The organism is Myxococcus eversor, from assembly GCF_010894455.1.
Classification (GTDB): Bacteria; Myxococcota; Myxococcia; order Myxococcales; family Myxococcaceae; genus Myxococcus; species Myxococcus eversor.
Genome location: NZ_JAAIXY010000005.1, coordinates 114,312 through 171,982, shown reverse-complemented (window position 1 = coordinate 171,982; position 57,671 = coordinate 114,312). Strand labels below are relative to the sequence as shown.

Genomic DNA, 57,671 nt, shown 5'->3' with positions numbered 1-57,671 from the left:
CACCGCCACGCTCCAGGCGGGCGCGGCGGGCCTCACCAGCACCCTGGTGAGCACCGCCCTCAACGCCGGCAATCAGTATGACTCCACGGGCGAGCTGCACCTGGGCAACGCGGTGGCGGGGGGCGTGGTGGATGGGCTCACCACGTACTTCGGCATGCGCATGTCCATCGTCGCCGCCGCGCGCGGCCAGAGTGGCCTGGGCAACGTGCTGCGCGGCGCCACCCTGGACGGGCTGGGAGGCGTGGGCGCCTATGCGTTGGGAACGCCTGGCGCGCTGGAGGGCATCTTCAAGGGAGACCCCCAGTTCGTGAATACCGCCGCGCTCCAGGGCGGCGTGAGCTTCGGCTCGTCCTTCGTGCTGAGCAGCCTGATGGAGTTGCCCGGCGTGGACACGCAGCCGCGCCCGGCCAACATCGTGGTGGATGGAATGGGCGTCCTCGCGCCCATGCCTCGCTTCGGGGCCTCCGCCGCCGGCTCCCGGGTCCACGGCTACCGGGGCATGCGCGACATGACCATCGAAAGCCTGGAGACCATCATCACCACCGGGCTCCACCCGCGCATGGTGCGCACGGGACAGTTGGAGGCGGGGGCCATCGAGAGCATGCCCTTCTTCCAGCGCTTCTGGCTCGCGGTGCGGGAGTCCGCGGGGAAGACGGGGACCGTGGGAGAGAGCGTGGTGATGCTCACGCGCCACCCGGGCATCGCCGAGGCCTGGGCTCGCAACACGCCGGTGAGCGCCGAGGGCAACGTGGCCTGGCAGAGTTTCGCGAAGTTCGTGGCGGGGCTGCCCAAGCCCGCGCGCGCGGAGTACTTCACGCCGCGGCAGTTCGAGCTGCTCCAGGCCCAGCAACTCGCGGCGGGCGGGCCGCCCATCTTCGTCAAGGACACGTCCGGGAAGACGGTGCAGATGACCCTGGATGAGGTGCGCCAGCTCATGGGCGACACCCCTTTCGACCTCACCGCCGAGGTGGCGGCGCCCGTCGAGAGTCAGGTGGGGCTCGCGTCGTTCTACATGAGCCCCAAGCACCAGGAGGAGCCCATCGTCGGCTCCATTGGCGCCGATGGCATCATCTCCCTCACCGTCCTCTATGAGGGCACGCTGCCTTAGTCTCCCAGGGTGATGCGCGCGTCCCCGCGCAGCCGGACGATGTGCTCGATGGCCGCGCCGGGGGTCCAGGCCTTCGGCCTTGCACATCGCCGCCGCGTGGAGGACCGCCAGGGAGCCTCCGTATGCACGTATCACCGTCTCAACGGCTTGAAACATGCCCCACTCCACGTGACGACGCGATGCGGTGTCGACGGAAGCGTTAGTCAGTAATCCCAGACTTCCGCCCACCGAGCCTGCCCGCCGGTCGTGACGTCGTCTGTCCGGATTCCAGAAACTGGATCCAGCCCTCGGACAACCGAGACAGCGGACGGTTCCAGCTGGCTCCAAATCCAGACAACCGAGCGGTGAATTCAATGTTTCAAGCTGGCACCCTCGTTGCTTTTTCGCGAGGCCGTGACAGCGCGAGCGGCATTCCCCCACGAGCCTTCTCCCCAGCGTGAAACATCTGGCTGGGATTCCGCGCCCCCCGGCCAATCCCCGGTTTCTGTCGCATCGCTCCTGGCGGGTTCGCCCTCCCGTCGTGTGCCCCCTCTCCTCGCCCGCCCTGGTACTCCCATGTCCTCCACGTCTCCTCGTCCCGGCACCAGGCGCGCCGTGCGCCCGCGATGGCTGCTTCCCCTGTTGTTGCTGGTGGCCTCGGGCTCGGCGATGGCGGCCCCTGTCCTTCGCCACACCGCGAACCAGCGCGGCGACCTCTTGATGGTGGGCAACACGCTGGCCCACGACTGCGCCAGCGGTGTGCCGACCCCGCTGGTGGGAACCGTGGGAGCCTGCGGGTCGAACACCTCGGATGACGCGGTGGACGTCTTCTGGACCATCCAGTCGGGCGTGGCGACGGCGAACACCTCGGTGAGCCCCACCAATGCCCGGAGCCGCGCCGCGCTCAACGTCCCCGCTGGCGCCATCGTGACGTATGCCCGGCTGTACTGGGCCGCGCACCTGTCCACCACCACGTCGCAGCGGAGTCCGGACACGACGGCGGAGTTCAGCCGCCCCGGGGTCTTCTCGCAGATGCTGACCGCGGATGTTTCGCACACCTACACCCCGAACAACGCCTACATCTACGAGTCCTCCGCGGACGTCACCAGCCTGGTCGCCACCCACGGCACGGGCGTCTATGAGGTGAGTGGCGTGGACGCCGTGCCGCTCACCAACCTCAACAGCACGAACCCGTTCAGCGCGTGGGCCCTGGTCATCTTCTACCGGCACCCGGATTCGCCCCTCCGCAACCTGACGCTCTTCGACGGCATGGACTACGTCAGCAGCGGCAATCCCCAGACGGTGACGCTGTCTGGCTTCAACGTCCCTCCGGCCGGCTTCGATGCCAAGCTGGGGGTGCTGGCCTTCGAGGGAGACGCCACGCGCAAGGGCGACCAGCTCCTCGTCAATGGCGTGAGCATCTCCGACGCCGCGAACACCGCGAACAACTTCTTCAACAGCACACGCTCCGTCCTCGGCGTGCCCTCCACCCATGCCAATGACCGGCCCCGCCTGACGGGCGCGGAGGCGAGCATGTCTGGGGTGGACATGGACGTGGTGGACATCACCCACCGCGTGACGGGAGGCGCCACGTCGATGACGCTGAGAGCCACGTCCACGGATGACACATACATCCTTGGCGCCTTCGCGACGTCCATCGCCACGCTCCGGCCGGACTTCACGAACACCTACAAGACGGCGACGGCGGTGAACCCGCGTCCGGATGGCTCGCTGCGCGGTGGCGACGTCATCGAATACACCATCGTCACCACCAACACGGGCGACGACGTCAGCATCGAGACTGTCTTCAGCGATCCCCTTCCCTCCCAGCTCACCTACCAGCCGGGCTCGCTGCGAATCGTCTCCGGCCCCAACGCGGGCGCGCTGACGGACGCCCTGGGCGACGACGTGGGCGAGGTCAGCGCGGCGGGTGTCATCACCGTCCGGCTGGGCACGGGCGCGACGGCGACGCTGGGGGGCTCCCTTCAGCTCCAGCAGAGCACCGCCGTCCGCTTCCGCGCGGTGGTGAACGCCGCGGCCTCCGGCGTCATCGCCAACCAGGCCACCATCACCGCCTCGGGTGAGAAGGGCGCTCCCGCCAGCTCCGCGACCAGCGCTCCCTCGTCGACCACCACCGGCCCCACCCACATCACCGTGTCCGTCCCCGACGCGCCCGTGGTGACGGCTCCGGCGAACGGAAGCACCGTGGCGACGAACACCCCCGTCTTCTCCGGCACGGCCGAGCCCGGCAGCACCGTCAGCGTGGTGGTCAACGGCGTCGTCGTCTGCACCGCTCCCGCCCACGCGAGCACGGGCACCTGGTCCTGCACCAGCAGCGCGCTCCCCGAGGGCTCCACCACCGCCACGGTGACGACCCGCGACGCGGCCGGCAACGCCAGTCCGCCCACGCAGGTCAGCTTCATCGTCGACACCGTCGCGCCCGACACCACCATCGTCAGCGGCCCATCCGGGCTGACGACCTCCACCAGCGCGACGTTCACCTTCAACGCCACCGAGACACCGGTGACGTATGAGTGCTCGCTCGATGGCGCGGCCTTCACGGCGTGCGCGACGCCCGTGACTTTCAGCGGCCTCGCCCAGGGCAACCACACCCTGGCGGTGCGCGCCCGCGACGTGGTGGGCAACCAGGATGCCTCGCCCGCGACCCGGGCGTGGACGGTGGATTCGGTGGCTCCGGAGACGACCTTCGCCAGCACCCCACCGGCCGTGAGCAACTCGGCGGCGGCCGCGTTCGCCTTCAGCTCCAATGAGAACAACGTGACGTTCGAGTGCAGGCTCGATGGCGCGGTGCTGTTCTCCCCCTGCCCCAATCCACAGACCTTCCTGGCGCTGGCTCAGGGTGGCCACACGCTGCAGGTCCGCGCCGTGGACAGCGCGGGCAACGTGGACCCGACCCCCGCGACGTACACGTGGACCATCGACACGTCCGCTCCGGACACCCTCCTCTCCGGTGGCCCCACGGGGACGACGGCGGCGACCAGCGCGACGTTCTCATTCACCGCCACCGAGAGCCCCGCGACATTCGAGTGCTCGCTCGACGGGGCGACCTTCATCTCCTGCACGAGCCCCGTGACGCACACCGGGCTCACGGACGGGAGCCACACCTTCGCGGTGCGCGCGGTGGATGCCGCGGGCAACGTGGACCCGACCCCGGCCACCCGCACCTGGACGGTGGACACCACGGCGCCGGACGCACCGCACATCGAGGCCCCCGCCAACGGCGTCGTCGTGCCCACGCAGCAGCCGGTCATCTCCGGCACCGCGCAGCCGGGCACGCTGGTGACGGTGACGGTGGATGGCATCGTGCTGAGCACCGCTCCCGTGAATGCCCAGGGTGACTGGACGTTCACTCCACCCGCGCCGCTGGACCAGGGACCTCACACCGCGACGGCGACCGCCACGGACTCCGCGGGCAACGTGAGCGACCCCAGTTCGATGACCCACTTCACCGTGGACACCGAGGCGCCAGAGGCCCCGGTCATCAGCGCGCCCGCAAGCGATGTCATCCTCGCCACCGCGACGCCTGTCTTCGAGGGCACCGCCGGGCCCTTCGCCCAGGTGACCGTGGTGGTGGATGGCGAAGTGCTGGGAACGGTGACCGCGGACATCGACGGCCACTGGAGCCTCCCCAGTCCGGACGCGCTCGCCGAGGGCCCTCACACCGTGGAGGCCACCGCGACGGACTCCGCGGGCAACACCAGCGAGGCGACCTCCCACGACTTCGCCATCGACCTTTCCGCGCCGGAGACGTACATCGACTCCGGTCCAGCGGTCTTCACGAGCGAGACGTCCGCCTCCTTCGTGCTCCGCATGGACAACGGCGGCGTCCGCTTCGAGTGCGGCCTGGACGGCGCGGCCTTCACCGATTGCACCAGCCCGGTGGCGTTCAGCAACCTGGCGGAGGGCAGTCACACCCTGTCGGTGCGTGCCGTCAACGGCCTGGGCACCGCGGACCCGACGCCCGCGACCTACGCGTGGACGGTGGACACGGTGGCGCCCATGGCACCCACCATCGTCTCGCCCGTGAGCGGCGCCGTCGTGGGCACGGCGACGCCGACCCTCACGGGCACCGGTGAGCCCGGCGGCTACGTCTATCTGGAAGTGGGGACCGTCACGTATGGCCCCATCGCCGTGGATGGAAGCGGCGACTGGAGCTTCACCCTGCCGGTGGCGCAGCCAGAAGGCCCTGTCACCGTCTCCGCCACTGGCGTGGACGCCGCGGGCAACAGCTCCGGTGCGACGTCCCACGGGTTCTTCATCGACATGACCGGGCCCGAGACGTTCATCGACTCCGGTCCGGAGCAGCTCACGCGCGAGACGTCTGCCTCGTTCGAGCTGCGCTCCGAAGGTGGCGCGGTGGGCTATCAGTGCAGCCTGGATGGCGCGGCCTTCGCGACCTGCGCTTCTCCGCTGACGACCTCGGGCCTCGCGGAGGGTGACCACCTGCTGCGCGTGCGCGCGGTGGACGCGGTGGGCAACGTGGACCCGTCACCCGCCGAGTACACCTGGACGGTGGACACGACGGAGCCCGACACCCTCGTCACCTCTGGCCCCAGCGCCCTCACCCACGAGTCGGCGGCGACATTCGAGTTCGCCGCCAGCGAGCCCGGCTCCTCCTTCGAGTGCAGCGTGGACGGCGCGGCCTATGCGGCGTGCACCAGCCCTGACACCTTCGAGGGATTCACGGAGGGCGAGCACACGCTGGCGGTCCGCGCGGTGGATGCCGCGGGGAACGTCGACAGTTCGCCGGCCCTGTACACGTGGACGGTGGACATGACGCCTCCCAATGCTCCGGTCATCACCTCGCCGGCCCAGGGCGAGGTTCTCCCTGACGGCATCGTGACGCTCACGGGCTCGGCCGTTGGCGCGGAGACGGTGCACGTGACGGTGGGCGGTACGACCCATGGCCCCATCCCGGTGGACTCCAGCGGCAACTGGACCTTCACGCTCCCCGTCACGTTGGCGGATGGCACGTACACCGCTGTCGTCACGGCGAATGACGCGGCGGACAACACCAGCGCCTCGACGAGCGTCACCTTCACGGTGGACACCACGGCGCCGGACACGCGCATCGACAGCGGTCCGGAGGCCCTGACGAACCAGGCGCTCGCCGCCTTCGTCTTCTCCTCGAACGAGGCCTCGGTGACCTACGAATGCGGCCTGGATGGAGCGGCCTTCGCGCCATGCACGACGCCGGCGGAGCTGGGGCCCCTCGCGGACGGTGAGCACACGCTGGCGGTTCGCGCGCGTGACGCCGCGGGCAACGTGGACGATTCGCCGGCCACTCACACGTGGACGGTGGACACCTTGGCGCCCGTGGTCGCCATCACCTTCCCCGCCCAGGGCGAAGTGCTCGACACCGCGACGGTGACGTATGCCGGCACCTCGGAGCCGGACAGCACGGTGACGGTGGTGGTGGATGGCGTCACCCTCGGCTCGGTTGAAGTGGGCAGCTCGGGACAGTGGACGCTCCCGGGCGGCTCGGTGCTCGCGGACGGTCCGCACACCGTCTTTGTCACGGCGACGGACGCGGCGGGCAACACCAGCGCAGGGGTCACCCACACGTTCAACGTGGATGTGGAGCCACCGGAGACGTCCTTCACCCAGACGCCTCCCTCGCTGACCCGCCAGACCTCGGCGACCTTCGGGTTCGGCTCGGACGAGTCCCCCGTGACGTACGAGTGCAGCCTGGACGGAGCGACGTTCGCGGCCTGCGCGAACCCGCTGGAGCTGCTCGGCCTGACCGATGGCGAGCACACGCTGGAGGTCCGCGCCCGGGATGCGGACGACAACGTGGACCCCACGCCCGCTTCCTACACCTGGACGGTGGACACCACGGCGCCGGACACCTTCATCGCGAGCGGCCCGCCGCTCACGGAGGCCCCTGCCCTGGCCATCTTCGACTTCGATTCCAACGAGGCGGGCGTCACCTATGAGTGCAGCCTGGACGGAGCGGCCTACGCTCCTTGCACGGACCCGGTGAGTCTCACGGACCTGGCGCTGGGAACACACGTGATGAACGTGCGCGCGGTGGACTCGGCGGGCAACGTGGACGACTCGCCGGCCAGCTACACATGGGTCGTCACCGCCGACGCGGATGGAGATGGGCTGACGGATGCCGAGGAAGTGGTGCTGGGCACCGACCCGAACAACGCCGACACGGACGGTGACGGCCTGCCAGACGGCATCGAGGTGAATGTCGCGGGGACGGACCCGCTCGATGACGACACGGATGACGATGGCCTGCTGGATGGCAATGAGGACGCCAACCACAACGGCGTCGTCGACGCGGGTGAGACGGACCCGAAGAACGCGGACACTGACGGCGACCTGCTCGCGGATGGCCTGGAGCTGGGCCTCACCGAACCCCAGGGCACCGGCACGGACCTGACGCGATTCAGACCGGACGCGGACCCGACGACGGTGACGAACCCGCTCAACCCGGACACGGATGGCGGCAGCGTGCGCGACGGCATCGAGGACGCCAACCACAACGGCCGGGTCGAAGCGGATGAGACCAACCCCCTGCGGCCCGAGGACGACCTCGACTCCGACCTCGACGGCATCGACGATGCGACGGAAATCGCGCTGGGCCTCGACCCACACAACGCGGACACCGACTCCGACGGTGTGCCAGACGGCCTGGACGGAATCACCGACACGGATGGTGACGGCCTCATCGACGCGCTGGACCCGGACAGCGACAACGACGGCCTGCTGGATGGCACCGAGCTGGGCGTGACGCTGGAGAGTGCGCCGGCGGACACGGACCGCGACTCGCCCCACTTCCGTCCCGACACGGACCCGAGCACCACCACCGACCCGAAGAAGCCGGACACGGACGGGGACGGTTTGAATGACGGCGAAGAGGATGCCGACCACGACGGCCGCGTCGACGCCACGGAGACGGACCCCAACAACCCCGATACGGACGACGACGGGCTGAGCGATGGCGTGGAGGTGAAGGGCAGCAACCCCACCGACCCGCTCACCCCCGACACGGATGGCGACAGCCTGGCGGACGGTGTGGAGGATGCCAACCACGACGGCGTCTTCGGCAACGGCGAGACAGACCCGAACAACGCCGACACCGACCTCGGTGGCGCCGACGATGGAGAGGAAGTCTCCGGCGGGACGAACCCGCTGGACGGCAACGATGACTTCGTCATCGCGGGCCGTGGGTGCAGCGCGGGCGGCGCGGGCACCTTCGCTCCGCTGGTGCTGCTGCTCCTGGCGTTGCCCCTGCGAAGACGTCAGGGTCGCGTCCAGGCCCGCTGAGCGCGGTGCTACCCGTCATCCTGGCTCCAGCGGATGCGGCTGCTCGACACGACTCGAGCAGCCCATCCGCCGGGGACCATCCGCGCTGCCGCCAGGCGCCGCGCCAGCAGCCCCTCGGGCGCCAGCGGATGCGGCTGCTCGGCACACCTCGCACAGCTCATCCGCTGGGGTGGCATTCCCCCTGTCAGTGAATCAGCGTGCCCTGCTCACGCCGGGGAACGCAGGCGCGGCTCCGGTCTCGCGCGAGTGTGAGGCCCCGGCTTGCGAGAGCGACTCGGGGTGGACGTCACGGGCTCGTCGAGCGCGCGGAGCTCGGCGGCATGGAGCCGGCCCCAGTCACAGAGCGCGCCCACGATGGGGCGCAGACTGAGCCCGAGCGAAGTCGCCGTGTAGACGACCCGCGGCGGCACCTCGGCGAACACCTCACGACTCACGATTCCGTGCGTCTCCATCTCACGGAGCTGCTGCACCAGGACCTTCTGGCTCACCCCCGGAATCACGCGCCGCAGCTCCGAGAGCCGCTTGGGGCCCTCGAAGAGGAAGTACAGCACGAAGACCTTCCAGCGCCCGCCAATCACCTTCAGCGCGCGCTCCGCCGGAACCAGCGGGAGCTCCTTCATGATCGGCATGGTTACCTCCAGGTGACCAGGGAACGAAGACGTCCGTATAGGGGGAACTTGTCTGTAGTAACGACGAGGGAGCGTAGGAACAATCCGTGCCAGAAATCACGCGACACCTGAAAGGAATTCTCATGTCCGTTGGCACGAAGCCTTCCCATGCCCCTATTGCCCTCATCACCGGAGGAAGCCGAGGCCTTGGCCGGGCCACCGCGTTGGCGCTCGCCGACCGAGGGGTGGACGTCATCCTCACCTGGCGCACGGGCCGCGAAGAGGCGAACGCCGTCGTCACGGCCATCCAAGCCAAGGGACGCCTGGCCGTCGCCCTTCAGCTCGACGTAGGCAAGGCAGGCACCTTCGCGGCGTTCGCCTCGGAGGTCCGCGAGGCGCTGAAGCAGACCTGGTCTCGCGAGCGCTTCGACTACCTGGTCAACAACGCGGGCATCGGCGGCTACACGCCCTTCATCGAGGCGTCCGAGGCCACCTTCGACGAGCTGGTCGACGTGCACTTCAAGGGGACGTTCTTCCTGACGCAGAAGCTCCTGCCGCTGATGGTCGACGGCGGGCGCATCGTCAACATGTCGACGGGGCTCGCGCGCTACGTGTACCCGGGCTTCTCCGTCTACGCCGCCGTCAAGGGCGCCGTCGAGGTGCTCACCCGCGCGCTCGCCGTGGAGCTGGGCCCTCGCCGAATCGCCGTGAACGTCGTCGCGCCGGGAGGAATCGTCACGGACTTCGGAGGAGGCGTCATGCAAGACCCCGCACTCCAGAAAATCGTCGCGGCGGAGACCCCGCTCGGGCGCATGGGCCAACCCGACGACGTCGCGGGTGTCATCGCGATGCTGCTCGCCCCCGAAACCGGCTGGGTCACCGGCCAGCGCATCGAAGTCACCGGCGGCTACCGGCTCTAAAGTGGCAGCGCTCACCCAGGAGCCTGTTCGTGTCGGCGTCGACAACACACGGAACCACAGGGCGCCTCCCAAGTTGAAGGGTGAGTCATGATTCACTGAGCCCCGCGCCTGGCCGTGCACGGGCCCTCTCCGAGAGCCCTCGCGTTTGCTTCCAGTGGACGCGGAGGTGGGACAACGCCTTGAATCAACCCATGACGCGGAGATTCGGGGAGCGGCTGGTGCTGGAGGGCGTGCTGACGCCGGAGCTGTTGTCCCGGGCGCTCGCCCATCAGCAGGAGACCGGGCAGAAGCTGGGTGAGTGCCTGGTGCGGCTGGGCGTGGACGAGACGCCCATCCTGCGCATGCTGGCACGGGAGCTCGAGACGCGGTTCGTCTCCACGGAGAAGCTGGCCCAGGCGACGGTGAGCCCCGCCCTGCTGGAGCAGGTGCCGGTGCGGCTGGCGGAGGGCTTCGACTTCATGCCGCTGCGGCTGGCGCAGGGGGTGCTCAGCGTGGCCATCGCGGAGCCCCAACGACAGCGCGCGCTGGAAGAGATTGCTCGCACGGTGGGCGTCACCCAGGTGCTGCCCTTCGTCGCGATTCGCAGGTCCATCCGCGCGGCCATCCGCAAGCACTACTACGCCGTGGCTGACGCCTTCGAGCACCCACCGGAAGACGACGCCTGTCCCCACTGCGGCGCGCCGACGCTCCCCAAGGACTTCCAGTGTCCGCGCTGCGAGCTGCTGCTGGTGCGCCATGTCGAGGACCTGCCTCCTCGCGACAACGTGTCGCTGGTGCGCGCCCTGCTGACCCAGCCCGAGCCGAATGGAACCTCCGGGACGCCCCGAGCGCCCCAGACGGAGGCCACCCGCACCTCGACGTTCGATGCCCCCACGGGAGGCGCCAACGCACGGCCCTTCATCGTCGGAGGGCTGAAGATTGCGAACCTGAGGCTCAGCCCCTTCGAGGCATATGTGCTGTCGCTGGTGGACGGACACACGTCCCTGGCGGACCTGTCGCTCATCACCCAGCTCGCGGAAGTGGAGCTGCGCGCGCTCTTCGCGTCCCTGGAGGAGCGAGGTGTCACCCAGCTCTACGAGGTCCCTCCTCCGATGGCGCGGCCCGCTCCCACTCCCGCGCCCAGCCGGGAAGCCGCTTCGGAAGCAGCGCCGCCGCCGCCACCCGCGCCTCGGCCGGTGACGCAGGCCCCTGTCCCTCGCGCGGGGGACGCGAACGAGGACCTGCTCCAGCGCGTCATCCGGATGGAGCAGGAAGGTCGGTGGTCGGAGGCCGTCGAGCTGCTGGAGCGGGGCATCGGCCTGCTGCCCTCACCCGCGCCGCTCTACAACCGGCTGGGGATGATCGTCGTCAACCACCACCGCGACTACGCGCGCGCCACCACCCTGTTCCAGAAGGCGGCGGACCTGGAGCCGGAGAACAACCTCTACACGATGAACCTCTACTCGGTGATGTGCCTGCTCGCGGATGCCACCAACGCGGGACAGAAGAAGGCGCGACACTGAGCCGGGCTCCGCCCGGAAGCTAGGTGTACCATTGACACGAAGTCAGGGTCCAGCGACACTGGCTTCGCCATGGACACTGCCTTCGTCGCCTTCATCCCGCTTTCGAACTGGCTGCGTGGCTTCGACCGCTACCGCATGCGGTACTCGAAGGCGTCCATCTCCGAGTCGACCTTCCCCGACGCGTTCTACATGTTGAGGGAGGACGAGCCCTGGACGCCCGGGCTCGACAAGGCGCGGCGACTGGTGGCGAAGCTCGGTCGCGCCAAGGACCGCGTCGTCGCGTTGCGCGCGCGACTTCCGACCTCCGGGACGCGGGCGATGCGCCCCAACGACACCACCGGCACGGGAATCGGCTGGCGCTGGCCCGCGCCCGACGTGCCGCTGAGCGGCGTGGCCTGGGTCGACGACGCCGGCACGCTGCGGCCCACCCTCCACGAGGAGGTCACCGCCCAGGCCTTCCTGCTCGACGACTCGGGCCTCGTGCCCTGGGCCGAGTGCCGGCCTCGCACCTTCTCCGTGCTGCCCGTGGCGAAGGCCTGTCAGGCGAAGTGCGCGTTCTGCTTCTCGAAGGCCAGCGCCTCCGACCTCGCGCGGCAGCGAAGCGTCTCGCTCGAGGAGCAATTGCATTGGGCGGACCTCGCGCGCTCGCGCGGGGCGGAGCGCGCCGTCATCACCGGAGGCGGCGAGCCGACCCTGCTGGCGCCTGGACAGTTGCGCGCGCTGGTCCGGGGCCTCTCCGAGCGCTTCTCGAAGACGCTGTTGATCACCAACGGCGCGCGGCTCGACGCGGAGCAGTTGCACGCCTTGCGTGACGAGGGACTCGCCACGCTGGCCGTCAGTCGTCATGGCGTCACCCGGGAGGACGACGCGCGCATCATGGGCCTGTCCGTCGACTCGGGTGCGCTCGCGCGCGCCTTTGGCCTTCGCAGCCGGGCCATCTGCGTGCTTCAGCGAGGCGGAGTCGATGACGTGGCCAAGGTCCAGGCCTACCTCGAACGCAGCGCGCGCGAAGGCTTCCACGAGGTCTGCTTCAAGGAGCTCTACGTCTCCAGCCTCTCCGAGAACGCCTGGGCGCCCAGCGCGGTGAACCGGTACTGCGAGGCGAACCAGGTGCCGCTCCAGGTGGTGCTCCGCGCGATGGACGCCGCCGGCTTCACCCAGGTCGCCGAGCTGCCGTGGGGCAGCCCCGTGTTCGAGGGAGAGGTGGCGAATCGCGTGCTGCGCGTCGCGGCCTATACCGAGCCCTCCGTCGGCTGGGAGCGAACCCATCGGCTGGTGCGCTCGTGGAACCTCATGAGCGATGGGACCTGCCTGGCCTCGCTGGAAGACCCGGCCTCGGAGCTGCGCCGATGAGACACGACGCCTTTCTCTCGCTGCGGGACGAGTGGCGGGCCAGACGTCCCGAGCTGGTCGACCTGGCGGAGCTCAACGTCTATCGCAGCCTCGCGCCGGCCTTCGCCGCCATCGAGCCGTCGACCCATCCCGAAGCACCGTATCGGTGTCACCTCGCCGAGCGGTTCCTCGCGCACCTGGGGCTGGATGCCCAGCTCAAGTCCCGGACGCAGGTCAGTCACGGCGTGCGTCGCTCCTTGAGCGCGCTGTTCGGCTGGCTGGCCTCACGCAACGCCCGCGTCGGCGTGCCCGACGACGTGTATCCGGTGTACCTCCAGCTCGCGGAGGAGGCCGGCGTCGACGTCGTTCGATTCCCCGCGCGAGACGGGTTGCCCGCGCTCGAGGCAATCGATGCGCTCCTCCTCTGCGAGCCGCTCAAGCCCTGGGGCCGCACGCTTGCGCGCGAAGAAACAGAACGCGTGGAGCACTGGGTTCGCGCCGGGCCCGAAAGGCGCGTGCTGCTCATCGACTCCGCGTACGCGACACCGCCGACGGCGTGGACGCAACGGCTGGTGCACGAAGACCTCGCGTTCGTCCTCGCCTCGCTCTCGAAGGGCTGGCTCCTCCCCGACCACGTGGGGCTGTGCATCACCCCTTCGCGCTGGCGGCAGGACGCACGGGCCGTCTTCGCGCCGCTGCCGAAAGACGAACGGAAGCTGCGCATCGGCTACGCGGCACTCACGGAGCATGCCTCGCGGCCCGCACAGGTCAGCGAACTCCTGGCCGGGCGCGCACGCACCCTGGATGCGTTCACCACCGGCCGGCCCGAGCTCCGTGTTTCACCGTGCGTCGGATACTTCTCCACCTCACGGTGCTCCTTCGACGAGCTCCTTGAACAAGGTGTGCTCGGAGTGCCCGCCTCGGTGTTCGGCGGCCCCGCGCGAATGAGCATTCTTTCGAGCCTGCCCGCGCCCGGCACCCGTTAGGGAACCTCTCCACGGGACGTCTGTCCTACCCGCTCCATGTGTCGGATATGTATCGGGAACGACATCAGAGAAATGATTGGGAAACGCTCAAAGCATGCGTGCTATCCTGCTTTGCCATGCGAACCACACTCAGCCTCTCTTCCCTTGTCCTCGCATCTTCCCTCGTTGTCGGCTGTCTCGGTCCCGAGACGGACACCGACACTGAAACCCTCCAGGCCGCCGAGCAGGAGGTCACGGACCCCAACTTCCGCGTCTACAACATCGTCGAGTCGGTACGCCCGGCCGGAAACTACGACGGCGTCGCCGGCAACGAGTGCATCGCCCTGCTCAACCCCGAGCACCGGCTCCGGAAGATCATCCTCGTGACGCCCGCGGCCCCCAACGGCTCCTGCGCGCTCAGCGCCTACACCGCCGGTACCGCCCTGAGCTTCACCTGGGGTGACACCGCCGTCTACCAGGGCTCGGGTGGCATCGCCGCCATCCGCGCCGCGCTCTCCGACACGGACGGCGCCGTGCACAACCTCACGGGCGTCATCACCTCCGAGGCCGCGACGCTGGCCCACCTGCAGGCCTTCCTCACGCAGACCGACGCCCAGCAGGCCACCGTGCTCGGCCCCCTCGCCAACACCCGCGTCCACTCCCTCTATGACTTCGAGGGCCAGGAAGAGGTCTACGCCGAGGCCGCCTACCAGTCCGTCCGCGTCACCCAGCCCTGCGAGAACCCCGGCACGCCCACGCTGTCGGCCAAGTTCCGCAACGGCTTCGTCTACGGCTACTACGCCACCAACACGGGCAGCTGCCACAGCGGCTGGTTCACCCGGAACCGCACCTACAACCGCGACTGGCGGCTGGTGGCCCAGTACGAGTACTCGGAGTGACGCACCGCGTAGAACTTCGCTAACCCGCTGAAACCGAAGGCCCTGCCCCACCCGGCAGGGCCTTTTTCGTTGGGCGGAGGGCTGGAACGTTACAGTTCTATAAAAATACCAAGATTCGAGGAAGTGGGGCGCAACTCAGTCATGGAACTCCCGAGAATTGTCGCAGGAGCCACCATGTCCAACTACAAAATCCGTCCTGGCGACACCCTCTCCGGCCTCGCGGCGCGCTTCGGCACCACTGTCGACAAGCTGGCCCGCGACAACAAGATCTCCAACCCCGACCTCATCTTCGCGGGTGCCAACCTGAGCATTGGCCACTCCACGCGCGACACGTTCGACGCGGGTGGGCGCAAGCAGGGCGTCAACGGCGGGACGGACGTGGGCGGTCCGACGGGAGTGGGGCCCAGCAACGCGTCAAACAAGATGCAGCGTCTGGCCGAGGCGGCCCGCGCGGCGGCGATGGGCATGGGCGGCTACAACAGCCAGGGCCTCTGCGCCACGGGCGTGAGCCGGGCCATCAGCAACGCGCTGGGCATTGGCGTGTCGGGCAATGGCAACCAGATTGATAACAACCTGCCGCGCGACAAGTTCAAGCAGGTCGACATGACGCTGGAGGAGGCGCTGAAGATTCCGGGCCTCGTCCTCACCTGGGAGAGCACCTCCTCGCGTCTGGGCAGCATCTACGGCCACACGGCCGTCACCCTCGGCGACGGCCACTCCTCCGCGAGCGACTTCATCGAGCGCAACACGACCAACAGCGGTCGCACGGGCTTCAAGGTCTTCATGCCCATCGAGTAGTGCCCGTCACCCACCTGTGACTCCCGAAGCCCCTGGCCCCGTAAAAGGCCGGGGGCTTCGTCGTTTCACGATGAGTCGCTCGTGAAAGTCCGCTCAGCTCCGGTGCCGGGCGATGAGCGCGGCCGCCGCGGCCGGCTGGCCCTGGCATTCGAGCAGCGCGCGCAGAATCAGCGGAGCGACGATGGTGGCATCCGACTCGATGACGAACATCGGCGTCGTCTCCGTGAGCTTGTCCCAGGTGATCTTCTCGTTGGGCGTGGCCCCCGAGTACGAGCCGTAGGACGTCGTCGAGTCGCTGATCTGGCAGAAGTACGCCCACGGCTTCACGGGCTTCTGCAAATCGTACTTCGTCGAGGGGACGACGCAGATGGGGAAGTCCCCGGCGATGCCGCCACCAATCTGGAAGAAGCCGACCCCGTGGCCCGAGGAGAGCTCCTCGTACCGGTCATAGAAGTCCGCCATGTACTCGATGCCCGACTTGACGATGCTGGCGCTGCACTCGCCCGTCTTCACGTAGGACGCGAAGATGTTGCCGAAGGTCGAGTCCTCGTAGCCTGGCACGACGATGGGGAGCTTGCGCCGCGCCGCCTCCAGCAGCCAGCAGGCCTCGGGGTCCCCCTCGAACACCGAGGAGTCGATGGCCTGGATGAACTCGTAGAAGTACTCATGCCAGAAGCGCCGCTCTCCGCGCGCGCTCGCGTTCTTCCACATGGGCACGACGAGCTTCTCCACCGCGCGGAACGCCTCATCCTCGGGGATGCTCGTGTCGGTGACCCGCCGCATCCGCTGCTCCAGGATTCGCGTGTCGTCCTGCTTGGTGAAGTAGCGATACTCGGGGAAGTCCTTGTACGCGGAATGCGCGACGAGCCGGAAGAGCGACTCCTCCAGGTTGGCGCCCGTCACCGACAGGCCATGAACCAGCCCCGCGCGGATGGCGGGCGCGAGGGTGATTCCGAGCTGCGCGGACGACATGGCGCCCGCGACGCTCCAGAACATGCGGCCGCCCTTCGCGATGTGCTCCCAGTAGGAGAGGAGCGCATCGCGCGTCGCGCGGGCGTTGAAGTTCTTGTAGTTCGTGAGGATGAACTCCAGCACGGGAGTTTCGGATGCGGGCATGCGGGCCTCCAGCAACGACGTGGTCGAAGCTCGGGCGGCACCCATTCGAGAGAAAAGCCACCCGAGGACACCCTACGGTGACGACGAAACGTCGCACCGCCATCGGAGCGTCAAGTGGCTGCCGGCTGGCTATCACGCGGGGGGCACGCGCGGCTACGGCATTGGCGAGGGGGAGGACCCCACCGCGCTCTGTCCCCTACCCCTCCGCCCAGGCGTCCACCTCGCCCGCCGCCGCGCGCGCGAGCTTCGCCGCGGCCGCGGGGTCCAACCGCGCGGTGACGAGCACGCCGATGACGGACCCCACCAGCAGCTCCACCCGGCGGGCCACCGTCTTCCTGGGAATCACGCCGGCCCGCGCCGCGGCGTCGAGCGCCCGCATCAGGTGTCCCTGCAGGAGGGCCCGGTAGTCCTCCACGGCGCGATGGGCCTCGGCGTCATGCGGGGCCAGCTCCGTGGCCGTGTTGACGAGCAGGCACCCCCGCCGCGTCAGCGTCGGCGGCGCGGTGCCCATCGTCGTCGCGAGCGACTCGAAGTACGTCGTCACCTGCGTCAGCCCCGCCGGCCCCGTGGAGAAGACCGTCAGCCGGGGCGCAATCACCTCCTGGAGGTACAGCGTCACCGCCCGCGAGAACAGCGCGCGCTTGCTCTCGAACGCCTGGTACAGGCTGGAGCGGTTCAGCCCCGTGGCCACCTCCAGGTCCGCCAGCGACGTGGCCTCGTAACCCCGAGACCAGAACACCCCCAGCGCCTTGCGCACCGCCTCCGTCTCGTCGAACGCACGCGTCCGCGCCACGTCACCCTCCTTGACAATTCTGGACCGACCGTTTCAATATGAATTCGGAACCGACTGGTCCAGAATACCGAAATCCCGGAGGGGAGTCATCATGTCGTCCTTGGCGCAGGTCTTCGCGGTCATCGCAGCGCTCATCCACGTGTTGTTCTTCGTGATGGAGAGCATCGTCTTCTCGCGGCCGAAGGTGTGGAAGCGCTTCGGGCTGAAGTCGCAGGCGGACGCGGACGTGGTGAAGCCGATGGCGTTGAACCAGGGCTTCTACAACCTGTTCCTCGCGCTGGGCGTGCTGGTGGGCGTGGCGCTGGTGCACACCGACGCGGTGGCCTCGGGCGTGGCGGCCGTCGTGTTCGGCTGCGCGTGCATGGTGCTGGCGGCGCTGGTGCTCGTGTCGAGCAACCGCCACTTCCTCAAGGCCAGCCTCGTCCAGGGCATGCTGCCGCTGCTGGCCATCTGCCTGGTGGTGACGCAGTCGCGCGGGTGAGGCCACGAGGCGCTTGCGGAGAAGTCCCATCCGAAGCGCCCCATGGATGCTTCAAGTCACGGCATCAGGGCAGCTTCACCTCGATGAACGCGACGGGGGTGCCGCCATTGGACCAGGAGAGGGCCTGGTCACAATTGAACGCCCACTGCGCCGCGGCCCAGACGGGATAGAGGCCCGGCTGCTGCGGAGCGATGAGCGTGAAGGACTGCTCCGTGACGTTCACCACGCCCCCGCCATTGTAGATGCACGCCTTGGAGCCCTGCTCGATGCCGAGGATGACCTGGGAGATGCAACCCGGGCATCCACCCGCCGCCGCGTCGATGGAGTAGTTCGTGGTGATGGTGACGGGCGCGCCCGGGAAGACGTTGATCTTGTGCGAGGTGTTGCCGTTCAACTTCACCTTGGACACCGAGCCCCAGCTCCACACCATCGGGTCTCCATGGACGCCCACCAACCCCAACACGGGCCCCCCGTTCGAGACGGAGACCGCCTTGTCGCAGTCCGGTGTCCGCGCGGGGGTGGCCCACAACGGGTAGATGCCAGGATTGGGCGGCGCGAGCAGGTTGAACACGGCGTTGCTCTGAATCGGCCCCAGCCCGCTGTAGATGCACTGCCGGGTTCCCTCTGGGATTCCGAAGACGAGCTGCGTCTTGCAATCGATGCAGGGGTCGGCGACGGCTCCCACGAAGAAGTCCGTCGCCACGGTGACGGGCATGCCCGGGCCGATGGCCACGGTGCGGTGTCCCAGCCCCAAGGTGACATCCGTCACGTTGATGAGGGGCCCGAACTGGGCGGAATTGAAGGGCGGGAGGGGAACGAAATCCTGGGCGTATCCCACGCCCGCGAGTCCCAACGCCATGACGGCAATCCAGCGCGCTACGCTTGTCTTCAACAAGGACATACGGCCTCCTGGCATCTGGCCAGTCACGGACGAAGGGGATTCCCCATCCGCGAGAACTGCATCCCTCCGACTTCGGCCGTATTTCCTTGTGATTCCAAGCAGACAATTCCTGGCATTTCTCCCGCCAACGCGAGGCGCCAGCCCATGCCAGGGTTTGCCAGGACCCGAGGGACAACCCCGGGTCCATGACCACACCGCTACGGCACCGGACTCACGTCCACGTCGATGACGCGAGGCTCCTCGGTGTGAGTGGTGCCAGTGCCGGCGGCCATCGAGGCCCCCACCACCAGCGTCAGCGCCCAGCCACCCGTGACGAGCCGGGTGGGCACGTACTTCCAGGCGAGTCGCACGGCGCCCGTGGTCTCCCCCTCGGCGACCAGGGCGGCGGTGGCGCGCTGCTGGATGTCCGCCGTGCTCAACCGGGTGCGCAGCAGGTGGCCCGTGCGTGCCAGGGGCGGCCAGGAGATGAGCGCGCGCTGGAAGGTGCCATCCACGCCGTGGGACACCACCGCGCGGTGGCCCTGGACGCGGATGCCATTGATGGCGCGCATCACGAAGGTCTTGTAGCGGTGGAGCTCCGGCACCGCGGCGACGCCGGTCTCCTCCGTCTCCAGGTAGGATTTCACCTGGAGCACGGGCCCCACCTCCGAGGCGGGGATGCCCCAGCGCTGCAGCCGGGCGATGGCGGTGCGCTGCATCACCGCGGGCTCCTGGGGGACGGCGGGGCCGCTGCCGAGCTTGTTCAGCACCAGCGCCTGCCCCTCGGAGGGGTCATTCTCCAGCGTCCAGGTGCGCGACTCCAGATCCCTGCGAGAGCCGAGCGTCCCCGTCGTGGTGAAGGTCTCGGTGGTGCCCACCAGGCCCCCCTGCAGCACCGAGTCGTTGAAGGCGGTGCCAGGAAGCAAGTCAGTGGGGAGGCCTTCGGTGGGCGGCGTGGCAATCAGGGTGGTGTCGAAGACGAAGCCCGTGGTGGTCGCGGACGCGACCTGCGTCTGGGGCTCCACGGGCTCGACGACGGGGACCGGGCTGTCACAGCCAAGCAGGGTGGCGAGTGGAAGGGCGGTCAGGAATCGGATGAGTTGGGTCTTCATGGCGTTTCGTTCTCTCTGAACAGGGGCGAAGGAGGCGGGGGTCAATCCGGCAGTTGCTGGCCGCCGGAGGGGTCACAACCGCCCACGTAGAAGATGGTGGAGGCGACCTTGGCGCCGGTGTTCTTGCGGTCCCTCCAGCCGCCCGCCTCGTACATCGCGACCCGCTTCGCCTTCGTCTCGCCGAAGACGATGGACACGGGGCAGTCGTCGTTGTCCGCGCCCACGTCCTTGTCGTACGCCTCGTCGATCCAGTTCTCCCCCACGCCATCGGACCTCGACTGGGACGCGTAGCGCTTCACGTAGTCCTTCACGAAGCTGCCGCACGACGAGTTGCCGTGGAAGGCATTCCACATGGTGAAGCCACTGGTGCTCGTCACGAGCGCCGTGCGGTAGCCGCCTTGCTTCCAGACCTGGTAGTCGCCCGACTGGCAGGCCTTGATGACGGCGATGTTCAGCTTCCCGTTGCCCAGGCTCATGTGGGTATCCGTGATGGCCGAGCACGCGTCCAGGTTGCTCCCCATCACCAGCCAGCTGTTGAGGTTCGTCTCGCTGTGGCCGCCGTGCGTGTGGACGTAGAGGACATCCGCGTCGTCCACGCCCGCGTTGACCTGGGTGTCCTTCGCGTTCGCCGCGGTCCCCTTGGACGCGTCCGTCCAGAGGTCCGTGCGCGCGCTGGTGTTGTTGAGCGTGTGGACATCCGTCCACAGCCCGGCGCTCATCAGCGTGGTGAAGTAGCTGGCGAACTCCCCCGCCGTCTGCGTGTGGACGGAGTGCGATTCGGCGTTGCACTGCCCGCTCGCCGCGCCGTTGAAGTTCGCGATGCCGTAGACATGGGTCTCGTTCGCCAGCACCGCCGCGGGCAGGAGCAGCGCCCCCGCGAGGGTGGCACCCGTCCACTGCCTGGTTTGCTTCCGGAGCTTCATGGTCCTGCTCTCCCCCCCGCGTGGGGTGTCGATGGTGGGCCTGTCACGGCGGGAGAGGCGCACGCGATGGCGCCGTGCGTTCTCCGGCCTCGGCTCATCAACGAAAGTCGCGGGGATTTCCCCTCACCGCGTCCGTGTGTGGCTTCCCACATGGACGCGGTGCGGGGTGCGGTGACACGATGCCCGGGTCGCCCGGCCCCTCCTCCGGCACCTCGGGCGCCTCGAACGTCACCTGGAAAGGTCGTGGGCCATGTCGGCGCAGTATGACCAGATTGGAGAGAAGGTCGCGGACTGGGACGTGCTGCCGGTGCGCTCGGAGTACATCGAGGGCTACACCTTCTTCAAGGCGCTGGGCCCGGTGGACGGACTGGACGTCCTGGACCTGGCGTGTGGCGATGGGCTCTACACGCGACAGTTCAAGGAGCGAGGCGCCAGCCGGGTGGTCGGCGTCGACATCTCCGAGGAGATGATTCGCTCCGCGCGGCGGCTGGAAGCGGAGAGACCGCTGGGCCTCGAGTACCACGTGTCGGACGTCGCCGACCTGGCGTCCCTGGGCACGTTCGATGTCGTGACGGCTGTCTATCTATTGCATTACGCGCACTCGCCCGAGCACATGTCGCGGATGTGTCGGAACATCCATGCCCACCTGAAGCCGGGGGGCAGCTTCGTCACCTATTCGTTCAACCCCGAGTTCAGCGCGCTGGGTCCCAACAGCACCCGGTATGGCGTCACGATGTTGGACTTCCCGGAGTCCCCGAGCGAAGGACAGACGCTCTTCCTGGAGCTGCACACGAAGACGCCCTTCACCATCCACTTCCCCTACTGGAGCCGGGCCACGTACGAGGTCGCGCTTCGCGAGGCGGGCTTCCACACCCTCACGTGGATACGCCCCGAGTGCTCCCCCGAGGGAATCGCCCGATATGGCCGGGAATTCTGGCGGGACTATCTGGAGAACCCTCACGCGATGGCGCTGCGCTGCGAGCGGTGAGCCCCGAAAGGAATGTCACGAATGTCACCTCCCTATCTTGTCCTGCGGGTGGAGGATCCCCAGGAAGGAGCCCGCGCCCGGCTCCACTACAAGCGCGACCAGCCCTCACGCAGTTGGATGACCGGCGTGGCCTTCTCTTCACCTCCTCCCACGCCCATCACCCTGGAGCTGCGTGGGACGGATGAGGAGGGGTGGGTGCTGGGAGATTTGTGGCTGACGCCCATCTGCGTCATGTCCCATCGCCTGCATGCGGTGTTGAAACAGGCGGGCGTGGACAACCTCGCCACCTATCCCGCCATCCTGAGAGACCCGGTGACGGAGACGGACCACACCGACTTCGTCGCCTTCAATCTGGTGGGCAGGCGTCCGAAGGCGGACCCGGGCGGAGCCCTGTTGTTCCGGCTGGAGGAAGCCGTGAATGTCATCGTGATTCACGACACGGTCCGCCGCGCGATTGAAGACGCGGGCATCGACACCTTGACCTTCCTCGAGCCCGAGGACTTCGCGGGCTGAGGCAGGCATCGAGGAGCCCGGATGGACAGGCCGGGGCTCCTCGACAGCCTTCAACCAGGGGCGTCGCTCAGTCCGCGAAGCGGTCCTCGAAGGTGGCCAGCTGACCCTCCAGCCGCCACTGCAGCGCGGCGCGCTTGTGCGTACCAAGGTAGCCCTGGCAGGCGGAGGACGGGTTGGCCCCGCCAGGGACGTCCTGGGCGCAAGCCGGGACGCGCCTGGAGAAGTCATCGCGCTGGGCCCAGAGGCTGTCTCCCTCCACGAAGGCGTGCTCCATGCTGGCGCGCGCCAGTTGCTTGAGCGTCCTGTAGTCGAGCCCCTGGACGGTGGCGGCGGCGATGTATTCCTGGGTGATATCTCCGCGGAGGATTCCGGAGTCGTCCGTCGCCAGCGTCACGGGCACCTTCTCCACGAGGTATGCGGAGAGGGGGTGGTCAGTGCCCTTGATGCCGAGCAGGACGTTGTTGGAGGACAGGCAGATCTCCACCAGGACGCCAGCCTCGTGCATGTCGCGCAGGAGGGCCTCGACGCCCTCTCCGTCCGTCTCGCCCAGCACGTCCACGCCGTGGCCGATGCGCTCCGCATGGGCCAGCTTGACGGCGTTGCGGATGTGGAAGCGCAGATGGCCCTGGTCCTCGGGCGCGAGCACCTCCGGAATCAGCTCGCCCGCGTGAAGGGAGACGTGGACCTCCTTGCGGCCGACCGTGTTGTCGTTGTGGTCATCCAGCGTGCCCAGCGCGAACATCTCGTCGTTGTAGTACGCGAGCGAGTTCGGGTGCTCCTCGGGTGACACCAGGTTGACGCCGACAATCTCCGGCACGCGCTGGGCCAGCTCGAAGGCATACACCCACTGGCCGAAGACGTTGGCTCGCGTCGCCGTGCGGTTGGCGGAGACGAGCAGCCGCACCTCCACGTCACAGCCCGGGTCCGCCTGGGGCGTGTCACACTGGAGCAACCGCCGGCTTCCCGAAAGGGTGCTGGCGATGCTGCTGGCCTGACGCGCCAGTGCCGCCTGGAAGTCCGGCAGGGCGATGAGCTGCTCGCGCTTCGCCAGCAGGGTCGGGGCATCCCAGACGTCCGTGGGCGAGAACAGCGGCTCCACGAGCCGGCCGCCGGTGCTGGCGCCGAAGCCCTGCATCAGCTCCACGTACACCTGATGGTGATGGCCCGCACGGGAGATGATGTCCGCGTAGCTGTCGTCACTGCGCGCATCGGTCTGCACCGCGCCGTACTTGCCGAAGGCATCGAAGAAGTGCTGGTGGGCGGCGAGCAGCGGGCCGGAGAAGCCCTCCATGGACCAGGCCCCCATCACCGCGTCGTAGAGGGCGCGGTCCGTTCCGGTGTTCGCCAGGGGCGTGGCTCCCTGCGCGCAGGGATTGCTCGCCACATAGGTGGTGGTGTCGACGCACGCGCCGTCCTCGGCGCCCCACTGGATGAGCTTCTCCGTGGTGATGGCGCCGGAGGTGTGGCTGTGCAGATCTCCTCCCTTGGGCATGTCGCGAAGGAAGGCGGCGAGCGCGGTGGGATTCCTCCGCAGGGACTCCATGTGCTCCTGGGTCCGCTCCTCGGGGTCATCCTTGCACGCACTCAGGCCCAACCCCACCACGACGGCGAACACCGGAAGCTTGCTCATGCGGAAGACCTCACAGGCGGGAAAAGCCTGATGAGAGTCTTTTCTGGAGGGCCGGTCTCTGACCTCCCGGGGCAGGTCTTCGTATGGATCTCCACGAAAGAGGCCCAAGCCGAGGTCAATCACACTCATGGACAGGGATGATGTGGCCAGAATCTCCGCGAACACGGGACGGGGCGCCCCCAGTCCCTGGAAGAGGTCCTCCTCACTTCGACGGGCGCACCATCCGCGCTCGGACCGGAGCACGTCGGCTCGCGCGGCGACGCAACATCCGCCACAGCACCACGGGCACCCCGAGGAGAACCACCGCCGCCACCAGCACCGGCCACCAGACCTGCAGCATGATGAACAGGAGGAACGGCCACGTGTAGAGCTCCATGTCGCCGTCAGAGGACGCGCGCGCTGGGAGGGCGGCCAGCACGGCGGTGAGACATCCGACGACAACGGCTCCATTCACGTGTCGCACGAGGACGCGGGTGAGGACCTCCCTCGCAATGCCAAGACACCGCATGACCGCTCCCCAAGTGGATGGGCCCCTGAACCTGCGTTCATTGACCCTGCAACTCGAACATTCTAAGAAGTTCAGGGTCCGCCCGATACGCCGGTGAAGGCGCGTCGGAGCCACCCCCTCAAGACACGAGGCACCACGCGATGTTGACGGAGACGGGCGAGTCCATCCGCGGCGGCATCCCCGCGCTGAACGAGCTCGACCGAGCGACGAGGCGTGGGCCCCCAGGTTCAACGATGACGATGACGACGTGGCGCTCGCTCCTGACGGGCACCCTGCTCCTGGGCCTGTCCGCCTGTGGAGGCAAGACGACGCCCCCCGAGGTGGAGCCTTCCGTGTGCGAGGCGCCGACGGAGGCGAAGGTGAGCGGCTTCACGCAGTGCGGGCCGACCAACGACGTCACTCCCGTCAACGGATATCAGGGCGAGTTCGCCGCCCTCCAGGACACCGAAGGCGCGGTCGTCCTGCTCGACGGTCGCTGCACCGGAACGTTGATCGCCGCGAGCGCGGGGCCAGTGGTGCTCACCGCGGGGCACTGCGTGGGACTCGGGGACCGGTCGCTGGCGGTCTTCAACTTCGAGGACCAGCCCGATGGCGAGGAGCTCATCACCGAGGGCACCGTCATCGAGCAGTCGATGGAGCCCGACTACGCGCTCATCCAGCTCGACGTGCTTCCCGCCGCGATCGCGCCGCTGCTGTTGACGACCCGGAGCAGCGAGCGGTTGGCCGTCATCCAGCACCCCCGGGGCCGCCCCAAGGTCATCGCCGAGGGCAACTACCTCGATTCGTGCAACCAGCTCGTCTACTACAAGGATTTGGACACCCTCGTCGGCACCTCCGGCGCGGGCGTGCTCAACCGCCAGGGACACGTGCTGGGTGTCCACACCGACGGCGACTGCGATGCGTCCGGCAAGGGCGCCAACAGGGGCTGGACGGCGGAAGCGATTGTCGAAGCGTCCGAGTACCTGCAGGCCGCGGATATCGCCGACCGCTGAAGCCAGATGTGACGCGTGAAGCCATGTCAACGCGGCTGAACACAGCCGCGCGGGTGCTTGTCATGGCGCAAGTACTCCCCAGGGAATGAGGGGGTTGGGACCTAGAGCTGTCTGAATGGGTGCCCCGCGAATTCCGCGGGGTGCTCACCTCGAAAGGTCCCCCATGACAGTCACCCTTCGCTCGCTCCGGGCGCCGCTGGCCATCGTGCTCCTCCAGCTCCTCTCCGGTTGCGAGGACTCCCCCTCCCCTTCGACACCCGACGCGGGACCGTATGTCTGGGATGGGACGTACACCGAGCTCGAGGACCACGGGGACTGGCAGGATCCAGGTCCGCTCGCCCCGTGCTCCTCCAGTGCGGTCGCCGCGCAGGAGGGCGCCTGCGATGACCTGTCGCTCTTCGACCTGTCGCAGTGCGATTCGCAAACCCTCTCCACGATTGCGCCGGAGGGCATCTACCTGGCCGATGGCCGAGGCGAGCGCCACTTCGCGGACGGCGGCGTGAGCATCACCAACCTCCCCATCGGCTTCCTGCTCAAGGAGGATGGCGGGACGATGTTCGACGAGCCCCTCCGGCTCAAGGAGACGCAGGGAGGACGCTTCTCCCTCATCGGTCGGCTGACCCGCTCGGACCTCACCGTCTCCGTGGTGGGCTGCGAGGCGCCCGCTCCGAACGTCATCACCGGCTGCTTCGCCTACTGCCGCCGGGGGAGGCTCAGCCTCAAGGGCACCTTCGAGGCCCACCGGGTCGCCCTGTCGACCGGGGAGCCCGAGTCCTCGGGGGGGCTCCAGCTCGTCTCCGAGCGCTTCGTTCCGGTGGGTCTGCCCGCGGACATCTACGTCGCCAAGGGCCACGCCTACGTCGTCTCCCTGCCGGACAAGGGCCGGGCCGGTGGGCTCACCGTCATCGACGTGCGGAACCCCACCTCCCCCGTCGTCACGACGACCATCACCCTGCCCGAGGACAACTCCTGGAACGGGGTCTGGGCCAAGGGCGATGCCCTCTACGTGGCCAGCAACGGCACGGGTCCCATCGTCTACGACATCTCCAACCCCGCCCTCCCCACCTTCGTGAAGAGCCTGCCGACGGGGGACTTCGGCGCGCACACGGTGCTCGTCGACAATGACCGGCTCTACGCCATGGTCCCCAATACGGGCACCCACGTCTATGATTTGACGGAGCCCCTCAATCCCATCCTGCGCACCATCATCTCCCTGCCCGAGGACGCGGAGCTGGGAGGTCCGCACGATGCCTTCGCGTACGAGAACCGCCTGTACATCAGCAGCTCCTTCGGCGGCTACAACGTGGTGGACGTCACCAACCTGGACAACGTCAGCCGGCTGGGTCGCTACGAGCGCTCCATCGATGAATACGCGCACCACAGCGCCGTGGGCACCTTCGGCGGAAAGACCATTGCCTTCGAGGGCGGAGAGTTCAACGCCTCTCACGTGCGCGTGCTGGACGTCAGCAATCCAGCCCGCATCGTGAAGATTGGCGAGTTCCGCATGCGCCATATCACGTCGATGCACAACCTCATCCTGCGCGGCAACCTCCTCTACGTGGCCTGGTATCACGAAGGGCTGCGCGTGCTGGACGTGTCCAATCCCACCAGGCCCAGACAGGTGGCGCACCACCACACCTTCCGCGAGAGCGACCCGTTCCGAGGCGACAGCCTCTTCGAGGGCGCCTTCGGCGTCCGCATCCCCGGCGACGGCTACGTGTACGTCGTCGACTCGTCGCGAGGCCTGCTCATCTTCAACGAGCTGTAAGGGCCGGAGGAGCGTCATGCCCGGGCACGCGAGACACCCGGGCTGACGCTCCTCGAGGCTCAGTTGACGAGCAGGACCTTGCCCGTGCCGCCCTTCTCGGCGTGCTTCTGGGCTTCCTTCGCCTCATCCATCTTGAATGTCTTGCCAATGGGGATGATCAACTCGCCCTTGGCCACGCTCTCCCCCAGTTGCGCGAGCCGGCGGCCGTCCGGGTGCGAGTGGAAGCTGCGCACCTCGAGCCCCTTCTCCTTCGCGCCCTTCGGCGGCCCCACCACGCTGCCCACGATGCCGCCGCGCTTCACCTTGTCCAACACCACCGCCACGGCCTCGCCGCCCACCGTGTCCGCCACGGCGTCCAGCGTGGGCAGCTTCGCGACGTCTTTTGGATCATCCAACGCGACGACCCCGTCCGCCCCAAGCTTCCGGGCCTCCTCCAACTGGGTGGCCCGCACGCCGGCCCAGACCTTCGCCCCGCGCGCCTTCGCCGCGAACAGGGCGGCGCGCCCCACCGCACCCACCGCGCCGGTGATGAGCACCGTGGCCCCCTTGGCGACCTTCATCTGCTCTTCAATCAACTGCACGCCCGTCAACGTCACCAACGGCAGCGCGGCCGCGTCCTTCAGCTCCAGCGCGTCGGGCACCTTGGCCCATACGTCCACGGGGGCAACCACCGTCTGCGCATAGCCCGAGGACACCACGCCCATCACCCGGTCGCCCTGCTTGAAGTCCTTCACGCCCTGCCCCACCTCGACGACCTCACCCGAGACGTCCCTCCCCAGGATGGCGGGGAACGTCACGGGCATCGCGTCCTTCATGTCGCCTCGACGAATCTTCCAGTCCACCGGGTTGATGCTCGCGGCGGTGACGCGGACCTTCACCTCGCCCGGCCCCACCTTCGGCTCGGGCATCTCTTGCACGACGAGGTTCTCCACGTCCCCATAGGCCTTCAGCACGACTGCTTTCATGGATGCCTCCTTGCTTGAATGAAGCGGCACGAAGCGCGCTCCCGCAACGGAGCAACGATAAGTACCGACGGAGGGAGCGCCATCGGTCGCGACCGCCTGCCCCCCTGGCCCCTCACGAAAGAACCCGTGCTGTCACGGCCGCAAGTCGTAGACCATGCGCAGCGGCAGGCCGCCCCGGTCGATGTCGACCTCCAGATGCCGGAACTTCTTGAGCAGCATGTACTGCTCCAGCGCCTTCTCCGTGGAGTCGAGCGCGATGCCGTTGATGCGCTGGAGGACATCGCCGCTCTGGAGGCCCAGCTTCTCGTACACGGAGCCAGGCCGGATGGAGAAGAGCTTGAAGCCCTGGGGCTTCCCATCCTTGAACGACGGAACGATGCGCGCCTGCGTGAGCGCGGAGCCCCGCGTCCACTGGTCCAGGTCCAGATAGGAATCAGGCACCTCGTAGGTGTGCTCGCCCACCCGTCGGATGCCTCCGCCACTGTCGCTGCTCGCGGACACCGGAGCGCCAGTCGACGGTGGCCCCCCGGGCCCCTCGCGGTCGATGACCTCCTGCTGTCCTTCCCGGGTGACGATGATGCGCTCGCGTTCGATGACGACGACCTCCGCGTCCTGGAGCACGTCCCCCACGCGGAGGCTGCGCACCCGCCGACTGTCGAGGTCCTCCACGGAGGCGAGCGACCAGAATGGCTCGCGCGACGTCAGCGTCCCCACGAGCTTCGCGCGCCGCGCGCTCCGTCGTGGCCCGATGTAGGCGGGAGGAGGACCGAGCGGGAGCCGGTCCTTGACGCCGAGCAGACGCGCCAGTGGCTCGCTGCGCAGCTCCAGCCGTGCCTCGGTGCGGGCGAGCTGGACGGGTCCCGACGGTGTCGAGCCCAGGCTGGAGATGGGAATCGCGAGCTGGAACTCGGTGATGAGGTGGACGGTGCGCGCGGCAATCAGCGCGGCCACCAGGAGGAAGGCACAGCTCACCAGCCAGAAGTGCTTCTGGAGAAGGGTTCTCATCATGGCGACAGGCATGAGCAAGCACGAGGCCAGGGAAAGCCACACACGAGGCTTCATTCGGAAGACGCAGCGCCGCGAGCGAAAGCAACACACGGCGGGTGCTCGCGGGATTGCCCGGATTGTCACGGGGTAGCGAGATGTCCGAGACAAGCTGTCACGATGGACGCTGGCGTCATCGCTGGGGTATCCAGCCGCCCTTCATCTTCGCGGAGCCGTGCATGTTCATCATCTCTGGGAGTACGCCGAAGCAGCAGGAACTCGGCGAGCAGCGTGCACCCTGCCCCGACTGCCACCAGGAGACGGCCCATCGGCTCCAGCGTCACTACCGGGTGATTCACCTCTTCTGGTTCCCACTCTTCTCGCTGGGAACGAAGTACGCGCGGGTCTGCGGACGCTGCAACCTGCACTCGGAGGTGCCGGAGCAACAGGTAGGCCCCGTGCCGATGGCGCCGCTGCTGCACCGCATGGGGGGTCTGTTTCCGCTGGCCGCGCTGACGTTCTGCTGCGTGGGCTTCCCGCTGGTCAGCACCATGGGTGCCCTCATCTCGGGTGATTCGGACAGCCCCGCGCAGGAGCAGCAAGCGGGCAGGCAAGGCTTCGACCAGCGCTTCGAGGCCCAGGCCGAGGACCTGGCCGCGCGGACCACGATTCAGTCCGAGCTCCAGGCGCTGGGTCACCGGTCGATGGAGGTCTCCGCCAGCTCCGCCTCGGTGAAGGAGCACGTCATTCGCGTCATCACCGCGCAGTCGCCCCGCCTCAAGAAGGTGAGCGACGGAGACCGCATCCGGCTGCTGGAGCTGATGGAGGCGGAAGCGGACAAGAGCTTCGTCAACGCCGAGGTCTTCCTGGGCCTCCGAGGCAGGCTTCTCTGGGGTGGGTATTCCCACCGCGCCCCCGGTGGGAAATGGCAGCGCGTCGTGGACGGCACCACGGCGAGCCCCATGGTTGATGCCTTCGAGGCGCTCCTCGCGCGCGAGGCCGCATTGCCTCCCTCGGCGCCGGATGCGGTTCCCCTTCCCGAGCCGACGGACGCTCCCGCGGTGGTGGACGACACGGCGCGGTGAGCAGCCCGCCTCCGGTGCTCATGGGCCCGGAGCAGTCACGCGGTCAGCGCGCCTGAAGGACTTCCGGAGCGGGCGCGTCCAGCGTGTCGAGGAACGCGAGGATGAGGCGGGCACAGCCCTCCGGGTCCTCCAGCGGGAAGAGGTGCCCGCCGGGGAACTCCTCGAGCCGGGCGCCCGGCACGACTCGCCGGGCGCGCGCGAAGGCCGACGCCGCGAGCGTTCGCGTGTCACGCCCCCGCACGATGAGGGTGGGCACCGAGATGGAGCGCAGCGAGCTCCAGAGACCCTCCGGCGTCGTCTCGAAGACGCGGGCCTCCCAGGCGCGAGGGATGGTCAGCTTGAAACCGCCCTCCTCCGACTCCATGAGGCCATACGAGAGGTAGTCCTGGAAGCAATCAGGGTCGAAGCCCTGGAACAGGGGCTTCTTGCGATAGCTCGCGGCGGCCTCCTCGCGCGAGCGCCAGTGCTCGCGACGACGGCGCGCCAGGCTCGCGGGAGGCACTCGACTTCGCTGGCCCAGCAGCGTCAGCACGTCGAGCACCAGCTTGCGCATCCCCGAAAACAACACGGGGTCCAGCGTGACGATGGCGCGAAAGAGGCCCGGCTCCTTCACGGACGCCAGCAGCGTCGCCACGCCGCCCATGCTGTGTCCCACGCCGATGACGTCCTTCAGTCCGGCGGCGCGCAGCGCGTGCGCCAGGTCGTCCGCCATGTCGTTCCAGGTCCGCATCGTCAGCGGGTCCGAGCCCGGCACGAGCCAGCGGCTCCGCACCGAGACGACGTGGTAGCGCGTCTTCAACAGCTCGATGAGCTTGCGGTAGGTGCCGGGCGGAAAGCCGTTGGCATGCGCCAGGTGCAGCACGGGGCCGGTGCCGCCCCAGTCATCGAGTTGAAGGGCCTCGCTCATGGCCCTGTCGGGATACCTCGAACCGCGCCCGCTGTCTCGCGCCCCGGTGAGCAGCCAGCGGGCGGGATGCGCTCCACAGCAGGCGGTCCCTCCAGGGAATGGTGGACACGCTCGGGCCACATCAGGAATGGATGGAAGGGATTGCCCCCGTGTCCCTGGTCCATGTGGGAAAGCCAACGGCGAGACAGGCCACGGTGTGAAAGGCGACGGGGCCGAGCCTGGAGGCTGGTGGGTCCTGTCTCGCCACGGCCACAGTCCCCCACCTCCAGCATCGGTATCCGCTGGAGACTTCCGTGCCACACGGAGGGGGGACATGGCGCCGCTGTTCCATCCGGGGACCGACTCGCTGCTGCGGGGGCTCATCGCCCTGGCGCTGGGCGTGCCCGCGGTGTCCCTGGCGGGGTTGCTGCTCCTGGCGCGCAACCCGCTGGGTCGTGGTTTCTTCTCGCCTCGGGAGCAGCCGGTGGAGTTCGACCACCGGCATCACGCGGGCGACGAGGGAATCCCCTGCGGGTACTGCCATGAGGGGGCCTGGCGCTCGCCAGTGGCGGGGGTGCCTCCCACGCAGCGCTGTCTGGGCTGTCACGCGCAGGTGTGGAACGAGAGCGCGAAGCTGGAGCCGGTGCGCGCCAGCGGCTTCGACGGGATGCCCTTGCAGTGGAACCGCGTGCACGCGCTGCCGGACTACGTCTGGTTCAGCCACCAGATTCACGTGAACAAGGGCGTGGGCTGCGTCACCTGTCACGGGCGGGTGGACACCATGGCCGCGGTGCAGCAAGTGGCGCCCCTCACCATGGGGTGGTGCCTGGAGTGTCATCGAGACCCGACCCCCTGGCTGCGGCCGCTGTCCGAAGTCGCCAACCTGACGTGGCGTCCTCCGGGTGACGCTCGCGAGACGGGCCGCGCCGTGCAGGCCGCCCTGGACGTGCACCCCCGCACGAACTGCAACACATGCCACTTCTGACCGACACCTTCCCCCTTCCGGTGTTGCAGGACGCGTCCGTCGCGCCCGCGGCGCGTGAGCCCGGCCCCGTGCGCGCGTGGCGCAGCCTGGAGGAGTGGCACGCGGGAGGGCCCGGACGCGAGGCGCTCCTGCGCGAGCTTCCTCCCGGCGCGGCCACGCCGCCCGAGGGCCTGGCGCGGCGCACCTTCCTCCAGCTCGCGACGGCCTCATTGGCGGCCGCGGGCTTCACGGGCTGCTTCCGGCAGCCTCCGGAAAAAATCCTCCCCTATGCGCTGCCTCCAGAGGGACTGACGCCCGGCGTGCCGCTGCACTTCGCCACGGGAATGGAGTGGAACGGGCGCACGGTGGGGCTGGTGGTGGAGAGCCACGAGGGCCGGCCCACCAAGGTGGAGGGCAATCCCGAGCACCCCGCGAGCCAGGGCGCGGCGGGCATCTTCGAGCAGGCCTCGCTGTTGGGCCTGTACGACGCGGCGCGGGCGCGGACGGCTCGGCTCCAGGGAACGGAGGTCGCGTGGAGCGTGCTGCGCGAGGCGCTCGCGCAACGGGCCACGCGCACCGACGGGGGCGCGGGCCTGCGCTTCCTCGTCGAGCCCACGGGCAGTCCGCTGGTGCAGGCGATGTTCGCACGCATCCAGGAGCGCTTCCCCCGCGCGCGGTTCATCCCCTTCAGCGCGGACCTGCCGGACGGGAGCGTGGAGGGGACGACGCTGGCCTATGGCCGTCCCTTGGACGTCGTGCACGACGTGGGGCGCGCGGTGGTGGTGTCGCTGGACGACGACTTCCTCTCCACGCTGAAACCGGGGCAACTGCGCGCGGCGCGGGACTTCGTCGCCGCGCGGCGGCCCGAGGCGCTGAACCGGCTGTGGGTCGCGGAGAGCACGCTGACACTCACCGGCGCCTTCGCGGATGAGCGGTCGCGAATGAAGCCCTCGCAGGCCGTGGCGCTCGCGCTCGCGCTGGCGGCGGACGTCGGCGCCAACACGGGCCACGCGGCGCTGGCGGGGCTGCGTCCGCCGGGCACCACGCTGGGGGAGGCACAGCGCGCCTGGGTGCGTGAGGCGGCGAAGGATTTGCTCGCGCACCGGGGCCAGGGGCGCGTGACGGTGGGCGCGCGGCAGCCGGCGCTGGTGCATGCGCTGGCGTTCGCGGTGGACGAGGCGCTGGGCAACGCGCCCTGGCTCGTGGAGCCCGTCGCGCAGCCAGTCGGTGGCACTGAAGCGCTGGCGTCGCTGGTGGGTGAATTGCGCGCGGGACAGGTGGACACGCTGGTCATCACCGCGTGGAACCCCGTGTACGCGAGCGCGGTGGACTCGGGCTTCGCCGAGGCGCTGGCGCTCGCGCCCTTCCGTCTGTACCACGGGCTGCACGAGGACGAGACGGCGGCCCTCTGTCCCGCCTTCGCCCCGGCGACCCACCCCTACGAGTCCTGGCGCGACGGTCGGGCGCCGGACGGCACCGAGTCCCTGCTCCAGCCGCTCATCGCGCCCCTGTTCCCTGGCGCGGTGCAGGAGGTGGAGGTGCTGGCGACGTTCGCGGGCCTGGAGTCGAAATCTCCCTACGCGCTGCTCAAGGACCTGTGGCGTGAGCGGACGGGGGCGAGCGCCGACTTCGAGTCGCGCTGGGAGGCGTGGCTGGGGGTGGGCGTCGTCCCGGACACGCGGGCACCCCGCGCGCGGGCCCGGCTGGATGAGGCCGCGGTGGTGGCGGCCGCGCGACCGTCGGCGCCTCCCTCGCGGGGCCTGGAGCTGGGGCTGGTGCTGGACGCGCGGCTGTACGACGGCCGCTTCGCCGGCAACGCGTGGCTCCAGGAGCTGCCTGACCCGGTGACGAAGCTGACGTGGGACAACGCGGCGCTGCTGTCCCCGGCCACCGCGCGCCGCCTGGGACTGGAGAAGGGCGACGTGGCGCGGCTGGAGCTGCGCGGGCAGGCGGTGGAGGCGCCCGTACTGGTGCTGCCCGGACAACCGGACGACACCGTGACACTGGCGCTGGGGCATGGGCGCGAGCGGGTGGGTCCCGTGGGCCAGGGCGTGGGCGTCAACGCGTACCGGCTGCGCCACCTGGATGCGCCGTGGGGGGCTCCGGGACTCACCGTCACGCGGACGGGAGGGCACCACGCGCTGGCCCTCACCCAGGAGCACTGGAGCATGGACGGGCGCCCGCTCGCGCTCCAGCTCACGAGCGGCGAGTTCCAGGCAAGGCCCCTGGCGCTGAAGTCGCTGCAGGAGGACCACGAGCGGCTGTACCCGCTGATGCCGATGGCGAGCGACACGCACCAGTGGGCGATGGCCATCGACCTGCACCGGTGCACGGGGTGTAGCGCGTGCATGGTGGCCTGCCAGGCGGAGAACAACGTGCCGGTGGTGGGCAAGGACGGCGTGCTCAAGAGCCGGGAGATGCACTGGCTGCGCATCGACCGGTACTTCCTGGGCGACCCGGACGACCCGGGCGTCATCACCCAGCCGGTGGCGTGCGTGCACTGCGAGGCAGCCCCCTGTGAATACGTGTGCCCGGTGAATGCCACCGTCCACTCGGACGAGGGCCTCAACCAGATGGTCTACAACCGCTGCATCGGCACGCGGTACTGCTCCAACAACTGCCCCTACAAGGTCCGCCGCTTCAACTACCTGGAGTACCAGCAGCGCGAGCCGCTGGACCGCCTGCGCCAGAACCCGGACGTCACGGTGCGCTCGCGTGGGGTGATGGAGAAGTGCACGTACTGCGTGCAGCGCATCGAGCGGGCCCGGCTCGTCGCGCGCTCCGCGCGGCGGGACATCCTCGACGGTGACGTGCGCACCGCCTGTCAGCAGGCGTGCCCCACGGAGGCCATCACCTTCGGGGACCTGCTCGCGCCCGCGTCGGCGGTGAAGCGGCGGCACGAGGACCCCCGGCACTACCGCCTGCTCAACAACCTGGGCACCCGGCCCCGCACGGTGCACCTGGTGCGTCTGAAGAACCCGGCGCCGAAGAGGGGCCCATGAGCGACGCCGACCCGCAGGTGCCCGCGCCCGGAGACCCGCTGGTGGTGTATCCGCTGCTCGACGGGCGCTACTCCGACCGCGAGTACAGCGAGTCGCTGCTGGACTTCGTGCACGCCCCGCCCCGTCGGGCGTGGTGGGGGCTCTTGGCGCTGGGGCTCGCGGGCACGGCGGTGCTCACCTGGGCCATTTGCGTCACGCTCTTCGTGGGCGTGGGGACGTGGGGCAACAACATCCCGGTGGCGTGGGCCTTCGGCATCACCAACTTCGTGTGGTGGATTGGGATTGGCCACGCGGGCACCCTCATCAGCGCCATCCTGTTGCTCCTCCAGGAGAAGTGGCGCGGGTCCATCAACCGCTTCGCGGAGGCGATGACGCTCTTCGCGGTGATGTGCGCGGGCCTCTTCCCGCTGCTGCACCTGGGCCGGCCGTGGAAGTTCTACTGGCTGGTGCCCTACCCCAGCAGCTTGAGGGCCTGGCCCCAGTTCCGCTCGCCGCTCACGTGGGACATCGCCGCGGTGAGCACCTACCTCACGGTGTCGCTGTTGTTCTGGTACGTGGGCCTGCTTCCGGACCTGGGCACCGCGAGGGATACGGCACGCACGCCCCGGGCGCGCTTCTGGTACGGGCTGGCGAGCCTGGGGTGGCGGGGCTCCGCGCGCCACTGGCGCCAGTGGCGCACCGGCTACCTGCTGCTGGCGGGGCTGGCCACGCCGCTGGTGGTGAGCGTGCACACCATCGTGTCCTTCGACTTCGCGGTGGCGCAATTGCCCGGTTGGCACACCACCGTGTTCCCGCCGTACTTCGTCGCGGGCGCCGTGTTCAGCGGCTTCGCGCTGGTGCTCACGCTGCTCATCCCCGCGCGCCGGGCGCTGGGAATCGAGCACGTGGTGACGCTCGGCCACCTGGACAACATGGCGAAGGTGCTGCTCGCCACCGGGTGGATGGTGACGTACGGCTACCTGCAGGAGCACTTCTTCGCCTGGTTCAGCGCGGACCCCTACGAGATGCACGCGACCGAGGCGCAGTTCTTCGGGCCGTACGCGCCGCTGTTCTGGATGCAGGTCTTCTGCAACGTGGTGGTGCCGCAGCTCTTCTGGTTCCCCCGGCTGCGAACGAACGTGGCCGTGCTGTGGGTGGCCGCGCTCCTGGTCAACGTGGGGATGTGGACCGAGCGCTTCCTCATCGTGGTGGCGTCGCTGAGCATGGACTTCCTGCCCTCGTCCTGGGCGGCGTACCGGCCCACCTGGGTGGACTGGAGCCTGCTGGGTGGAACGGTGGCCTTCTTCGGCACGGCCTTCCTGTTGTTCCTGAAGCTGGTGCCGCCGGTGTCGATGAGCGAGATGAAGGAGCTCCAGCGCGAGGTGGACAGCTCGCTGCGCTTCCGCCAGGAGCACGCGGGCTCCTCGGGCACGAAAGGCGGCGCCCCATGAGGCGCTGGGTGCTGGGAGAGTTCGAGTCCAGCGACGCGCTGGTGGCGGCTCTGAAGGGACTGCGCGCGCGGGGCTTCGACAGGTTGGATGCGTACACGCCCTTCCCGGTGGAGGAGACGTTCGAGGCGCTGGGGCTGAAGCGCTCGAAGCTGCCGATGCTGACGCTCCTCGCGGGGTTGGGCGGCGCGGGCTTCGCGTACCTCACCCAGTGGTTCACCAACGCGGTGGACTATCCGCTCAACGTGGGAAGCAGGCCCCTGCACAGCGTGCCCACGAGCATCCCCATCTCGTTCGAGCTGGGGGTGCTGTCCGCGGCGCTGATGGTCTTCGGCGCGCTGATGGTGCTGTTTGGCTTCCCACACGTCACGCACCCGGTGTTCGAGGTGGAGGCCTTCCGCAGCGCATCCGTGGACGGCTTCTGGGCGAGCGTCACGGTGGATGGAGACACGCCATCGATGGACTCCGTGGAGGAGGCTCTGCGCGAGCTGGGCGCGCGGCGGGTGTCGGTGGTGGTGGAGGGGGCGCGATGAGAGGGCGGATGCTGCCGGTGCTGCTGGGGTGCCTGGCCGCGTGTGACGACACGGATCCGCTGGCCTCGCAGCCGCGCGCGGAGGCATTCAAGGCGAGCACCTTCTTCGAGGATGGTCGGGCGATGCGGCCCCTGGTGCCGGGGACGGTGGCGCGAGAGTGGCTTGCCTCGCGCGGCGAGGGACCGGCGTGGCGGCAGGGGCTGCAAGCCGATGGCGGCTGGGTCCAGGAGGTGCCCGAGCCGTTGACGCGCGGGCTGCTCGACGAGGGGCGCGCGTCCTATGAAACCTGGTGCGCGGTGTGCCACGGCTTGACGGGAGATGGAGACAGCCCCGTCGCGCGGAAGATGCCGCAGCGCCGGCCCCCGGGCCTGTTCGTCCCGCACGACCACGCCACGCAGGTCGTCTACGGCGTCGAGGAAGGCGAGGCGCCCTACACGGGAACGCGGGCGGTGGCCTCGCATGTGGGGCCGCGGCCGTTCCCCCTGCCACGGGAGGTAGGGGGCTTGGGAGCCGTGCGGGACACGCGAGGCTTGGGGAGCGCGAGTTCGTCCGAAGCACCGTCGGGTGATGGCGGCGTGACATACCGCGAGGTCGACGTGGAGCGGGCTCGACAGGTGGCGCTCGTGGGCGAGCACGGTGCTCCGATGGAGGGCCAGTTGGACACGCCTTCCACGGGAGAGCTGCCACACCCCTCGGGCTTCTACTTCGCCGTCATCTCCAACGGCTTCGGCCTCATGCCCGCATACGGCGCGCAGCTTCCACCGCGCGAGCGCTGGGCCATTGTCTCGTATCTGCGGGCCCTGGGCCGCAGCCAGCGCGCGTCGCTCGCCGCCGCGCCTCCGGACGTGCGGGAGCGACTGCTCCAGGAGGTCCGAGCGCCATGAGGCCCCCCGCCCTTCCCCGCTTCGAGGGAGGCCAGCGCCTCCAGGCCATCAGCGCGGGCCTGGGCGTGCTGGGTCTCGTGGCCACCGCGCTGGGGGCCTTGCTGGACGTGCGGCGGGCGCTGTTCGGCTACCTCTTCGGCTTCAGCTACTGGCTGGGGTTGTGCCTGGGCGCGCTGCTGCTGCTCGCCATCTTCCACGCCACGAAGGCGCGCTGGCCGGTGGTGCTGCGGCGCGCGCTGGAGGTGACGGCCTCCACCGCGCCGTTGTTCCTGCTGCTCTTCATCCCCCTGGCGCTGGGAATGCGGCACCTGTACCCGTGGGTGGCGCCGTCGCTGGAACTCGGCGAGGAGGCGCTGCATGTCCTCGCGCACCGGCGCCCCTACAACAACCTGCCCTTCTTCCTGGCGCGGGCGGCGCTCTACTTCGTCACCTGGGGACTCGTGGGTCACCTGCTCCTGCGCTGGTCCGTGCGCCAGGATGCGACGGGCGACCTGCACTGGACATCGTGGCAGCGGCGGCTGGGCGGCGGCGCGCTGCCCGCGCTGGCCCTCACGTTCTCCTTCATGACGCTGGACTGGATGATGTCGCTGGAGGCGACGTGGCAATCCACGGTGTATGGCATCTACGTCTTCTCCGGCGCGTTCGTGGGTGCCATCGCGCTGATGGTGGTCGCGGGCGAGGCGACGCGCCAGACGCAGCACTTCGGCAGCCTCCTGTCTCCCGGCCACTACCACCGGCTGGGCACGCTGATGTTCGCCTTCATCTGCTTCTGGGCCTACATCGCCTTCGCGCAACTGCTGCTCATCTGGGTGGCGGGGCTGCCAGCGGAGGTGGGCTGGTACCGCGTCCGCCTGCGGGCCGGCTGGGGCGACGTATCGCTCCTGCTGCTCCTGGGCCACTTCGTGCTGCCCTTCGGAGCGCTGCTGTCGCGCGAGCTGAAGTCCCGCCCGCGCTACCTCGCCATCGTGGCGCTGTGGATGCTGGCGATGCACGCCGTGGACGTGGCCTGGCTGCTGTTCCCCGCGCTGTCGCCGGAGCGCCTGGCCGTCCCCTGGACCGCGCTGACCGCCTGGGTGGGCGTGGGCGGGCTGGCCGTGGCGGTGACGCTCTGGCGCGCGCGCGGCACCTATCCGGTGCCGGTGGGAGACCCCTATCTGGTCCACTCCCTCCAGGTGCGCCCGCCATGAGCGAACGCCAGCCACCGCCTCCCGAACAAGAGGCCCTGCCCACCGGCTGGTTGTTGCGCGTCGGTGGCGCGGCGCTCGCCCTCCTCGCGGCGGCCTGTGTCGTCGCGTGGGGCCTGTGGGTCTTGTGGCGCCCCGCGTTCCAGAACCCCGCGCCGAAGGAGCTGGGCGCGTGGGAAGTGGGACGCGTCAACCAGGCGCCCTTCACGCTGGATGGGCGCGCGGACGCGCTTCGGGCCCGACAGCGCGCGCGGCTGGACGGGTACGGCTGGGTGGACGCGGACGCGGGCATCATCCACCAGCCCATCGATGTCGCCATCCAGCAGCTCCTCTCCGAAGCGGGCGCGGAGGGCGCGCGATGAACGAGCTTCTGCGCCGGCTCTTCTTCCTCCCCGAGCAGGGCTCCACCTTCGCGGTGAAGGTGGACCACCTGCACTACTTCCTGTTCCTCACCACGCTGGTGGTGGCGACGGGAATCGGCGTCACCGGCCTCACCTTCCTGGTGCGCTATCACCGGGGCACGGCCCCGACTCCCACGCCGCGCGTGGTGGCGCCCCCCTGGCTGGAGGGCCTGTTCATCGGCGTGCCGCTGTCATTTTTCCTGCTGTGGTTCGTACTGGGCTTCCGACAGTACGTCTGGGTATCGAGCCCGCCCCGGGACGCGCTGGATGTCTATGTCACCGGCAAGCAGTGGATGTGGAAGTTCACCTATCCCGGAGGCCCCAGCGCCATCGACACGCTGGTGGTGCCCGCGGGCCGGCCCGTGCGGCTGCTCATCACCTCGCGAGACGTCATCCATTCCTTCTACGTGCCGGACTTCCGCATGAAGCGCGACGCGGTGCCCGGCCGCTACACGGAGATCTGGTTCGAGGCGCCGAAGCCCGGCCGCCACCTGGTGCTGTGCGCGGAGTACTGCGGGCTGGACCACTCGCAGATGCGCGGTGAGGTGGTGGTGCTGAAGCCCGCGGACTTCGAGGCGTGGCGGGCCGCCCAGCTCGGCGGCGTCCCGGTGGCGGGCCTGCCCGGCGCGGCCACCAAGCCCCAGCCGGAGTCGATGGCGGTCCGAGGCGAACACGTGGCCGCCGCGCAGGGGTGTCTGCAATGCCACACGATAACGGGCGCGCCGCACATCGGCCCCACCTGGCTGGGATTGTACGGGCGACGGGAGCCGCTGGAGGGAGGGGGCGTGGTGCTCGCGGACGAGGCGTACCTGACCGAGTCGATGATGGACCCGCTGGCCAAGGTGGTCGCCGGCTACGTGCCCGTCATGCCCGGCTACCACGGGCTGTTGAGCGCGGAGGACGCCGGCGCGCTCGTGGAGTTCATCAAGTCCTTGCAGCCCACGCGCCCGGGTGTCACCGCGGCGCAGGAGCCCGCCTATGTCCCCATCCGCCGCTGAGCCCGAGCGCCTCCCGCCGGACAACTACCTGGCGGACGGCCACACCCTCTGGTCCTGGCTCACCACGAAAGACCACAAGCGCATCGGCGTGATGTTCCTGGGGCTGACGCTGTTCTTCTTCTTCATGGGCGGCGTGTTCGCCCTGGCGCTGCGCATCGAGTTGCTCACCCCGGGCCGCACCATCATGGGCCACCTGGCGTACAACCGGATGTTCACGCTCCACGGCGTCACCATGGTGTGGCTGTTCATGATTCCCGCCATCCCCTCCGCCTTCGGCAACTTCCTGGTGCCGTTGATGATTGGCGCTCGGGACGTGGCCTTTCCCCGGCTCAACCTGGCGTCCGTCTATCTCTACGTGCTGGGGGCCTCCATCGCGCTGTGGGGCATGTTCGAGGGCGGCGCGGACACGGGCTGGACGTTCTACACGCCCTACAGCACGACGACGGGCACCGCGGTGCTGCCGGTGTTGCTGGGCGTGTTCATCATCGGCTTCTCCACCATCGTCACCGGCCTCAACTTCATCGCCACGGTGCACACGCTGCGCGCGCCCGGCCTGGGGTGGATGAAGCTGCCGCTGTTCGTCTGGGCCGTCTACGGCACGGCCATCATCCAGGTGCTGGCGACGCCGGTGCTGGGCATGGTGCTGCTGCTGGTGGCGCTGGAGCGGGTGGTGGGCGCGGGCATCTTCGACCCGGCGCGCGGGGGAGATCCGCTGCTCTTCCAGCACCTGTTCTGGTTCTACAGCCACCCGGCCGTCTACATCATGGTGCTGCCGTCCATGGGCGTCATCAGCGAGGCGGTGAGCGCCTTCAGCCGCAAGAACGCCCTCAGCTACCGGATGATTGTCTATTCCACGCTGGGCATCTCCTTCGTGGGCTTCTTCACCTGGGGCCACCACATGTTCGCCTCCGGCCAGTCCACGTTCGGCGCGGGGGCGTTCGGCGCCATGTCGATGCTGGTGGCCATCTTCACGGCCATCAAGATCTTCTCGTGGCTAGGCACGCTGTACCGGGGCTCCATCGCGGTGGAGGCGCCGCTGATCTACACGCTCGGCTTCATGTTCTTCCTCTTCTTCGGAGGGATGATTGGCGTGGCGTATGCCACCACGTCGCTGAACCTGCACTGGCACGACACGTACTCGGTGGTGGCGCACTTCCACTTCATCATGGTGGGCGCCACGGTGATGGCGTTCCTGGCGGCGCTGCACTACTGGTTCCCGAAGATGTTCGGGCGCACGTTCCCGGGGAAGCTGGCCAACGGCGCGGCCCTCCTGGTCATCTTCGGCTTCATCGCCACCTTCGTGCCGCAGTTCCTGCTGGGCAACCTGGGCATGCCCCGGCGCTACGCGGACTATCCGCCGCACTTCCAGACCCTGCACGTGGCCTCCACGACGGGCGCGTCACTGCTGGCGTTCGGCCTGCTGTGCATCGCGGGCTATCTGGCGTGGAGCCTGAGGTACGGGGCCATCGCCGGGGACGACCCCTGGGGCAGTGAGGGCTTCGAGTGGAAGTCCCAGTCCCCACCGCCCACGCACAACTTCCCCGTCACGCCCGAGTACCCCACGGGGCCGCACGAGTACGCGCCGCGCGAAGCGGAGGTGCCGCATGCCGCCTGAGGCCGCCACGGAGCATTGGGGCTCCGAAGGGGCGCGCCAGCAGGCGGCGCACCTGGGCATGTGGATCTTCATCGCGACGGAGGTGCTGCTGTTCGCCAGCCTCTTCACGTCCTACGGCGTGTACCGCTCGGTGTATCCGGAGGCGTTCCGCGCCGCGCAGCTCACCATGGACGTGGGGCTGGGCACGCTGAACACGTTCCTCCTGGTGACGAGCAGCATCCTGGTGGCGCTCGCGGTGCACGCGGTGCGCGAGGACAGGCCAGGACTGGGGGGCGTGCTGTTGGGGGCCGCCGCGTTGCTGGGCATCGTGTTCCTGGCGGTGAAGGGCGTGGAGTACGCGCACCACGTGAAGGAGGGGAGCCTGCCCGGGGACTTCTACCGGCTGCGGGAGGTGCCCCAGGTGGGCGCGAGCCTCTTCTTCACATTGTACTTCCTGCTGACGGGATTCCACGCCCTGCACGTGACGGTGGGCGTGGGGCTCTTGACGGTGCTCGCGGTGCGCTCGGCCTCCGGGACGTTCAGCGCGGCGTACACGACGCCCGTGGAGCTGGGCGGCATGTACTGGCACCTGGTGGATGTCATCTGGCTGTTCGTCTACCCCATCCTGTACCTGTCTTGAGGGGAGCGCCCATGGCGGGTGAGGACTTCGTCGAGGAGCCGGGGCGGCGGCTCAGCGTGTCTGGGGTGCTGGTGGTGGGCGTGGGACTGCTCGCCCTGACGGCGCTGACGTATCTGCTGCACACGCTGCCGCACGGGGCCTGGTCGCTGCCGGTGGCCCTCTTCATCGCGGGGGTGAAGGGCGTGTTGATTGCCCTCTTCTACATGCACCTGCGCGAGCAGCGCGGCAGCAACGCGCTGGTGCTGCTCACGTCGGTGGTGTTCGTGGCGGTGCTCCTGGCGGTGTGCGTGCTGGAGACGCTCACGCGCTTCGCGCCCACCATTCCACCGGGGCCGTTTCCGGTGGAGCCGCTGCCCGGGCTCGAGTCGGTGCCCAGGGCGGCGCGCCCGCCGGAGCCCGCGGGGCCGAAGCAGCCATGAGCCTCACCGAGGCGTGGGCCTCGGAGACAGGAAGCGGTGGCGCAGCAGGTCCAGACGGGTGAGGGCCTGGCGGACGGCGGGCACGGTGCCGAGCGCCGCCCCGAAGGCCACGTGCAGCGCGAGCAGGAGCGCCGAGGGGTCCTCGCGCGAAAGTGGAGGCGAGCCGAATGGCACCATCAGCCGCGTCATCACTCCCCACATCGACAGGCTGTAGAGCAGTCCCAGCATGAGCGCCGACACCGCGGTGCCCTTGCGCGGCAAGAAGAGCGCGAAGCCGGTGGCCAGCCCGCCCGCCACCGCGAAGTGGATGAGCACGCCGAGCAGCACGGCCCCGGTGCCCCGGGCGTCGCCCTGGCGGAAGACCAGGCCCGCGGTCAGGAGGGCTGGCCGCCAGGGGTCGCCGTGGAGCACCTCCGTGAACGCGCACGCGAGCACCGCCATCGCGAACGCCCCCAACGCGCCCACCACGGCGCCAGGGAGAATGACGTCACGCAACAGGTTCCAGGGCTCCACCGAGGCGAACCGGCCTCCATCATGTCCGCGGCTCCGCATCGTCTCCTCCTGAAGTCCCAGGATTGGGGCGCCCTTCAGGGTAGGCATGCTCGCGCGGGCGCGAGAGGAACGCGGGTGCGCCGGCCCCCTCGTCCGGGGAGCGGTGCACACTCCTCCGTGGCTGGTTGGGAAAAGCGACATGAAGCAGGCCCCGGGGCCCAGGCGGCGGTGCGCACTCCCCCATGGCTGGTCGGGAAAGGCGGCATGCGGAGGGACGCGTCGCCGAGCAGGATGCGGCGAACACCTCGGGGGCGGCGGGTGGACCTACCCGCGCGCGCCCGCCACGACTGCCTCCGGAATCGTCAGGAGGGGCGCCTCAAAGAGGCCCGCGGAAGAGCAGGAATCAAGCGCCAGCGCCATCAGCAGGGAGTGGTGTCAGCGCCACTGCGGATGGGCCCGCACGCGAGCCTCGATATCGGGCGTCAACGTGGCCCCATGCGGTGCCCGGGACGACGAGCGCGTCCAGCGCTCCAGCCATCGCGTGCCCAGGGGCGAGGCCAGGGATTCGAGGCGCGTGGAGGCCACCGTCGTCTCTCCCTTCGTCCCCGTCGCCGCGCCCGCGCCCACGAAGAAGCCCGCGAGCAGCAACGTCACCCGCGTGGGCGTCGCTGCGCTGTAGGTCAACAGCAGCGCGCCCTCTCCGTCCTCTCGACAGTGTCGGCGCACCCGCGCGAGCACGCCCTCCGTCCACATGTCCGGGTTCGACGCGGGAGAGAACGGATCGAAAAACACCAGGTCCGCCACCGGCAGCGCCCCGTCCAGGTGCGGCACCGCGTCTCCCAGGTGCAGCCGCCAGCGCAGACCCGCCTCTTCCCAGACACCGTCGCGCATCAGCGTCTCAGCCGCCTCGCGAAACGGCTGGAGGAACGGAAAGCCCGCCGCATCCGCCAACGCCAGCCGCAGCGGCGCCAGGTCCACCTCGAAGCTGATGACCTCCAGCGTCCGGCGACGAGCCGCTCCCAGCTCCCGCGCGCACGTCAGCGCGGCCACCGCGTTGGTGGCGGCCCCCAGCCCCACGTCGTGGATGACGAGCGGCGGGCCCTCCCGCGACAGCCGCTCCCCGAGCCGGGGCTGCTCCACGTAGAGGCCCAGGGCCTCCTTCCACGGGCCCACCGAGGGGTGCATCACCTCGCCATGCCCCAGGTGCCGCACCGCGCGCGAGCCGTTGCGCAGCGTGACGAGCTCGAAGTCCCCGTCGCGCGGGTTGCCCTCCTCGCTCATCCGACTTCCTTCAGCGTCACCTCGTTCGCGCTCGCCCCTTCCTTCAAGTCCTTGGGCGTGGCGATGGCCACCTTCAGCTCGCGCGCCACCTGCTCGTAGGTGCCGGACAGAATCCCCGCGCGGATGCGGCCCATCAGCTTCTGGTAGTGCCGCACGTTGTGCACCGACAGGAAGCGCGAGCCCAGGTGGTGCTTGCCGCGCATCAGGTGATGCAGATAGCCGCGCGTGTAGCTCTTGCACACGTAGCAATCGCACTCGGCGTCGAGCGGCTCGTCCGCCAGCCGGAACACGTTGCGGGTGATGCGCACCAAGCCCTGGAAGGTGTACGCGTAGCCCTGCTGCGCCATCTTCGTGGGGATGATGCAGTCGAACATGTCCACGCCGCGCAGCACCGCCTCGATGAGGTCCGTCGGCGTGCCCACGCCCATCAGGTAGCGCGGCTTGTCCGTCGGCAGCGACGCGGTGGTGCGCAACGTCATCGACTCGCGCTCCGCCTTCGTCTCGCCCACCGCCAGCCCGCCGATGGCGAACCCGTCGAAGGGCAGCTTCGTCAGGAACTCCGCGCTCTCGTCGCGCAGGTTCGGGAAGACGCCGCCCTGGACGATGCCGAACATCGCCTGGCCCGTGTCCACCTTGTCCTTCGCCGCCAGGCTGCGCACCGCCCACCGGTGCGTGCGCTCCATCGCCTCGCGCGTGCCCGCCTCGTCCGTGCGCGAGTCGATGCACACGTCCAGCACCATCATGATTTCGGAGTTGATGGCCTGCTGCATGGCGATGCTCGACTCGGGGCTGAGCAACTGCCGGCTGTTGTCGTAGAAGCTGCGGAAGTGCGCGCCCTTCTCCGTGATGAGCCGGTCCTCCGGCAGGGAGAAGATTTGAAAGCCGCCCGAGTCGGTCAGCACGCCCCCATCCCAGTTCATGAAGGGATGGATGCCACCGAAGCGCTGGAAGACCTCCGCGCCGGGCCGGAGCATCAGGTGGTAGGTGTTCGCCAGCAGGATGCTGGCCCCCGTCTCCTTCACCTCCTCCATGCCCAGATGCCGGAAGGCGGCGTGCGTGGCCACCGGCATGAACATGGGCGTGGGAAAGGCTCCGCGCCGGGTGTGAAGCACTCCGGCGCGCGCGCCGGTGGGGTCGGTGGTGACGAGCTCGAAACGAACGGCCATGGGCGGGGCCTTATACCCGTCATCCCTCCCCCACGGTCCACCCGTGTCGCCCGTTCCCCCACCGGCCGGCCGGTCGGGGCCACAAGAGCCCGCTATTTCAGGGCATTTTTCGTTGTCTGCCGGGCGTTCAATGCGGTCACCGCGAGACGGATGGAGCGTGATTCCACGCTTCCTTGGCCGCTCCGCGTCAATTCCGCTACAAAGCGCCCGCCATGTTCAACGTCATCAACGTCTCCAAGGCCTACGGGCCCAAGAAGCTTTTCGAGGAGGTCAACGTCACCTTCTCCCCGGGCCGCCGCTACGGCCTGACCGGCCCCAACGGCGCTGGCAAGTCCACGTTCATGAAGATCCTCGCCGGAGACGAGGAAGCCGACATGGGCAACATCGTCCGGCCGCGCAAGCTGGGCATCCTCCGCCAGGACCACTTCCGCTACGAGGAGGAGCGCGTCCTCGACGTCGTGCTCATGGGCAACCTGCCCCTGTGGGCGGCCATGTCGGAGAAGAACAAGCTGCTGGCCAAGTCGGACATCACCGACGAGGACGGCAACCGGCTGGGCGAGCTGGAGGGCGTCATCGCCGAGGAGGATGGCTACTCGGCGGAGAGCGACGCGGCCACGCTGCTGGCGGGCCTGGGAATCGAAGAGGCCTTCCATGAGGGCCCCATGCGGCAGCTGACCGGCGGACTCAAGCTGCGCGTGCTGCTCGCCCAGGCGCTGTTCGGCAAGCCCGAAGGGCTGCTGCTCGACGAGCCCACGAACAACCTCGATATCGACTCCATCCGCTGGCTGGAGAACTTCCTGCACGAGTACGAGGGCGTGCTCATCACCATCAGCCACGACCGGCACTTCCTCAACTCCATCTGCACGCACATCGCTGACATCGATTACGAAGCCATCATCCAATACAACGGTGGCTACGACGACATGGTGCGGCAGAAGTCCCAGCTGCGCACCCGCGTGGAGTCGGAGACGGAAGAGAAGAAGAAGAAGATCGCCCAGCTCCAGGACTTCGTGGCGCGCTTCCACGCCGGCACCCGCGCCTCGCAGGTGCAGAGCCGCATCAAGCAGATCGACAAGCTGAAGTCGGACGACCTCAAGCGCTCCAACATCGCGCGCCCGTTCATCCGCTTCGACCAGAAGGTCGTCAGCGGCAAGCAGACGCTCATGGTGGAGGGCATCAGCAAGTCCTTCGACGGCGTGCCCGTCATCCGCCCCTTCAACGCGCTGGTGTGCAAGGGCGAGCGCGTCTGTGTCATCGGCCGCAACGGCGTGGGCAAGTCCACCCTGGTGAGGATGCTCGCCGGCCAGTTGGAGTCGGACACCGGCAAGATTGGCTGGGGCCACCAGGCCTCCGTCGGCTACCTGCCGCAGGACCACCACGGCGTCGTGCGCAAGGGCACCACCTGCTTCGGCTGGCTGCGCGACCTGCACGACAAGCTCACCAACGAGGAGATTTCGGGCGTGCTCGGCCGGATGCTCTTCTCCGGTGAGGAGCGCATGAAGAACACCGACACCCTCTCCGGTGGTGAGACGGTGCGGCTCTTGTTGTCCAAGCTGATGATCATGCAGGACAACGTGCTCGTGCTCGACGAGCCCACCAACCACCTGGACCTGGAGTCCATCTCCGCGCTCGCCGAGGGCCTGCAGAAGTACGAAGGCACGGTCATCGTCGTGACGCACGACCAGGAGCTCATCTCCGAGGTGGCCACGCGCATCTGGTCGCTGGAGGCGGGCCGCGAGGTGCTCGACTTCAACGGGCCCTACGCCGAGTTCCGCGAGAAGCACGCGGCCGTCGCGGCCCGCCGCTGACCGGTGCGCCCCCCGCGCCGCTCAGCCCGTCGGGTTGAGCGCGCGGAAGCGGGCCGTCAAATCCTGGGACATCTGGGCCACGGTGGTGCCCTCCAGGCTCTGCTTCAACGCGGCCTCCGCCCGGCCGAAGACGCCTTCCAGGTACTCGGCCACGCAGGGGCCGATGGCGCAGTCCGGAGCGGGGCCCACCGGGTGCCGGCCGAACAGCTCCGCGCCCTCCTCCACCGACTCGTAGATGTCCCGCAGGGTGATGTCCTCGGGGCGCCGGGCCAGCGTCACTCCGCCGCGAGCGCCCCGCTTCGTCTCCACCAGCCCCGCACGCGCCAGGTCTCCCAACAGCCGCCGCACCACGACGGGGTTCGTCTGGATGCTGCGCGCCATCACCTCGGACGTCAGCGGACCGGCCGCGTCACCCGAGCACTTCGCGAGCATCGCGAGGATGTGCGCCGCCATGGTGAATCGGCTGTTCACTCGCCCTCCGGGCTGGAATGGAGACCTCGAAGGTTACCTATCGTCGGACCCGACGGCATGCAACCCGGCATTCCCCGACTGCCGGGCTGCTCGTCGGGTTGGAGCCCCGGGACTCAGGGATTCACGAGTCCGAAGGTACCCGGCCCCACGGCCCAGTCCCAGAAGTCGTTGTGGTCGCCCGAGACGATGCGGCCCACGGTGTACTGATTGCCGAGCGCCGCGAAGGCATACGACCAGTCGACGGTGATGGCCCATGCGTTGGGGACGCTGGTGTACGAGCAGAAGGAGCGGTCGCACGTCGCGGGAGACCACTGGCCCTGGCCCTGGAGCACCGAGAGGTCGGTCAGGAAGTTGGCGAAGGTGTTGCCTGGAATCGTGACGGCGAGGCCGTCCTGGGGGGCGCCAAACGGGTTCAACACCCGCAGCACCCGGTTGCCCGTGTTGATGCTGAAGGTGGAGCCGCCGTGGAAGTCCCACGCGGTGTCATGCGTCGCGGGATACAGCGCCCGGGGGTGCTCCGTGGGACTGGTCAGCTCCGAGCGCGGACCCGCCTCGCCCAGCGCGAGGTCCGGGTTGAGGTGCATGACGATGACGTCGCCGGCCTGCACGTCCACGTCGGGGAAGGTCGCGAGCGGCGTGGGGCTCGCGTCCAGCGTCAGCGTCATGCCCGTCACCGGACCGGACTGGAGGACGAGGAGCTCCACGAGGTCGCGGCCCGCCGACATGTTGGGAGCCACCTCGGTGATGCGCAGGCGCGCGGGCGGCGCGAAGCCCCGGAAGGCCGCGGTGTGGTTCGGCGCCTGCACGCCGTCACCCTTCAAGTCCCGCAGCGTCGCGGCGACCTGGACGACGTAGCTCCCGCGCGGAGTCTGCGCCGTCGTGGTGACGAGCACCTCCCGGGGCGACTGGAGCGTCGCGCCGGTGACGGTGAGGCCATTGATGGTGAACTGCGCCCCCGAACCCGCGAGGCTGGCCGCGGCCAGGTTCCGGTCGAAGCGCACCAGGAGCTCCGTCGCGGAGCGGGCCTGCGCCTCCAGGACCTTCGGGGGCGGGCACCGCTGCGCGGTGAGCTGCTGGGGGACCCAGATGGACGGCTGCGTCGTCGTGGAGGTCATCGTGAAGAGCCACAGCGGCGCGGTGAGCGAGACTTCACAGCCCTGCGTCAGCTCCAGCGAGTCGTTCACCGACGTCACCACGCGCAGGCGGAACAGGGCGGCGCTGGAGGAGTTGGCGGGGACGCCCGTCGTCACCAGGGGCGCCTGGACGTGGTCCGTGCCCGACGCGGAGAAGGGACCGTTGACCACCCCCTGCAGGGAGATGAGCTCGGAGTCGAGCTGGTCGCGAAGCATGGGCACGTCCACGGAGCTCACCTCCTGGGCCAGCATCTCCACGGGAAAGCCCTGGGCGCGCACGGCGAAGGTGCCTGCGTCGATGCTCGCGCGGCGCATGCCATTCCAGGTCCGGAGGCCGACCACGAGGACCCGCACCGAGTTCCCCACGACGGGAGGAGGCGTGAGCAGGGAGGGGTTCACCTCCACGAAGAGCGCGGGCCCCTCCTTCTTCGCCTGGAGGAAGAAGCCCGGGCCATCGTTGGAGAAGTTGCCCACGCCCGGCTTGACGAAGGTGACGATGGCATTCTCGATGGGCAGAAACGGCACGTTGCCATCCGCCGTGGCGCGCACCGCCGCGATTTGCGCCGAGGCGTTGGTGAGCACATCCGGCACCACATAGGTCTCCCGCCGCGACTGCTCCTGGTTCCCCACGGTGTCCACCGACCTGAAGTTCAGCGTGGTGTTCTGCGTGAAGAAGAGCGGGCCGGTGTACAGCGGAGAGGTGCTGGAGACCGGCGTGCCATCCAGCGTGTAGCGCGTCTCACCGCACCCGGCGGGCGCATCCGTGCACGTGAGCCGCACGGTGACGGGGCCGCTGAACGTGCCTCCAGGGGGCGCCGCCTGCGTGACGGGGGCCGACCCATCGAGGGTGTAGACCTGGAGGCGCGCTGCTTCCAGGTTGCCCGCGACGTCCCTCGACACGAAGCGCAGGCGCGTGGTCGCCGAGAGCGTGAGAGGGCCGGTGTAGCGCTGTCCCGTCGTCGGCGTCGGCACGCTGTCGTCCAGGGTGTACCAGGTCTCCGCGCAGCCGCTGCCCGCGCCGTCTCCGCACGCAAGCGTCACCGTCCGCGAGGTCCGGAACACGCCGCCCTCGGGCTGGGCCACGGTGGTGGGCGCCGTCGAGTCCAGAAGGATGGAGTACGTCTCCGTCACCGCCACTCCCACGTTGCCGGCGGCGTCCACCGCGAGGAAGCGCAGCGTCGTCGTCGCCGGGAGCGCCAGTGGCGCCGTGTAGCGCGGCGAGGTGGTGCCCGGCGCGGTGCCATCCGTCGTGTAGTGCAGCGCGGAGCAGCCGGCGCCTCCCGTGTCGTCGCAGCTCAAGCTCACCGACTGCGCGGCGGTATAGGTGCCGCCCTGGGGCGTCGCGGAGGCGGTGGGCGGCACGGTGTCGATGACGTACGTCTCGATGCCCAGCGCGCCGACGTTCCCGGCCGCGTCCACGGAGAAGAAGGAGACCGTCGTCGTGGAGGTGAGCTGGAGCGGGCCGCCATAGACGGGGGAGTCCACCGTCGGCGTCGTGCCGTCCAGCGTGTAGCGGATGCGGGCACAGCCGGTGCCGCCCGCGTCGTCACACGTGAGCGAGACCTGCGTGGAGCCGGCGAACAGTCCCCCGCGAGGAGCCGCGACGGAGACGGGCCCGGACGTGTCGACCGAATAGAGTTCCGTGCCCTCCGGCGACACGTTGCCGGCCCGGTCCAGGGCGATGAAGCGCAGCCGCGCACCGGCAATCAACGTGAGGGGCGCCGCATAGCGCGGCGACGTCCCTGACGGAACGGAGCCATCCAGCGTGTAGTGGATGCGCTCGCAACCGGAGCCCGTACCGTCGTCGCACGTCAGCGTGACGACGAGCGGAACCCCGTGCGGCCCCGAGCCCGGCGAAGCGGAGACAGTGGGCGGCGCCTCGTCCACGACGAACTCCGCCGAGTGCGCGCTCTCGCTGTTGCCGTCGCGGTCCAGGGAGAAGAAGCGCAGCGTCGCGCTGGCCTCCACCATGACGAAGGCCGAGTAGAGGATGGACCGCGTCGTCGGTGCGCTGCCGTCCAGTGTGTAGTACGTGGCCTCGCAGCCGGAGCCCGTCCCGTCGTCACAGGTGAGCGTCACCGTGGCCGGGGCGTTGAAGAGACCTCCCGCCGGAGACACCGCCGTGGTGGGAGCGGTGGTGTCCTTCGTCGGCCCCGCATCCGGGGTTTGCCCGGCATCCGGGCTCGGGTCCGGATCCGGGTTCGAGCCACCCCCACCGCATGCGCTCACGAGCGCCAGGATGAGCAGCCCTCGCAACACGTTGAAAGAAAGGGAAGGGTTCCGCGACATCGAAGCTCCTGGAATGAGGCTCGCCCTTCCCCGGCACCGGAGCAGGACGGACAGGCGAGAGGCGTCAGGGGGGTGGCGCACCCGTCGGCGAACGAACGCCGACAGCGGGGGCGCAGACTCTCACCGGCTTCGTGGACCGCGCAAGAACGCTGGAGGTCCTCGCGGGCTCGCGGCGCGTCTTGAATGGAGAGTCCCCGGTCCCGCCCCGCGTTGGCGGAGGCCTTGGACCAGGGACCTGGAAGAACCGCCTGTCGTCCAAGTCGAGGCGCGCGGCCTCAGCGATGGGTGCTCCGCCGCAGGAAGAAGACACCCAGGCCCAGGCCCGCGGCCCACTTCGCGGCGGCGGCCAGCGGGGTCTGCCGGAGCTTCGGGGGCGCACCGGGGGTGAGGCTCGCGCCCGTCACCGGGTCCACCGCGGGCCGGAAGTCCTTCGCGCCCGGAAGGTCCGCCCCGCCCTGCTCCAGCTCCGTCTTGGTGGCCAGCACCGCCTTGCCCTGCCCCGGCACGTGCTGTCCCGGCGCCTTCCCCTCGGGAGAGCGCTGCTCCAGGATGGAGTTGATCTCCGCGCCCAGCAGCACCACCTGCGCGGACAGCCACATCCACAGCAGCAGCACGATGACACCGCCGATGGCGCCGTAGTTCACGTCGTACTTGCCGAAGTTGGCCACGTACTTGGAGAAGGCCCACGACGCCGCCACCCAGATGAGCACCCCCACCACGGAGCCCGGGGTGATGAAGCGGAACCGCTGCTTCGCGTTGGGCAGGACGTAATAGAGCACCGCCCACAGGAACATCATCAGCAGGCCCGCCACGGGCAGGCGCAGCCACAGCGCCACCGTGGACGCGGGGCCCGGCAGCTTGCTGGCCAGCGCGGGCGTGGCCACGGCCGCGAGCGCCGCCAGGATGGCCACCACCGCGGCCACCAGCGTCGTCGCCACAGCGATGAGCCGAAGCTTCCACACCGGGCGCGTTTCCTCGACGCCGTACGCCGTGTTCAGTGCGTCCATCAACGCGACGATGCCCCCGGAGGCCGCCCAGATGGCGCCCACGCCACCCACCGTCAAAAGCCCCACCGGGTTGCTGTCCGCCAACGCCGAGATGCGCTGCCCCAGGATGGTCGTCACCTCCTTGGGAGCCACCTTGCCCAGCTCCTGGATGAGCACCTGGGCCTGGTTCGGGTCGATGAGGACGCCCGCCAGCGACACGAGGAACAGGAGGAAGGGGAACAGGGCCAGGATGGCGCGGAACGTCAAAGCCCCGGCGACGTCGCCGACATCATCGCGTTTCCACTCGTCCTTCAGGAGCTTGAAGAACTCCCACCACCCCATGCCCTTGCCTGGCAAGACCATCTCGTCCCCTCACACATGTAAGCCCCGGGGAAGATGGCCATGCGGACCCTCGGTGGCGCCCCTGCCCGGATGGGCAGCCTCCCTGGCTGCTCCGCCCTCGGGGAGCCGGCTTCCTGAAAAACATTTCATCCGCTAAAAAACACCCGGCGCCCGTTTCCCGCCCTACCCGGGCACACGGGACTCACCGCCTCAGCCCGCCCCGAGGACGCAATGTTCGTCGCCTCTCTCCTGAGTGTCAGCCTGGCGCTGGTCGCCAGCGCGACACCCGGCGCCGCCCCCGAAACCCGCGCCGAGGCCCCGGCCCACACCCTCTGGCTCGTCCAGCCCATGTACCCAGGGCAGGACGCCCTGGTGAAGCGGACCGAGGACGGCATCGTCGCCCTGCTGCCGGGGGACGTGAAGCCTCGACAGGTGGTGGGCGTGGGCGCCCTGGCCACGCACCTCCAGGGCAAGGTGGGAGACCTGGGCTGCCTCGCGGGTGGCGCCCGGTGCCGGGAGCCCCTGGGGACCTATCTGGCGTCGCTGGGCCTGGAGCGCGTGGTGCTGGTGCGCGTGGGCCAGGACGACGCGGGCTACCGCTTCCGCGCCGTGAGCGTGCGTTCGGAGAGCGGCGCGCGCGCGGAGGCGGAGACGAGCAACCCCGCCTTCGAGAAGGCCCTGGCGGGCGTGCTGGTGAAGTTCCTGTCCCTCAACGCGGTGGTGGAAGCGGTGTCCGAGCCCGCGGGCGCCACGGTGTTCATCGACGGGGTGAAGATGGGCGTCACGCCCTACGCCACGGAGGTGCTGCCCGGCGAGCACACGTTCCGCTTCGAGCTGGCCTCGCACCTGCCGAAGGAGGAGACGCGCATGGTGGGCTCGCGCGAGCAGGTGAAGCTGCGGCCCGCGCTGGAGAAGGTGCCCGCGCGGCTGGTGGTGAAGGCCCTGCCGGAGGGCACTGAAATCTCCGTGGACGGCAAGGTGGTGGGCAAGGACGCGGTGGACCAGGGCATCCAGCCCGGCTCGCGCACCCTGCGCCTTTCGCGCGAGGGCTATGAGCCACACGAGGTCCAGGCGGATATCGCGCCGGGCGCGACGTACACGCTGGAACAGGAGCTGAAGCCCACGTCGATGCAGGCCTTCAAGCTGGCCATGAAGCGGCGGCAGGAGGCCACCATGGCGCGGCAGAGCTACCTGGAGGCGGCCTACGAGTTCACCAGCCTCACGTCCGACACGCTCACCGCGCAGCCGGTGAAGACGGAGGGCGGGCTGAGCGACGTGCGCGGCAACGGCGTGCGTGCTCCGGGCTCGCGCAGGCTGCGAGGGCTGGGGCTGGAGTACGGACGGTATGGCCAGTACTTCGGCGTCATGCTGGTGGGCGCCACCTGGTACTCCACCGGTGACGTGTGGACGATGGGCGTCAACGTGCCGCAGGACGTGCAGAACCCGAACGTGGCCGGGCTCACGCAGGTCAGCGCCAAGGTCCAGATGCTGTCGCTGCGCGCGCTGCAGCCGCAACTGCGCTACGTGCTGGGGCCGGTGTCCTTCGCGATTCAAGCGGGGCTCGACGTGAAGGGCGCGCTGGCGAAGGAGGAGGACGATGGCTCCGGCGACTCGCCCCGCTTCGAGGACGGCCTCTACGCGTTGGACCTGCACGCGTCCGGACAGGCCACCGCGCGCATCTTCGTCTACGAGGGGCTGTATGCCTCCGTCGCGTACCAGCGGGGCTTCTCGCTGCTGAGCAAAATCGCGGGGACGAGCAACTTCCGTGGAGGGGTGGGTTATGCGTTCTGAGTCGCGTCGACTGCTGCTGACGTGTGCGCTCCTGGTGTGCGGCGCGGCCGGGGCGGAGCCGCTCGTGGGGCCCTCCGTGGGCAACGCGGACGCGCTCGTCGCCGAGGGCACGAAGCTCTACAACAAGCGCAAGTACGCGGACGCCTCGCGCGTGTTCCTCCAGGCCACGCGGGCGAACGCCACGCTGCTGCCGGCCTACCTGGGTCTGGGGCGCGCGCGCATGGGCGCCAAGGAGACGGCGGGCGCGTGCGCCGCGTATCGCGCCTGGTTGAAGAGCGCGCCGGACATCCAGGAGCGCCCCAAGGCGAAGGGCGAGCTGGACCTGTGCGAGCGTCAGCTCAAGGCCGCGCGCAAGAAGAAGAAGAACCAGGTGCCCGCGGACCTGACGGCGCGGCACGTGGAGCTGAAGTCCGACTTCTTCGAGGCGCTGGAGGCCGGCACGCTCTTGGGCGCTGGGAGCGCGGGCGAGAAGCTGCGCACGTTGGTGACGGAGGGCTATCTGGGCACGGACCTGGCGGAGATGGGCACGCGCCTGAGCACCGCGAGCCGCGCCGCCGCCGAGGACGTGCACCAGCGCGCGCTGAAGGGCGAGGCGCTGGAGACGGAGCGGTTGCGCGCCGGACGCGAGCTGTTGGACCTGGCGAAGGACACCGGAGAGGCGGCGCCCCAGGCCCCCGCGCAGGGCCTGTTCCTGGACGGGCTGGCGGCGCTGCGGGGCAACGACTCCAAGGGCGCGGAGGGGCTGTTCGCCAAGGCGGCCACGGCGGCGCCGGGCGTGACGGAGTACCGGGTGTGGCGCGCGGCGGCGCTCCAGCGGGCCGGTGACTTGAGTGGTGCGCTGTCGGTGATGGAGGCGGAGCTGCCGGAGGACCCGCGCACGGACCTGCTTCGCGCGGCGGTGGCGCAGCGCACGTCGAAGGAGGACGGCGCGCGGGAGCTGGAGCGCCTGCTCTTCCAGCGCTACGCCGCGCCCCCGTCCCGCTGACGTCGCCCCCACCTCACGGTCAGGAAGGACCTGGATGGCCCTCTTCATCTGTCAGCGGTGCGAGAAGGAGCACGACACCTGGGCCGGTTCCTGCCCGGGCTGTGGCAGCACCGAGCTGCTGAAGGTCGCCCCTCAGGTGGACCGGATGCTGGGCCGCACGGTGGCGGGCCGCTACCGCGTCATCAAGCGCCTGGGCCAGGGCGGCATGGGCTCCGTGTACCTGGCGGAGCAGGTGGGCATCGGTCAGCAGGTCGCGATGAAGTTCCTCAACAGCAACCTGTCGTTGGACCCCGACGTCGCGCGGCGCTTCCTCAACGAGGCGAAGAGCTACGCGCGCGTGGGCCACCCCAACGCGGTGACGCTGCACGACTTCGGGCAGGATGAAGAGGGCAGCCTCTACATCTCCATGGAGTACGTGGAGGGCGATGACCTCAAGCGCCTGCTGACGAACGTGGGCCGGCTGAGCCTGCATGAGGCCGGGGACATCATCCTCCAGGTCGCGGACGTGCTGGCGTATGCGCACGCGCGCGGGGTGGTGCACCGGGACTTGAAGCCGGAGAACGTGATGGTCCGGCAGGGCATGCGCGGCTGGCACGTGAAGGTGCTGGACTTCGGCATCGCCCGCATCGCCGACGGAGCCACCCGGCTGACGGCGCAGGGCGCGGTGGCCGGCACGCCGCGGTACATGTCCCCCGAGCAGGCCATGGGACAGGACGTGGACGCGCGCGCGGACATCTACGCGGTGGGCGTGGTGCTCTTCGAGCTGCTCACCGGAGTGCAGCCTTTCGACGGGACGAGCGTCGCGGACATCATGCAGAAGCAGGTGCACCAGGCCGTTCCCCGGCTGGTGGACGTGGTGGCGGACCTGGACATGCCCGCGCTCGACGCGGTCATCCAGAAGGCCACGGCGAAGAAGCGCGTGGAGCGCTACACCACGATGGAGGCGTTCGCCGCGGACCTGAGCAACGCGCTGCCCACGATGTCCGGCCGGCCCGCCATCAGCGGCGTCAGCCCCGTGGTGAAGCCGGGTACGCCGGAGACGACCTCGCCGGGCACCATGCTCTACGGCGACGGCACCGAGGACACGATGCTGCGCGGCGCCGCGGCGCACACGCCTCCCATCGACCCGGGCCTCTACAACACCGGCCGCGTGGCCCCCATCCCCCTGACGCAGCCCGCGCCGGGCATGCCCGAGCTTCCACAGCGCCCCGCCGCGAGGGACGGGTTCGACAAGACGGCGCACGCGGCCTCGCCCTATGCACCGCCCCCGAGCGGGCGCTCCGGCTGGGTGCTGGCCCTGAGCGTCGCGGGCGCGCTGCTCGCGGGCGGGTTCGGCGTGATTGCCCTGCGCGGTCCTCCCCCGGTTGACGGCCACGGACCTCCGGGCGCCTACGGCGCGGGGGACATGGGGCACCCGCCTCCGCATCCTCCACCGCATGGCCCGCCGCCCCGTCCCCCGCCTCCGCGAGGCCCTCCGCCGCTCGACGAGGCCCCTCCGCCCCCGGAGCAAGCCACCGAGAACGCGCCAGCGCCCACCGAAGGCCTGGCCGCGGCGGCGGATGACGCGGCGATGGAGCGGCGGAAGGAGCGCGCCCAGGACCGGCTCATCGACATCGGCGACGACTTCAGCAACGGCGAGCTGGCCAAGGCCGCGGAGAAGTATGAGCTGGCCAGGAGCATGGGCCTGGACACGCTCGAGCCGAAGCTGGCGGAGCTGGGAGCGAGAATCGACGACGTGACGAAGCGACTGGCGCGTGCTCGGGCCCGGGAGGACGACGGCAACTGCGAGGAGGCCATCAAGCTCTACCGGGCGGTGACGAAGGACTACCCCCGCTTCGCCGACGCGC

46 protein-coding genes (2 of these 46 cut by a window edge) are annotated in these 57,671 nt (G+C 69.3%); 29 read left to right on the top strand and 17 right to left on the bottom strand.

The window, feature by feature from the left end:
- Positions 1-1,108: the end of a hypothetical protein gene (locus tag G4D83_RS12205; protein WP_163864769.1), read on the top strand. The gene continues 2,168 nt to the left of window position 1, outside the view; the window shows 1,108 of its 3,276 coding nt (coding positions 2,169-3,276); its start codon lies beyond the left edge, outside the window; it ends in the stop codon at positions 1,106-1,108.
- Positions 1,109-1,702: 594 nt separating this feature from the next.
- The gene (locus G4D83_RS12200; RefSeq protein ID WP_163864893.1) at positions 1,703-8,386 is read left to right on the top strand and encodes an Ig-like domain-containing protein; all 6,684 of its coding nucleotides are present in this window, start codon (positions 1,703-1,705) and stop codon (positions 8,384-8,386) included.
- Between the two features lie 206 nt (positions 8,387-8,592).
- Here the strand turns inward: G4D83_RS12200 and G4D83_RS12195 are convergent, their stop codons facing one another.
- Positions 8,593-9,015 (bottom strand): winged helix-turn-helix transcriptional regulator, encoded by a 423-nt coding sequence (locus G4D83_RS12195; RefSeq protein WP_163864892.1) that lies wholly within the window; start codon positions 9,013-9,015, stop codon positions 8,593-8,595.
- A gap of 122 nt (positions 9,016-9,137) precedes the next feature.
- Between G4D83_RS12195 and G4D83_RS12190 the strand changes: the two genes are divergently transcribed.
- The 6 genes from G4D83_RS12190 to G4D83_RS12165 all read left to right on the top strand — a co-directional run bounded on the left by G4D83_RS12190 (position 9,138) and on the right by G4D83_RS12165 (position 15,410).
- Positions 9,138-9,914, top strand: coding sequence for an SDR family NAD(P)-dependent oxidoreductase (locus G4D83_RS12190; protein WP_163864891.1), 777 nt, complete (start codon positions 9,138-9,140; stop codon positions 9,912-9,914).
- Between the two features lie 191 nt (positions 9,915-10,105).
- Positions 10,106-11,416: a GspE/PulE/PilB domain-containing protein gene (locus G4D83_RS12185; RefSeq protein WP_163864890.1), complete on the top strand. Its 1,311-nt coding sequence runs from the start codon at positions 10,106-10,108 to the stop codon at positions 11,414-11,416.
- 69 nt (positions 11,417-11,485) lie between these two features.
- Positions 11,486-12,769 (top strand): radical SAM protein, encoded by a 1,284-nt coding sequence (locus G4D83_RS12180; RefSeq protein WP_163864889.1) that lies wholly within the window; start codon positions 11,486-11,488, stop codon positions 12,767-12,769.
- Positions 12,766-13,734 (top strand): aminotransferase class I/II-fold pyridoxal phosphate-dependent enzyme, encoded by a 969-nt coding sequence (locus G4D83_RS12175; protein WP_163864888.1) that lies wholly within the window; start codon positions 12,766-12,768, stop codon positions 13,732-13,734. Before G4D83_RS12180 ends, G4D83_RS12175 begins: the two co-directional genes overlap by 4 nt.
- Positions 13,735-13,850: 116 nt before the next feature.
- Positions 13,851-14,612, top strand: a complete 762-nt coding sequence (locus G4D83_RS12170) for a hypothetical protein (protein ID WP_217911151.1) — start codon at positions 13,851-13,853, stop codon at positions 14,610-14,612.
- A 174-nt stretch (positions 14,613-14,786) separates the two neighbouring features.
- Positions 14,787-15,410: a LysM peptidoglycan-binding domain-containing protein gene (locus tag G4D83_RS12165; RefSeq protein WP_176433844.1), complete on the top strand. Its 624-nt coding sequence runs from the start codon at positions 14,787-14,789 to the stop codon at positions 15,408-15,410.
- A gap of 93 nt (positions 15,411-15,503) precedes the next feature.
- Here the strand turns inward: G4D83_RS12165 and G4D83_RS12160 are convergent, their stop codons facing one another.
- Together G4D83_RS12160 and G4D83_RS12155 are read right to left on the bottom strand one after the other, a co-directional pair.
- On the bottom strand, positions 15,504-16,526 hold the full coding sequence (locus tag G4D83_RS12160) for a deoxyhypusine synthase family protein (protein ID WP_163864886.1): 1,023 nt from the start codon (positions 16,524-16,526) through the stop codon (positions 15,504-15,506).
- Between the two features lie 196 nt (positions 16,527-16,722).
- Positions 16,723-17,319 carry a TetR/AcrR family transcriptional regulator gene (locus G4D83_RS12155; RefSeq protein ID WP_163864885.1) on the bottom strand — a complete coding sequence of 199 codons (597 nt, stop codon included), beginning with the start codon at positions 17,317-17,319 and terminating at the stop codon, positions 16,723-16,725.
- Between the two features lie 91 nt (positions 17,320-17,410).
- Between G4D83_RS12155 and G4D83_RS12150 the strand changes: the two genes are divergently transcribed.
- A complete protein-coding gene (locus G4D83_RS12150) occupies positions 17,411-17,800 on the top strand; it encodes a DUF1304 domain-containing protein (RefSeq protein ID WP_163864884.1) in 390 nt (129 codons plus the stop codon).
- 64 nt (positions 17,801-17,864) lie between these two features.
- On the opposite strand, the gene G4D83_RS12145 is transcribed toward G4D83_RS12150, so the two are convergent.
- The 3 genes from G4D83_RS12145 to G4D83_RS12135 all read right to left on the bottom strand — a co-directional run bounded on the left by G4D83_RS12145 (position 17,865) and on the right by G4D83_RS12135 (position 20,715).
- Positions 17,865-18,659: a hypothetical protein gene (locus G4D83_RS12145; protein ID WP_163864883.1), complete on the bottom strand. Its 795-nt coding sequence runs from the start codon at positions 18,657-18,659 to the stop codon at positions 17,865-17,867.
- Between the two features lie 239 nt (positions 18,660-18,898).
- The gene (locus tag G4D83_RS12140) at positions 18,899-19,792 is read right to left on the bottom strand and encodes a hypothetical protein (RefSeq protein ID WP_163864882.1); all 894 of its coding nucleotides are present in this window, start codon (positions 19,790-19,792) and stop codon (positions 18,899-18,901) included.
- 41 nt (positions 19,793-19,833) lie between these two features.
- Positions 19,834-20,715 carry a hypothetical protein gene (locus G4D83_RS12135; protein WP_163864881.1) on the bottom strand — a complete coding sequence of 294 codons (882 nt, stop codon included), beginning with the start codon at positions 20,713-20,715 and terminating at the stop codon, positions 19,834-19,836.
- 250 nt (positions 20,716-20,965) lie between these two features.
- Between G4D83_RS12135 and G4D83_RS12130 the strand changes: the two genes are divergently transcribed.
- Both G4D83_RS12130 and G4D83_RS12125 read left to right on the top strand, forming a co-directional pair.
- Positions 20,966-21,703 (top strand): class I SAM-dependent methyltransferase, encoded by a 738-nt coding sequence (locus tag G4D83_RS12130; RefSeq protein ID WP_163864880.1) that lies wholly within the window; start codon positions 20,966-20,968, stop codon positions 21,701-21,703.
- Between the two features lie 21 nt (positions 21,704-21,724).
- Positions 21,725-22,216: a hypothetical protein gene (locus tag G4D83_RS12125; RefSeq protein ID WP_163864879.1), complete on the top strand. Its 492-nt coding sequence runs from the start codon at positions 21,725-21,727 to the stop codon at positions 22,214-22,216.
- A gap of 67 nt (positions 22,217-22,283) precedes the next feature.
- Here G4D83_RS12125 and G4D83_RS12120 read toward each other — a convergent pair whose 3' ends face one another.
- The gene (locus G4D83_RS12120) at positions 22,284-23,846 is read right to left on the bottom strand and encodes an amidohydrolase family protein (protein ID WP_163864878.1); all 1,563 of its coding nucleotides are present in this window, start codon (positions 23,844-23,846) and stop codon (positions 22,284-22,286) included.
- A 202-nt stretch (positions 23,847-24,048) separates the two neighbouring features.
- Entirely contained in the window at positions 24,049-24,354 is a 306-nt protein-coding gene (locus G4D83_RS12115) for a hypothetical protein (protein ID WP_163864877.1), read from the bottom strand.
- Positions 24,355-24,587: 233 nt separating this feature from the next.
- Between G4D83_RS12115 and G4D83_RS12110 the strand changes: the two genes are divergently transcribed.
- Complete coding sequence (locus tag G4D83_RS12110; protein WP_420826631.1) at positions 24,588-25,346, top strand: trypsin-like serine peptidase; 759 nt, start codon at positions 24,588-24,590, stop codon at positions 25,344-25,346.
- A 163-nt stretch (positions 25,347-25,509) separates the two neighbouring features.
- Positions 25,510-27,114 carry an LVIVD repeat-containing protein gene (locus G4D83_RS12105; protein WP_163864876.1) on the top strand — a complete coding sequence of 535 codons (1,605 nt, stop codon included), beginning with the start codon at positions 25,510-25,512 and terminating at the stop codon, positions 27,112-27,114.
- 59 nt (positions 27,115-27,173) lie between these two features.
- Here G4D83_RS12105 and G4D83_RS12100 read toward each other — a convergent pair whose 3' ends face one another.
- Both G4D83_RS12100 and gspC read right to left on the bottom strand, forming a co-directional pair.
- On the bottom strand, positions 27,174-28,079 hold the full coding sequence (locus G4D83_RS12100) for an NADP-dependent oxidoreductase (RefSeq protein ID WP_163864875.1): 906 nt from the start codon (positions 28,077-28,079) through the stop codon (positions 27,174-27,176).
- 132 nt (positions 28,080-28,211) lie between these two features.
- Positions 28,212-29,087, bottom strand: a complete 876-nt coding sequence (gspC, locus tag G4D83_RS12095) for a type II secretion system protein GspC (protein WP_163864874.1) — start codon at positions 29,085-29,087, stop codon at positions 28,212-28,214.
- A 215-nt stretch (positions 29,088-29,302) separates the two neighbouring features.
- Between gspC and G4D83_RS12090 the strand changes: the two genes are divergently transcribed.
- Positions 29,303-30,148 (top strand): zinc ribbon domain-containing protein, encoded by an 846-nt coding sequence (locus tag G4D83_RS12090; protein ID WP_163864873.1) that lies wholly within the window; start codon positions 29,303-29,305, stop codon positions 30,146-30,148.
- 43 nt (positions 30,149-30,191) lie between these two features.
- Here G4D83_RS12090 and G4D83_RS12085 read toward each other — a convergent pair whose 3' ends face one another.
- The gene (locus G4D83_RS12085) at positions 30,192-31,055 is read right to left on the bottom strand and encodes an alpha/beta fold hydrolase (protein WP_163864872.1); all 864 of its coding nucleotides are present in this window, start codon (positions 31,053-31,055) and stop codon (positions 30,192-30,194) included.
- Positions 31,056-31,368: 313 nt separating this feature from the next.
- Between G4D83_RS12085 and G4D83_RS12080 the strand changes: the two genes are divergently transcribed.
- The 11 genes from G4D83_RS12080 to G4D83_RS12030 are packed head-to-tail and all read left to right on the top strand — an operon-like array spanning position 31,369 to position 43,080.
- Positions 31,369-32,019 carry a cytochrome c3 family protein gene (locus G4D83_RS12080; RefSeq protein ID WP_163864871.1) on the top strand — a complete coding sequence of 217 codons (651 nt, stop codon included), beginning with the start codon at positions 31,369-31,371 and terminating at the stop codon, positions 32,017-32,019.
- Positions 32,007-35,000 (top strand): TAT-variant-translocated molybdopterin oxidoreductase, encoded by a 2,994-nt coding sequence (locus G4D83_RS12075; RefSeq protein WP_205522619.1) that lies wholly within the window; start codon positions 32,007-32,009, stop codon positions 34,998-35,000. The genes G4D83_RS12080 and G4D83_RS12075 overlap by 13 nt, the downstream gene beginning before the upstream one ends.
- Positions 34,997-36,430 (top strand): NrfD/PsrC family molybdoenzyme membrane anchor subunit, encoded by a 1,434-nt coding sequence (gene nrfD / locus G4D83_RS12070; RefSeq protein WP_163864870.1) that lies wholly within the window; start codon positions 34,997-34,999, stop codon positions 36,428-36,430. Before G4D83_RS12075 ends, nrfD begins: the two co-directional genes overlap by 4 nt.
- Positions 36,427-36,960: a DUF3341 domain-containing protein gene (locus G4D83_RS12065; RefSeq protein ID WP_163864869.1), complete on the top strand. Its 534-nt coding sequence runs from the start codon at positions 36,427-36,429 to the stop codon at positions 36,958-36,960. Before nrfD ends, G4D83_RS12065 begins: the two co-directional genes overlap by 4 nt.
- Positions 36,957-37,844, top strand: a complete 888-nt coding sequence (locus G4D83_RS45505; protein ID WP_205522618.1) for a c-type cytochrome — start codon at positions 36,957-36,959, stop codon at positions 37,842-37,844. Before G4D83_RS12065 ends, G4D83_RS45505 begins: the two co-directional genes overlap by 4 nt.
- The gene (locus tag G4D83_RS12055; RefSeq protein ID WP_163864868.1) at positions 37,841-39,031 is read left to right on the top strand and encodes a hypothetical protein; all 1,191 of its coding nucleotides are present in this window, start codon (positions 37,841-37,843) and stop codon (positions 39,029-39,031) included. The genes G4D83_RS45505 and G4D83_RS12055 overlap by 4 nt, the downstream gene beginning before the upstream one ends.
- Complete coding sequence (locus G4D83_RS12050) at positions 39,028-39,390, top strand: hypothetical protein (protein WP_163864867.1); 363 nt, start codon at positions 39,028-39,030, stop codon at positions 39,388-39,390. The genes G4D83_RS12055 and G4D83_RS12050 overlap by 4 nt, the downstream gene beginning before the upstream one ends.
- A complete protein-coding gene (coxB, locus tag G4D83_RS12045; RefSeq protein WP_163864866.1) occupies positions 39,387-40,427 on the top strand; it encodes a cytochrome c oxidase subunit II in 1,041 nt (346 codons plus the stop codon). The genes G4D83_RS12050 and coxB overlap by 4 nt, the downstream gene beginning before the upstream one ends.
- On the top strand, positions 40,408-42,042 hold the full coding sequence (locus tag G4D83_RS12040; RefSeq protein ID WP_163864865.1) for a cbb3-type cytochrome c oxidase subunit I: 1,635 nt from the start codon (positions 40,408-40,410) through the stop codon (positions 42,040-42,042). The genes coxB and G4D83_RS12040 overlap by 20 nt, the downstream gene beginning before the upstream one ends.
- Complete coding sequence (locus tag G4D83_RS12035) at positions 42,032-42,661, top strand: cytochrome c oxidase subunit 3 family protein (protein WP_163864864.1); 630 nt, start codon at positions 42,032-42,034, stop codon at positions 42,659-42,661. The genes G4D83_RS12040 and G4D83_RS12035 overlap by 11 nt, the downstream gene beginning before the upstream one ends.
- An 11-nt stretch (positions 42,662-42,672) precedes the next feature.
- Positions 42,673-43,080, top strand: coding sequence for a cytochrome C oxidase subunit IV family protein (locus G4D83_RS12030; protein WP_163864863.1), 408 nt, complete (start codon positions 42,673-42,675; stop codon positions 43,078-43,080).
- 3 nt (positions 43,081-43,083) lie between these two features.
- Here the strand turns inward: G4D83_RS12030 and G4D83_RS12025 are convergent, their stop codons facing one another.
- From G4D83_RS12025 to tgt, 3 genes are all read right to left on the bottom strand, one after another.
- A complete protein-coding gene (locus tag G4D83_RS12025) occupies positions 43,084-43,632 on the bottom strand; it encodes a hypothetical protein (protein WP_163864862.1) in 549 nt (182 codons plus the stop codon).
- 375 nt (positions 43,633-44,007) lie between these two features.
- Complete coding sequence (locus tag G4D83_RS12020; RefSeq protein WP_163864861.1) at positions 44,008-44,853, bottom strand: MnmC family methyltransferase; 846 nt, start codon at positions 44,851-44,853, stop codon at positions 44,008-44,010.
- A complete protein-coding gene (gene tgt / locus G4D83_RS12015; protein WP_163864860.1) occupies positions 44,850-46,019 on the bottom strand; it encodes a tRNA guanosine(34) transglycosylase Tgt in 1,170 nt (389 codons plus the stop codon). Before tgt ends, G4D83_RS12020 begins: the two co-directional genes overlap by 4 nt.
- Before the next feature lie 212 nt (positions 46,020-46,231).
- Here tgt and G4D83_RS12010 point away from each other — a divergent pair, with 212 nt between their 5' ends.
- A complete protein-coding gene (locus tag G4D83_RS12010; protein WP_163864859.1) occupies positions 46,232-47,827 on the top strand; it encodes an ABC-F family ATP-binding cassette domain-containing protein in 1,596 nt (531 codons plus the stop codon).
- 21 nt (positions 47,828-47,848) lie between these two features.
- On the opposite strand, the gene G4D83_RS12005 is transcribed toward G4D83_RS12010, so the two are convergent.
- The 3 genes from G4D83_RS12005 to G4D83_RS11995 all read right to left on the bottom strand — a co-directional run bounded on the left by G4D83_RS12005 (position 47,849) and on the right by G4D83_RS11995 (position 53,069).
- Positions 47,849-48,298: an RrF2 family transcriptional regulator gene (locus G4D83_RS12005; RefSeq protein WP_240356290.1), complete on the bottom strand. Its 450-nt coding sequence runs from the start codon at positions 48,296-48,298 to the stop codon at positions 47,849-47,851.
- A gap of 113 nt (positions 48,299-48,411) precedes the next feature.
- Complete coding sequence (locus tag G4D83_RS12000; RefSeq protein ID WP_163864858.1) at positions 48,412-51,720, bottom strand: chitobiase/beta-hexosaminidase C-terminal domain-containing protein; 3,309 nt, start codon at positions 51,718-51,720, stop codon at positions 48,412-48,414.
- 275 nt (positions 51,721-51,995) lie between these two features.
- Entirely contained in the window at positions 51,996-53,069 is a 1,074-nt protein-coding gene (locus G4D83_RS11995) for a YihY/virulence factor BrkB family protein (RefSeq protein ID WP_163864857.1), read from the bottom strand.
- A gap of 210 nt (positions 53,070-53,279) precedes the next feature.
- On the opposite strand from G4D83_RS11995, the gene G4D83_RS11990 reads away from it, so the two are divergent.
- The 3 genes in view from G4D83_RS11990 to G4D83_RS11980 are tightly spaced (at most 34 nt apart) and all read left to right on the top strand, a layout consistent with a single transcriptional unit that may run on beyond the window.
- On the top strand, positions 53,280-54,839 hold the full coding sequence (locus tag G4D83_RS11990) for a PEGA domain-containing protein (RefSeq protein WP_163864856.1): 1,560 nt from the start codon (positions 53,280-53,282) through the stop codon (positions 54,837-54,839).
- A complete protein-coding gene (locus G4D83_RS11985) occupies positions 54,829-55,824 on the top strand; it encodes a tetratricopeptide repeat protein (RefSeq protein ID WP_163864855.1) in 996 nt (331 codons plus the stop codon). The genes G4D83_RS11990 and G4D83_RS11985 overlap by 11 nt, the downstream gene beginning before the upstream one ends.
- Before the next feature lie 34 nt (positions 55,825-55,858).
- Positions 55,859-57,671: the 5' portion of a serine/threonine-protein kinase gene (locus tag G4D83_RS11980; RefSeq protein ID WP_163864854.1), read on the top strand. The gene runs 53 nt beyond the window's last position; the window shows 1,813 of its 1,866 coding nt (coding positions 1-1,813); it begins with the start codon at positions 55,859-55,861; the stop codon falls past the right edge of the window.

Coding starts and splice junctions, on each gene's coding strand:
- G4D83_RS12195 (WP_163864892.1), bottom strand. CDS start 9,015: ATGCCGATCATGAAGGAGCTCCCGCTGGTTCCGGCGGAGCGCGCGCTG.
- G4D83_RS12190 (WP_163864891.1), top strand. CDS start 9,138: ATGTCCGTTGGCACGAAGCCTTCCCATGCCCCTATTGCCCTCATCACC.
- G4D83_RS12185 (WP_163864890.1), top strand. CDS start 10,106: ATGACGCGGAGATTCGGGGAGCGGCTGGTGCTGGAGGGCGTGCTGACG.
- G4D83_RS12180 (WP_163864889.1), top strand. CDS start 11,486: ATGGACACTGCCTTCGTCGCCTTCATCCCGCTTTCGAACTGGCTGCGT.
- G4D83_RS12175 (WP_163864888.1), top strand. CDS start 12,766: ATGAGACACGACGCCTTTCTCTCGCTGCGGGACGAGTGGCGGGCCAGA.
- G4D83_RS12170 (WP_217911151.1), top strand. CDS start 13,851: ATGCGAACCACACTCAGCCTCTCTTCCCTTGTCCTCGCATCTTCCCTC.
- G4D83_RS12165 (WP_176433844.1), top strand. CDS start 14,787: ATGTCCAACTACAAAATCCGTCCTGGCGACACCCTCTCCGGCCTCGCG.
- G4D83_RS12160 (WP_163864886.1), bottom strand. CDS start 16,526: ATGCCCGCATCCGAAACTCCCGTGCTGGAGTTCATCCTCACGAACTAC.
- G4D83_RS12150 (WP_163864884.1), top strand. CDS start 17,411: ATGTCGTCCTTGGCGCAGGTCTTCGCGGTCATCGCAGCGCTCATCCAC.
- G4D83_RS12145 (WP_163864883.1), bottom strand. CDS start 18,659: ATGGCGTTGGGACTCGCGGGCGTGGGATACGCCCAGGATTTCGTTCCC.
- G4D83_RS12140 (WP_163864882.1), bottom strand. CDS start 19,792: ATGAAGACCCAACTCATCCGATTCCTGACCGCCCTTCCACTCGCCACC.
- G4D83_RS12135 (WP_163864881.1), bottom strand. CDS start 20,715: ATGAAGCTCCGGAAGCAAACCAGGCAGTGGACGGGTGCCACCCTCGCG.
- G4D83_RS12130 (WP_163864880.1), top strand. CDS start 20,966: ATGTCGGCGCAGTATGACCAGATTGGAGAGAAGGTCGCGGACTGGGAC.
- G4D83_RS12125 (WP_163864879.1), top strand. CDS start 21,725: ATGTCACCTCCCTATCTTGTCCTGCGGGTGGAGGATCCCCAGGAAGGA.
- G4D83_RS12120 (WP_163864878.1), bottom strand. CDS start 23,846: ATGAGCAAGCTTCCGGTGTTCGCCGTCGTGGTGGGGTTGGGCCTGAGT.
- G4D83_RS12115 (WP_163864877.1), bottom strand. CDS start 24,354: ATGCGGTGTCTTGGCATTGCGAGGGAGGTCCTCACCCGCGTCCTCGTG.
- G4D83_RS12110 (WP_420826631.1), top strand. CDS start 24,588: ATGACGATGACGACGTGGCGCTCGCTCCTGACGGGCACCCTGCTCCTG.
- G4D83_RS12105 (WP_163864876.1), top strand. CDS start 25,510: ATGACAGTCACCCTTCGCTCGCTCCGGGCGCCGCTGGCCATCGTGCTC.
- G4D83_RS12100 (WP_163864875.1), bottom strand. CDS start 28,079: ATGAAAGCAGTCGTGCTGAAGGCCTATGGGGACGTGGAGAACCTCGTC.
- gspC (WP_163864874.1), bottom strand. CDS start 29,087: ATGATGAGAACCCTTCTCCAGAAGCACTTCTGGCTGGTGAGCTGTGCC.
- G4D83_RS12090 (WP_163864873.1), top strand. CDS start 29,303: ATGTTCATCATCTCTGGGAGTACGCCGAAGCAGCAGGAACTCGGCGAG.
- G4D83_RS12085 (WP_163864872.1), bottom strand. CDS start 31,055: ATGAGCGAGGCCCTTCAACTCGATGACTGGGGCGGCACCGGCCCCGTG.
- G4D83_RS12080 (WP_163864871.1), top strand. CDS start 31,369: ATGGCGCCGCTGTTCCATCCGGGGACCGACTCGCTGCTGCGGGGGCTC.
- G4D83_RS12075 (WP_205522619.1), top strand. CDS start 32,007: ATGCCACTTCTGACCGACACCTTCCCCCTTCCGGTGTTGCAGGACGCG.
- nrfD (WP_163864870.1), top strand. CDS start 34,997: ATGAGCGACGCCGACCCGCAGGTGCCCGCGCCCGGAGACCCGCTGGTG.
- G4D83_RS12065 (WP_163864869.1), top strand. CDS start 36,427: ATGAGGCGCTGGGTGCTGGGAGAGTTCGAGTCCAGCGACGCGCTGGTG.
- G4D83_RS45505 (WP_205522618.1), top strand. CDS start 36,957: ATGAGAGGGCGGATGCTGCCGGTGCTGCTGGGGTGCCTGGCCGCGTGT.
- G4D83_RS12055 (WP_163864868.1), top strand. CDS start 37,841: ATGAGGCCCCCCGCCCTTCCCCGCTTCGAGGGAGGCCAGCGCCTCCAG.
- G4D83_RS12050 (WP_163864867.1), top strand. CDS start 39,028: ATGAGCGAACGCCAGCCACCGCCTCCCGAACAAGAGGCCCTGCCCACC.
- coxB (WP_163864866.1), top strand. CDS start 39,387: ATGAACGAGCTTCTGCGCCGGCTCTTCTTCCTCCCCGAGCAGGGCTCC.
- G4D83_RS12040 (WP_163864865.1), top strand. CDS start 40,408: ATGTCCCCATCCGCCGCTGAGCCCGAGCGCCTCCCGCCGGACAACTAC.
- G4D83_RS12035 (WP_163864864.1), top strand. CDS start 42,032: ATGCCGCCTGAGGCCGCCACGGAGCATTGGGGCTCCGAAGGGGCGCGC.
- G4D83_RS12030 (WP_163864863.1), top strand. CDS start 42,673: ATGGCGGGTGAGGACTTCGTCGAGGAGCCGGGGCGGCGGCTCAGCGTG.
- G4D83_RS12025 (WP_163864862.1), bottom strand. CDS start 43,632: ATGCGGAGCCGCGGACATGATGGAGGCCGGTTCGCCTCGGTGGAGCCC.
- G4D83_RS12020 (WP_163864861.1), bottom strand. CDS start 44,853: ATGAGCGAGGAGGGCAACCCGCGCGACGGGGACTTCGAGCTCGTCACG.
- tgt (WP_163864860.1), bottom strand. CDS start 46,019: ATGGCCGTTCGTTTCGAGCTCGTCACCACCGACCCCACCGGCGCGCGC.
- G4D83_RS12010 (WP_163864859.1), top strand. CDS start 46,232: ATGTTCAACGTCATCAACGTCTCCAAGGCCTACGGGCCCAAGAAGCTT.
- G4D83_RS12000 (WP_163864858.1), bottom strand. CDS start 51,720: ATGTCGCGGAACCCTTCCCTTTCTTTCAACGTGTTGCGAGGGCTGCTC.
- G4D83_RS11995 (WP_163864857.1), bottom strand. CDS start 53,069: ATGGTCTTGCCAGGCAAGGGCATGGGGTGGTGGGAGTTCTTCAAGCTC.
- G4D83_RS11990 (WP_163864856.1), top strand. CDS start 53,280: ATGTTCGTCGCCTCTCTCCTGAGTGTCAGCCTGGCGCTGGTCGCCAGC.
- G4D83_RS11985 (WP_163864855.1), top strand. CDS start 54,829: ATGCGTTCTGAGTCGCGTCGACTGCTGCTGACGTGTGCGCTCCTGGTG.